Origin of the sequence: Bernardetia sp., assembly GCF_020630935.1 — a bacterium.
Taxonomy (GTDB): domain Bacteria; phylum Bacteroidota; class Bacteroidia; order Cytophagales; family Bernardetiaceae; genus Bernardetia.
Genome location: NZ_JAHDIG010000041.1, coordinates 1 through 42,000, shown reverse-complemented (window position 1 = coordinate 42,000; position 42,000 = coordinate 1). Strand labels below are relative to the sequence as shown.

40 protein-coding genes are annotated in these 42,000 nt (G+C 33.1%); 27 read left to right on the top strand and 13 right to left on the bottom strand.

All coding sequences use genetic code 11. The features are described from left to right. Nucleotides 1-4: 4 nt before the first annotated feature. Entirely contained in the window at nucleotides 5-1,189 is a 1,185-nt protein-coding gene (locus QZ659_RS12380) for a hypothetical protein (protein WP_291726138.1), read from the bottom strand. 291 nt (nucleotides 1,190-1,480) lie between these two features. Between QZ659_RS12380 and QZ659_RS12375 the strand changes: the two genes are divergently transcribed. After that, entirely contained in the window at nucleotides 1,481-2,593 is a 1,113-nt protein-coding gene (locus QZ659_RS12375) for a hypothetical protein (RefSeq protein WP_291726137.1), read from the top strand. 119 nt (nucleotides 2,594-2,712) lie between these two features. On the opposite strand, the gene QZ659_RS12370 is transcribed toward QZ659_RS12375, so the two are convergent. After that, the gene (locus tag QZ659_RS12370; protein ID WP_366935867.1) at nucleotides 2,713-4,029 is read right to left on the bottom strand and encodes a metal ABC transporter permease; all 1,317 of its coding nucleotides are present in this window, start codon (nucleotides 4,027-4,029) and stop codon (nucleotides 2,713-2,715) included. 131 nt (nucleotides 4,030-4,160) lie between these two features. On the opposite strand from QZ659_RS12370, the gene QZ659_RS12365 reads away from it, so the two are divergent. The 3 genes from QZ659_RS12365 (at nucleotide 4,161) to QZ659_RS12355 (ending at nucleotide 5,979) form a co-directional block, all read left to right on the top strand. After that, on the top strand, nucleotides 4,161-4,886 hold the full coding sequence (locus tag QZ659_RS12365) for a hypothetical protein (RefSeq protein WP_291726136.1): 726 nt from the start codon (nucleotides 4,161-4,163) through the stop codon (nucleotides 4,884-4,886). An 80-nt stretch (nucleotides 4,887-4,966) separates the two neighbouring features. After that, on the top strand, nucleotides 4,967-5,389 hold the full coding sequence (locus QZ659_RS12360) for an arsenate reductase family protein (protein ID WP_291726135.1): 423 nt from the start codon (nucleotides 4,967-4,969) through the stop codon (nucleotides 5,387-5,389). 305 nt (nucleotides 5,390-5,694) lie between these two features. Beyond that, nucleotides 5,695-5,979 (top strand): TIGR03643 family protein, encoded by a 285-nt coding sequence (locus tag QZ659_RS12355; RefSeq protein WP_291726134.1) that lies wholly within the window; start codon nucleotides 5,695-5,697, stop codon nucleotides 5,977-5,979. Nucleotides 5,980-6,029: 50 nt separating this feature from the next. On the opposite strand, the gene QZ659_RS12350 is transcribed toward QZ659_RS12355, so the two are convergent. Beyond that, a complete protein-coding gene (locus QZ659_RS12350) occupies nucleotides 6,030-7,139 on the bottom strand; it encodes a cytochrome-c peroxidase (protein WP_291726133.1) in 1,110 nt (369 codons plus the stop codon). A gap of 619 nt (nucleotides 7,140-7,758) precedes the next feature. Here QZ659_RS12350 and QZ659_RS12345 point away from each other — a divergent pair. From QZ659_RS12345 to QZ659_RS12305, 9 genes are all read left to right on the top strand, one after another. After that, complete coding sequence (locus QZ659_RS12345) at nucleotides 7,759-8,445, top strand: NeuD/PglB/VioB family sugar acetyltransferase (RefSeq protein ID WP_291726132.1); 687 nt, start codon at nucleotides 7,759-7,761, stop codon at nucleotides 8,443-8,445. Between the two features lie 52 nt (nucleotides 8,446-8,497). Beyond that, the gene (locus QZ659_RS12340) at nucleotides 8,498-8,989 is read left to right on the top strand and encodes a hypothetical protein (protein WP_291726131.1); all 492 of its coding nucleotides are present in this window, start codon (nucleotides 8,498-8,500) and stop codon (nucleotides 8,987-8,989) included. Between the two features lie 243 nt (nucleotides 8,990-9,232). Then, nucleotides 9,233-12,961, top strand: a complete 3,729-nt coding sequence (metH, locus tag QZ659_RS12335; protein ID WP_291726130.1) for a methionine synthase — start codon at nucleotides 9,233-9,235, stop codon at nucleotides 12,959-12,961. Nucleotides 12,962-13,080: 119 nt separating this feature from the next. Then, on the top strand, nucleotides 13,081-13,668 hold the full coding sequence (locus tag QZ659_RS12330) for a transposase (RefSeq protein WP_291726129.1): 588 nt from the start codon (nucleotides 13,081-13,083) through the stop codon (nucleotides 13,666-13,668). Between the two features lie 302 nt (nucleotides 13,669-13,970). Beyond that, complete coding sequence (locus tag QZ659_RS12325; protein ID WP_291726128.1) at nucleotides 13,971-14,549, top strand: Crp/Fnr family transcriptional regulator; 579 nt, start codon at nucleotides 13,971-13,973, stop codon at nucleotides 14,547-14,549. A gap of 97 nt (nucleotides 14,550-14,646) precedes the next feature. Further along, nucleotides 14,647-15,327 (top strand): hypothetical protein, encoded by a 681-nt coding sequence (locus QZ659_RS12320; RefSeq protein WP_291726127.1) that lies wholly within the window; start codon nucleotides 14,647-14,649, stop codon nucleotides 15,325-15,327. Nucleotides 15,328-15,540: 213 nt separating this feature from the next. Then, on the top strand, nucleotides 15,541-16,230 hold the full coding sequence (locus QZ659_RS12315; RefSeq protein ID WP_291726126.1) for a helix-turn-helix transcriptional regulator: 690 nt from the start codon (nucleotides 15,541-15,543) through the stop codon (nucleotides 16,228-16,230). An 87-nt stretch (nucleotides 16,231-16,317) separates the two neighbouring features. Next, nucleotides 16,318-17,268, top strand: a complete 951-nt coding sequence (locus tag QZ659_RS12310; RefSeq protein WP_291726125.1) for an alpha/beta fold hydrolase — start codon at nucleotides 16,318-16,320, stop codon at nucleotides 17,266-17,268. Nucleotides 17,269-17,393: 125 nt separating this feature from the next. Then, nucleotides 17,394-18,029 carry a transglutaminase-like domain-containing protein gene (locus QZ659_RS12305; RefSeq protein ID WP_291726124.1) on the top strand — a complete coding sequence of 212 codons (636 nt, stop codon included), beginning with the start codon at nucleotides 17,394-17,396 and terminating at the stop codon, nucleotides 18,027-18,029. Nucleotides 18,030-18,191: 162 nt separating this feature from the next. Here QZ659_RS12305 and QZ659_RS12300 read toward each other — a convergent pair whose 3' ends face one another. After that, nucleotides 18,192-19,025, bottom strand: coding sequence for a helix-turn-helix domain-containing protein (locus QZ659_RS12300; protein WP_291726123.1), 834 nt, complete (start codon nucleotides 19,023-19,025; stop codon nucleotides 18,192-18,194). Nucleotides 19,026-19,135: 110 nt separating this feature from the next. Here QZ659_RS12300 and QZ659_RS12295 point away from each other — a divergent pair, with 110 nt between their 5' ends. The 4 genes from QZ659_RS12295 (at nucleotide 19,136) to QZ659_RS12280 (ending at nucleotide 22,600) form a co-directional block, all read left to right on the top strand. Continuing rightward, nucleotides 19,136-19,684, top strand: a complete 549-nt coding sequence (locus QZ659_RS12295) for a sugar O-acetyltransferase (protein WP_291726122.1) — start codon at nucleotides 19,136-19,138, stop codon at nucleotides 19,682-19,684. Nucleotides 19,685-19,760: 76 nt separating this feature from the next. After that, the gene (locus QZ659_RS12290; protein WP_291726121.1) at nucleotides 19,761-20,189 is read left to right on the top strand and encodes a cupin domain-containing protein; all 429 of its coding nucleotides are present in this window, start codon (nucleotides 19,761-19,763) and stop codon (nucleotides 20,187-20,189) included. After that, complete coding sequence (locus QZ659_RS12285; RefSeq protein WP_291726120.1) at nucleotides 20,189-21,979, top strand: carboxymuconolactone decarboxylase family protein; 1,791 nt, start codon at nucleotides 20,189-20,191, stop codon at nucleotides 21,977-21,979. Before QZ659_RS12290 ends, QZ659_RS12285 begins: the two co-directional genes overlap by 1 nt. Before the next feature lie 180 nt (nucleotides 21,980-22,159). Next, nucleotides 22,160-22,600 (top strand): hemerythrin domain-containing protein, encoded by a 441-nt coding sequence (locus tag QZ659_RS12280; RefSeq protein WP_291726119.1) that lies wholly within the window; start codon nucleotides 22,160-22,162, stop codon nucleotides 22,598-22,600. A gap of 97 nt (nucleotides 22,601-22,697) precedes the next feature. Here QZ659_RS12280 and QZ659_RS12275 read toward each other — a convergent pair whose 3' ends face one another. Continuing rightward, complete coding sequence (locus QZ659_RS12275; protein ID WP_291726118.1) at nucleotides 22,698-24,509, bottom strand: hypothetical protein; 1,812 nt, start codon at nucleotides 24,507-24,509, stop codon at nucleotides 22,698-22,700. A gap of 153 nt (nucleotides 24,510-24,662) precedes the next feature. Between QZ659_RS12275 and QZ659_RS12270 the strand changes: the two genes are divergently transcribed. From QZ659_RS12270 to QZ659_RS12255, 4 genes are all read left to right on the top strand, one after another. Then, on the top strand, nucleotides 24,663-25,838 hold the full coding sequence (locus QZ659_RS12270; protein WP_291726117.1) for a DUF4271 domain-containing protein: 1,176 nt from the start codon (nucleotides 24,663-24,665) through the stop codon (nucleotides 25,836-25,838). A 260-nt stretch (nucleotides 25,839-26,098) separates the two neighbouring features. Next, nucleotides 26,099-26,899: a uroporphyrinogen-III synthase gene (locus QZ659_RS12265; RefSeq protein WP_291726116.1), complete on the top strand. Its 801-nt coding sequence runs from the start codon at nucleotides 26,099-26,101 to the stop codon at nucleotides 26,897-26,899. 142 nt (nucleotides 26,900-27,041) lie between these two features. Further along, complete coding sequence (locus tag QZ659_RS12260; RefSeq protein ID WP_291726115.1) at nucleotides 27,042-27,764, top strand: hypothetical protein; 723 nt, start codon at nucleotides 27,042-27,044, stop codon at nucleotides 27,762-27,764. After that, nucleotides 27,751-28,308 (top strand): prolyl hydroxylase family protein, encoded by a 558-nt coding sequence (locus tag QZ659_RS12255; RefSeq protein ID WP_291726114.1) that lies wholly within the window; start codon nucleotides 27,751-27,753, stop codon nucleotides 28,306-28,308. Before QZ659_RS12260 ends, QZ659_RS12255 begins: the two co-directional genes overlap by 14 nt. 8 nt (nucleotides 28,309-28,316) lie before the next feature. Here the strand turns inward: QZ659_RS12255 and QZ659_RS12250 are convergent, their stop codons facing one another. Further along, nucleotides 28,317-28,661, bottom strand: coding sequence for a hypothetical protein (locus QZ659_RS12250; protein WP_291726113.1), 345 nt, complete (start codon nucleotides 28,659-28,661; stop codon nucleotides 28,317-28,319). A 72-nt stretch (nucleotides 28,662-28,733) separates the two neighbouring features. On the opposite strand from QZ659_RS12250, the gene QZ659_RS12245 reads away from it, so the two are divergent. After that, nucleotides 28,734-29,546 (top strand): helix-turn-helix domain-containing protein, encoded by an 813-nt coding sequence (locus QZ659_RS12245; RefSeq protein ID WP_291726112.1) that lies wholly within the window; start codon nucleotides 28,734-28,736, stop codon nucleotides 29,544-29,546. Between the two features lie 80 nt (nucleotides 29,547-29,626). Next, nucleotides 29,627-30,961, top strand: coding sequence for a serine hydrolase domain-containing protein (locus QZ659_RS12240; RefSeq protein ID WP_291726111.1), 1,335 nt, complete (start codon nucleotides 29,627-29,629; stop codon nucleotides 30,959-30,961). 54 nt (nucleotides 30,962-31,015) lie between these two features. Here QZ659_RS12240 and QZ659_RS12235 read toward each other — a convergent pair whose 3' ends face one another. The 4 genes from QZ659_RS12235 to QZ659_RS12220 form a co-directional block, all read right to left on the bottom strand. Continuing rightward, complete coding sequence (locus QZ659_RS12235; protein ID WP_291726110.1) at nucleotides 31,016-31,876, bottom strand: hypothetical protein; 861 nt, start codon at nucleotides 31,874-31,876, stop codon at nucleotides 31,016-31,018. Between the two features lie 79 nt (nucleotides 31,877-31,955). Continuing rightward, complete coding sequence (locus tag QZ659_RS12230) at nucleotides 31,956-32,750, bottom strand: sterol desaturase family protein (protein ID WP_291726109.1); 795 nt, start codon at nucleotides 32,748-32,750, stop codon at nucleotides 31,956-31,958. A gap of 153 nt (nucleotides 32,751-32,903) precedes the next feature. After that, nucleotides 32,904-33,512 carry a Crp/Fnr family transcriptional regulator gene (locus QZ659_RS12225; protein WP_291726108.1) on the bottom strand — a complete coding sequence of 203 codons (609 nt, stop codon included), beginning with the start codon at nucleotides 33,510-33,512 and terminating at the stop codon, nucleotides 32,904-32,906. A 34-nt stretch (nucleotides 33,513-33,546) separates the two neighbouring features. Continuing rightward, on the bottom strand, nucleotides 33,547-33,870 hold the full coding sequence (locus QZ659_RS12220) for an ATP-dependent Clp protease adaptor ClpS (protein ID WP_291726107.1): 324 nt from the start codon (nucleotides 33,868-33,870) through the stop codon (nucleotides 33,547-33,549). A gap of 389 nt (nucleotides 33,871-34,259) precedes the next feature. Here QZ659_RS12220 and QZ659_RS12215 point away from each other — a divergent pair, with 389 nt between their 5' ends. Together QZ659_RS12215 and QZ659_RS12210 are read left to right on the top strand one after the other, a co-directional pair. After that, nucleotides 34,260-35,315: a glycosyltransferase family 2 protein gene (locus tag QZ659_RS12215; protein WP_291726106.1), complete on the top strand. Its 1,056-nt coding sequence runs from the start codon at nucleotides 34,260-34,262 to the stop codon at nucleotides 35,313-35,315. Between the two features lie 202 nt (nucleotides 35,316-35,517). After that, entirely contained in the window at nucleotides 35,518-35,832 is a 315-nt protein-coding gene (locus tag QZ659_RS12210; protein WP_291726105.1) for a rhodanese-like domain-containing protein, read from the top strand. 43 nt (nucleotides 35,833-35,875) lie between these two features. Here QZ659_RS12210 and QZ659_RS12205 read toward each other — a convergent pair whose 3' ends face one another. Beyond that, nucleotides 35,876-37,069, bottom strand: a complete 1,194-nt coding sequence (locus tag QZ659_RS12205; protein ID WP_291726104.1) for a CapA family protein — start codon at nucleotides 37,067-37,069, stop codon at nucleotides 35,876-35,878. Nucleotides 37,070-37,345: 276 nt separating this feature from the next. Between QZ659_RS12205 and QZ659_RS12200 the strand changes: the two genes are divergently transcribed. Then, nucleotides 37,346-37,522 carry a hypothetical protein gene (locus tag QZ659_RS12200; protein WP_291726103.1) on the top strand — a complete coding sequence of 59 codons (177 nt, stop codon included), beginning with the start codon at nucleotides 37,346-37,348 and terminating at the stop codon, nucleotides 37,520-37,522. Nucleotides 37,523-37,641: 119 nt separating this feature from the next. Here QZ659_RS12200 and QZ659_RS12195 read toward each other — a convergent pair whose 3' ends face one another. Further along, the gene (locus QZ659_RS12195; RefSeq protein WP_291726102.1) at nucleotides 37,642-39,747 is read right to left on the bottom strand and encodes an AAA family ATPase; all 2,106 of its coding nucleotides are present in this window, start codon (nucleotides 39,745-39,747) and stop codon (nucleotides 37,642-37,644) included. 64 nt (nucleotides 39,748-39,811) lie between these two features. Beyond that, nucleotides 39,812-40,156 (bottom strand): gliding motility protein GldC, encoded by a 345-nt coding sequence (gene gldC, locus QZ659_RS12190; RefSeq protein ID WP_291726101.1) that lies wholly within the window; start codon nucleotides 40,154-40,156, stop codon nucleotides 39,812-39,814. A gap of 214 nt (nucleotides 40,157-40,370) precedes the next feature. Between gldC and QZ659_RS12185 the strand changes: the two genes are divergently transcribed. Then, entirely contained in the window at nucleotides 40,371-41,894 is a 1,524-nt protein-coding gene (locus tag QZ659_RS12185; protein WP_291726100.1) for a TolC family protein, read from the top strand. Nucleotides 41,895-42,000: the final 106 nt, after the last annotated feature.

Here is a 42,000-nt window from a genome sequence, read left to right as displayed (position 1 = left end):
TTTCTCACTTCCAATGCTTCACAAAAGCCGTTCTCCAAACAAAAAATCGTATCGAACAATAAAGAGGAGCTACAACAAACCCTGCAATCGAACCAAAAAATATCACAAGAAAGATAAGTAACTTGGTCAGAATCTGAACACCAACTGCTTTTACTGTCGGAATCTGCCTTTTAAGAGGAGCAAAAACATATAAATTAGCTCCCATAACAGCAATAGCAATACCTACAATTGGAATAAACCCAAGTGCGATACTTAGAGGAAGCCACATGGCATAGCGTTTTTGGACAAACATCACATAAGCCTTTCTATTTTCTGAACTGTTCAAAATATGCTCTTTTTTACAAGCAGGACACGTTTTTTTACTTGTTTTGGTAGCACAAAATCCACAGCGTTCTTGTGAGAGTAGAGTAAGTGCATGTTTTTTTCTATCACTTGTTTCTTTATCTATTTGTGTATCTTTTTTCTGACCCAAGAAACCTATTTTATAGACTTTATCTTGTGGCGTATGACAGTTGCTACATTCCAAGGCAAAAGGAGAGTTTTTATGATTACAAGAAAAACAAGTTACCTTTTGCTTTTCTTCATTAGCTTTAATTTTTTGTTGCCATAAATATAAAATACCTACTACTATCGCAAAAAAGATAATAGCAGAAACACCACTTATCATAAGCCATAGAAATCCAAAAAAGACAAACGTATCTTCAATGCTAGAAAAAATATAATGAAGGAAAAGACTACCATCACTATCAACTTCTAAAAGCCACTGTTGTATGGAAGCTCTCAGCACAGTTAGTCCATATACAGCACCAGCTGTAAAGAAAATCATTATGTAATCTCCCATTCCAGCCTGCATATAAATTCCCTGCATAATTGCTTCCGAATCATTATCCACTACTCCCAAAAGCATAATCGCATAAATCAGAGGCTTTAAAAAAGGTTCTCCTTGTAGCCATATTGCTTTTATATCTGTGTTTTTATCTGCCAAAATCTCCAAAACTGCCAAAATACCTAACACAATGATAACTGGAGTTTTGGTAATAAAGAGTTCAGCCGATGGGGCATCCACTTCTGTAAAAGGAAACAAATTTGGAAATCGAAAAAGTAAGGAAGTAAGGAAAGCAGGTAGAAAAGCACGAGACGCAAAAAGTGGAATCGTACCAATGGCATGTAATAAGACTGCTAATGACATAAGATAAATTTGGTTTTGATAGGTTGTAAGTTACTTTATTAAACAGTGTAGAGTACTGGACATGAACAGATATTTGCTGTTCTGTGAGCCACAGAACAGGGAAAAAATACCGTTCGTTGGTGTTTTAGCATAGCGACACCAACAACTTTTTATCTCATGTCCAGTACTCTATAAACAGTGCTATATGCCTATTTTATTAAACATTTAAGCAGTTTTTATGTTATTAATAGTATAGTTTAGTCAATAAAAACACATTGACAATCATTTTTTAACCTTAATTTTTTACAAGATATGAATCGCAACGAAATAATAGAACTCGCCTCAAAAAAATCTGAACATTGTATCAGTATTTATATTCCTACACATCAGAAAGGACATCAAGTGAAGGAAGGACACGATAGACTAAATTTGAAGAATCAAATTAAAGAAGTTGAAGGCAAACTTCAAAGAAAAGGTCTTTTAGAAAACGAAATTAATGAGTATTTAAAGCCTGTTCGCAACCTTTTAGATGATAGAACTTTTTGGTCAAACCAAAAACAAGGATTAGGAATCTTTTTAGGAGATAACTTTTTCAAAACAGTTTCTATTCCTTACGAAGTAGAAGCACACAATGTTGTCAATGGTCGTATGCACGTAAAGGAACTCATGAGACAGATGGAAGACAACGACAACATGTATTACATCTTGCGTCTTTCTCAAGAAAAACCTATCTTATTTATGGTAGCTAATGGTGGTATTTCTAGGGTGGCTTGTGATATGCCAAAAGATATTAGCGAAGTAACAAAGTATTACGATGTGGAAAAAGAACCTCAAAGCCGTCCCAATAATAGCAGCGTAACACACGCCAGCGCACCAATAGAAGACCGAGAAAAAGAATTTGTCTTTGAGTTTTTTAGAAAAATAGATGAAGCTATCCGTCCTGCAATCAATACAGGAGGTAGTTATGTGCCTTTAGTTTTGGTAGGTTATGAGAGAATGCACGCCATTTATGAAGATGCAAATACATATCCGAACCTAATTGCACACCAGTTTACTAAAAACTTTGATGAGAGTTCGGAAAAAGAAATTTTTGATGCTGTACATCCTACTATGCGACTTCGTTTTTCAGAAAATAGAAACAAAAAAGTAGAAGAATACAACTCTAGTCAGAGTCAAACAGTTTCAGAAATTGCCGATGTAGTAGAAGCTGCTTATGAAGGACGAATAGATACGCTCTTTGTTGGTAATGGACACCGTTGGGGAGAGTTTGACAAAGAAAATTACAAAGTCAGAACCAATAGAGGCGACGAATGTCTTTATAATGAAGCTGCCTATTATACGCTCAAAAACGGTGGTAAAGTGTTTATAGACGATGCCGAGACTGTAATGGGTGGAAAAGAAGAAATTGCAGCCATACTTCGTTAATGGATAATTAAATTTCATATTTCCTTACAAAAAACTGACTGCTAAAAAAGTAGTCAGTTTTTTTATTGAAGATATTTTGCAAAGTAGAGATAACACATGCATTATCTCTTACAAAATAATCAGTATGGAATATCGCTATCGTGAGGGTCTTTTTGTGGATATTTTAGGTTGGCTTCTAATTGTGCTTCTATTTCTGGCGTTAAGATATGTTCTAAGGCTTCGGCTGCTTCGTGTACGTGGTCTGGTGCAAGGCGCACAAACTCTGTCAAATATAATTCCCACAGACGATGTAGTTTTACAAGTCTTCTAGCTTTTGTGTTACCTTTTTCTGTTAGTCTCCAACCCCTTTCTACTTGTTCGATGAGTTGCTTTTTTGTGAGTTTTTTTAATGCTTTTTTCAAAAGAACAGTTTTGAATTGCCTTTGTATGCCAATATCTTCTAAAGATGAGATAGTTTTTTGAGTAGAACTTCTTTCTATATCATGATATATTGCTTTCAAAATATTCTCTTCCAAAATCTGTTTTTTGTACAGATATTGTCGTCTTCGTCGTGCCACAATTCCTTTTTTGGGTGCAAAGAAAAATGAAAACATTGCGATTGCAGAAGCTACCAAAACAATCCAAGGTCCTGTTGGCATTTGTGTTTGGATATATGAAACAAAAGCGCCTCCAATAGCAGCCAACGCTCCAAAACTGGCTGCAATAAATAGCATTTTGTGTAATTTGTCTGTCCAAAAACGAGCAGCAGCAGCAGGTGTAACTAGCATAGCAGCCATCAGAACTACCCCCACAGACTGAATCCCTACCACGACAGCCAAAACGGTAAGTGTAGTGAGTAAAATTTCAATTGCAGTAATAGGAAGTCCTATTGTTTGAGCAAAACTTTTGTGAAAAATGACGATAATAAATTCTTTGTAAAAAAGTCCAACCAAAACTAGCATTAAGGCAGCTAACCCTCCAAAAACCCAAACATCGCTACCCACAAGAGCGGCAGCTTTTCCAAACAAAAATCCCTCTAAGCCAGATTGTGCAGCATTTCCAGACTGTTGAATATAAGTAAGAAGCATCACGCCAAAACCAAAAAAAACAGACAAAATCAGCGCAACAGCCGTATCTTCTTTGAGCTTACTGTATTTTGTAATAAGATTCATACAGATAATCGAAAGCCAACCTGAAACAAAAGCCCCTAAAATCAAAAACAAAGGATTTTTAGTTCCAGCCATTAAGAAAGCACCACAAACACCTGGTAAAACCGAATGTGCCACAGCATCACCCACCAAAGCACGTTTTTGCAAAAATGTAAAACAGCCTACAATTGCTGAACTCGCTCCTAAAAGTATCGAACCCAAAACTACATAACGTGTATTTGGCTCTGTGAGCAATAAGAAATCTATTATTTTATCCATAATTACAAAGTTAGAAAAATCTAACTTCATTGTTAGAGTTATAAATACACAAAGAATATTATTCTGATAAAAAATTATATTTCAGAATTATAATCGGAACTTTTAGCGTGATATTTGCATTTTATATATAAAAAACACTCTTATATACTTCTTACTATCTTATGTCTATCAAACTCACATTTCTTTTCTTTATTATTTATTGTTTTTCAAACTACTCTGTCGCTCAAAAAAATCTTTGCTCATCTGAACACAACCACACATTACATACGCCAAACCCTGTATCTTATTACAGTTTATTTGCGATGGATAGCTTAGAAGAGAGTCGTACAATAGATAGTTTGGAAAAGATATATGGGCAGCACAAAAATATTCCTCAAAAATATCGCTCTGCTATCCTGATTGCACTTTCGTATTATCCAGAACTTATTGATACACCCATAGATTTTAAAGAGTGCGAAATTTCTACAACGTTAAATGCACGCCCTACGATTGCTTCACTTTGCTTCAAATCAAGGAAAAAAAGAAGTTACACTGTTCGTATCAATAACAGTCAAAAAAAGGGAATGATTACGATTGATGAAGTGCCTTTTAATGCTAGAATAGGAATTTTTGCCCACGAGTTTAGTCATTTTATAGATTATCAAAACCGTACTTTTGGAGGTGTTTTGGAGCGTCTTTGGGCATATACAAGTGATAAGGCAAAAGCAAAGTATGAAAGAGAAATTGATAGTATGACTGTTGCTAGAGGACTAAAATGGCAACTTTACGACTGGTCTTATTATGCTATCAACCTTTCTGATGCTTCAGAGAGTTATAAAGAATTTAAACGAAATACATATTTAAGACCAAGTGAAATAATTGAGCAAATCAGAGAACTGAAAAACTAATAAGTTGTCTATACTTTCTGTAATAACTTTTTTCGTTTCATAGTGTTATGATATTTTTAACCTATACTTTTTAATCTATTATGGAACACGACTCAATTAAAGACGAAACTATGGAAACTATCTCAATACAGCCTCAAGAATTGGTATTTATCTATCACAAAAATCAAAAAAACTGGGAAGAAAGGCGTACCGAGGCCAAAGGAATTGCTGAGTTTGTACGTGAGATGGAACTGCAAGACCTCACAAATACAATGTGGCAAACACTTCTAGATTGGCTCAACCTAGAACCCAAAGAACTCTTTGATGAACAACATGAAAAATACGATGAAAAAATTAAGGATAAAGATTATGATAGACAAGATTGGCTTACCATTTTAGTCAATGACTACGACATGATAAAATTTCCTATTGCAGCCATCAACAAAAAAGCTGTCTTGTGCGCTCAAAGAAATGAAATTACAGCACTTTATTCTAATCGTCCAGCCAATGAAAAATTGAAGTAGAATTACTTTAAGTAGTTAGCTGGTATAATTTTGTTATTTTCAAAAGCTAGTGCAATTTTATAAAATGTTGAATTTTAACTTTGTCAAGGGTCTTTTCGAAGAAAAAAACAGACCTTGACAATAGTTTTTATAAACTAAATTGTACTACTCAACTACTTAAAAATTAGATTAACGAAGTTTGTATAAAGATTTATGCAAACTTTTTTTTGTCACAAAAGATTTGAGTAAGAAAAGAATCCAATACCATTGTTTGGTATTTTATTGCAAGCGACACCAACAACCTTAGACTTTACATTTCAACCACTATGAAAAAGCTAAAACAACTTTCAGAGCGAGACACAGACAGAATTATAGAAATGGCGTGGGAAGACCGAACTCCTTTTGATGCTATTCTTTCTCAATTTGGAATTACAGAAAAAGAAACCATTACACTTATGCGAAGAGAAATGAAACCTTCTTCATTCCAAATGTGGCGCAAGCGTGTACAAGGTAGAAAAACGAAACATAAGGCAAAAGCAGCAGACGATTTAAAGCGTTTTAAATGTAGTCGTCAAAAAATGGTTACACTAAATAAAATTAGCAAGCGATAAATTGTTTTTTCCTTGTTGACGATTCTGACCTCAACGAGGCTTAATGAAATTTACTTTGGTCTGCTAAAAGCTGGATTCGTAATAAATTCGTCATCAGTAAGCATATTTAAAAATGCAATTATATCTTTTTTCTCTTGTTCTGTGAGAGCTAAATAAACTTCTCCATTTGGGTCAGTAATAAAATCATTGCTGGCAGCCGTAATAAGTGAAGAAAGCGTTTGGCTTTTTTTGACACCATTATCATAATGTTCAATGACTTCTTCTAAGGTTCGAAACCTTCCATCGTGCATATAAGGAGCTGTAAGAGCGATATTTCGAAGCGATGGCGTTCTGAATTTTCCTTTATCAAAACGACTCTGTGTAACGGCAAATAATCCATCTTTTAAATTTTCATCATTGTCTAAACCGTTGTTGTGTAAGCCTTCAAAACCTATTGTACTACCAGAAGTGAGCGAGCCCAAATGACAATCGCCACAATTTCCTCCACGGATTCCTTGTTCTGCATCTGGATGTGTAAAAAATAATTCTATGCCTCTAAGTTCTGATTCGGTGGGCTGATATTCTCCTCTTAGATACTTATCGTAGTTTGAATTGTTGCTGATGAGTGTTCGCTGAAACTGCGCTAAGGCTTTTGTTATTTGTGTTGGTGTAATTTCTCTACTTCCAAAGGCTTTTTCAAAAAGTGGTGGATATTCTTCTGTTTCTGACAGAATTTGAGCTGTAATTTCTGCTTCTTGATTCATTTCCAAATGATTTTTCATTGGCAAAATGGCTTGTTTTTCTAATGTTTGGCTTTTTCCATCCCACGTCAGTCGGCTATTCCAAGTCAAATTAACCAAAGACATCGCACTAACAGGCATTTCTGCTCCATTTACGCCAATACTTTTTGCTCTTCCATCCGTAAAGGCTAATTCTTGTCTATGACAACTGGCGCAAGAAATTGTCTTATCCGAAGAAAGACGTTTATCATAAAAAAGCTTTCTTCCTAATTCTACACCTTCATAAGTTGTGATATTATCTGTTGGAAGGTCAGCATCTCCAAAGTAGAGGAGTTCTTCGGTAGGATATTTTCCTGTTAGTTCTTCTTTAGGCGTTGGGTTTTCTTTTTCTGTACAGGCAAAAATGAAGATAGCCCCAAAAAGTATCAAGTATTTTCTCATTGTATTTTTTGCTATTTATCATCTATACGTAGAACGGTTTCTGAACGCTGCTGTTTTATTTTATACCTTTTAAAAATTAGGAAATTCTTTTCATTATGAAAATTAAGGTTTTTCATAATGGTAAAATCAGAATATTACTCTTTTGAGTAGGAAAACAAAAATCGCTTTATATGAGCTATAAACAGCATTTTATCAAAAAATATAATTATTTCTTAGATTGTTTTGGCATTGGTAAAGCCTTTGAAATATATAAAGCGAGTAAGTAAATCAAAATAATATGTAATCGTTTCTACAAGATTCTGATTGAGGCTAAAAGGAAAGGTAGTATCTCAAAATTTTTTACAGAAACTTCATTTTTTAGAAACATAACATAGAAAAGTCAAAACTTGGGTAGTAAGTAAGCTCAGATTTCTTAGAAATCAATTTTTTAGAGCTTCTTATTTTTTAGCTATTCAGTTACACTTTTTAAGAATATTGAGAAAACTCTTCCCATTTTTCAACTGGAAGAGTTTTTTTTATGTCCACACACAATTTTATGCCTTCACATAAAAATAGAGTATCTTTGTTACTTTAAAATTCCATTCTTTATCGAAATAAAGTTAAACTACACTCATCATTTATGGATATTCATTCTCTTCCTACTGAACCAAACGAATTACCCCCTATTTTACCTCTGATTATTGTTGGAGCAAAAGGACTTGGAAAAGTAGCTTTAGAAGTCTTGCAAAGTACAGATAATGTAATCTATTGTTTTCTTGATGAAGAATACAAAGAAGATGCTCAAATTAGTGAAATCAATCATGTTTCAATTATGGGAAGTTCAGATGATGAAGATATGCTCAATCTCATCAATGATAAATGCGATTATTTCGTAGCCATAGAAAACAGCTCAGATAGAAAAAGACTTATCAAGAAAATCCATAAACAAAGAAAAAAATATCCAGCTATTGCTGTTCATTCCACAGCGCATATTGCAGACGATGCTACAATGGGTTATGGAACAATGATAGGAATGGGAACGATGATAGGTGCAAATGCAAAAATCGGAACAAGCTGTATTATTGGCGCAAATGCTACTTTAGATTATGATGTAGAGATAGCTAATTTTACTCAAATCGGCATTGGAGCAAATATCGGCGCAGGCGTAAAAATTGAAGAAGATGTTTTTATTGGCAATGGTGTAACCATAATTGCAGGCGTTACGATAGGAAAAGGTGCAAGAGTTGGAGCAGGAAGTGTAGTTTTAAGTAACATTAAAGCTAAAGAAACCGTTTTAGGTAATCCTGCAAAGGCTGTTTCTGTATAGATAAAAAACTACTACGTGATTTATTACTTTTTATTTAATTAAAATTACAAAAATGAAACAAATTGTTTTTTCCTTACAACTACTTTTTTTTATTGCTTTTATGTGTTTTTCTTGTCAAGTTTCTACTAACTCTTCTTCTGAAGAAAATACAGAAACCTCTGATAGTATCGCTACGGTAAACACGCAAGAAAATGTTGAAATAACTACGACTGCTGTTACAGAAGCAGAGGAAGACAAAAATCTAACTGACATTTATCGTTCTGATGGTTATCGCCCAAATATGGTCAGTGAATGGATAGAAGTTAAAGTAGATCAAGAATCTCATCAATTATTAGAAATTTGGTATTGGAATGTGCAAAATGAAGAGAAAGTCAAGCTCACTATCGTCGATCAAGAATACGTAGATGACGAAATATCTGGATATTCTGGCACACTACAATTTCCAGATAGTTCTGAAAAAATAGGTTTCGGAATTATAGAAGATAGATTCAACCTCACGTGGACTGAAAATGACCTACAGGAGTTTATTTTTGAATCTGAGTAGTAAGACCTATAGTCGTTGTTTAGGTTAATTTAATGCTACAAACCTAAACGACAGTTTATACATGTCCAGTACTCTACCATCTAACATACTTGTCTTTTAAGGCAAGTATGTTTTTTAAACGGAGTTACATAACTTAGTATCTAGTCTGAACGCTGTAATGATTCATAGTCGTTCGTAAGACAAGAACTCGCCTTTGACAAAAAACAATATTCCCATACAGAATTGTAAAAATACCATCCAGATATGAATACAGAAACTACTATCAACATACAAAATCTCATCAAAAAACATCTTCAAGAACGCATTCTAGTTTTGGATGGTGCGATGGGAACAATGATTCAACGCCACAAATTAGAAGAAGAAGATTTTAGAAGCGAGCGTTTTAAAGATTGGAAACAAGATGTAAAAGGAAATAACGACCTTCTTTCCATCACACAACCAGATATTATTAGAGATATTCATAAAAAATATTTTGAAGCAGGTTCTGATATTGTAGAAACCAATACATTTAGTGCCACCACAATCGCTATGGCTGATTATGGAATGGAAGAACTGGCGTATGAACTCAATTACGAATCAGCCAAACTAGCCAAAGAAGCAGCTGCCGAATTTGGAGGAGTAGAACACAAGACAAAACCTCGTTTTGTGGCTGGTGCAATGGGACCAACAAATAGAACAGCCTCTATTTCGCCAGATGTAAACGACCCTGCATATCGTGCTGTAACTTTTGATGAACTCGTAACAGCCTACTATGAACAAGTGCGTGGCTTAGTTGATGGTGGTGTGGATTTGATTTTGATAGAAACTGTTTTTGATACTTTAAATTGTAAAGCAGCTCTTTTTGCTGTAGAAAAGTACTTTGATGATAGAAATATTCCACAACAAGACCGTTTGCCAATTATGGTTTCAGGTACAATTACTGATGCTAGTGGACGTACTCTTTCTGGGCAAACAACTGAAGCATTTTATAATTCTATTGCTCACGCCAATATTATTTCTGTGGGTTTGAATTGTGCCTTAGGTGCTGCACTAATGAAACCGTATATGCGTGAGCTTTCAAGGGTAGCTAATTGTTATGTTTCTTGTTATCCAAATGCAGGATTACCAAATGAATTTGGAGAGTACGACGAAACGGCTACACAAATGTCAAGACTTTTAGAAGATTTTGCAAGCGAAGGACTTTTCAATATTGTTGGAGGTTGCTGTGGAACTACGCCAGACCACATTCAAGCCATTGCCGAAGAAGTAGCTAAATATGAACCTCGCAAAATCCCGAAACACAAAACGGCTATGCGTTTGTCTGGATTAGAAGCCGTTACGATAGATGAAAACACCAATTTTGTAAACGTCGGAGAGAGAACAAACGTAACAGGTTCAAGAAAATTTGCTCGTCTTATCAAAGAAAAGAAATTTGATGAAGCCTTAGAAGTAGCACGCCAACAAGTAGAAGGAGGCGCACAAATCATCGACATCAATATGGATGAAGGAATGCTAGATTCAAAGGCTGCTATGGTTCATTTCCTCAATCTTTTGGCATCAGAGCCAGATATTGCACGCCTTCCAATTATGATAGATTCCTCAAAATGGGAAATTATTGAAGCAGGTCTGAAATGCGTACAAGGAAAAGGTGTTGTAAATTCAATTTCATTAAAAGAAGGCAAAGAAAAATTCATAGAACAAGCTCGTCTTGTACGTCGTTATGGAGCTGCTGTCATTGTGATGGCTTTTGATGAAGACGGACAAGCTGATACTTTCGAAAGAAAAATTGAAATCTGTAAACGCAGTTATGATGTTTGGGTAAACGAACTCGGTTTCCCTCCAGAGGATTTAATCTTTGACCCAAATATTTTTGCTATCGCCACAGGAATCGAAGAGCATAACAATTATGCTGTTGATTTTATTCAAGCTACTGAATGGATTAAGAAAAATCTTCCTCACGCAAAAGTAAGTGGAGGAGTGAGTAATGTATCCTTTTCTTTTAGAGGAAACGACGTAGTTCGTGAAGCTATCCACGCTGTATTTTTGTACCATGCCATCAAAAAAGGTATGGATATGGGTATTGTAAATGCTGGAATGTTGGAAGTCTATGACAACGTAGATAAAGAGCTTTTAAAGTATGTTGAGGACGTTGTGCTGAATAAAAATCCAGAAAACGGAACAGAACTTTTAGTTGATATTGCTGAAAAATACCGTGGAGAAGGCAAAAAACGAGTAAAAGACGAAACGTGGCGAGAAAATTCAGTAGAAAAACGCCTAGAATATTCTTTGGTAAATGGAATTACAGATTATATCATTGAAGACACAGAAGAAGCAAGACAAAAGGCAGAACATCCTTTGCACGTTATTGAAGGAGCTTTGATGGACGGAATGAACGTCGTAGGAGATTTGTTTGGAGAAGGAAAAATGTTCTTACCACAGGTAGTGAAATCTGCTCGTGTGATGAAACAAGCTGTTGCTCATTTAGTGCCTTTTTTGGAAGCTGAAAAACAAAAACTCATCGATGCAGGACACGAAGTCAAGAAAAATGGAAAAATTTTGTTAGCCACTGTAAAAGGTGATGTTCATGATATTGGAAAAAATATTGTTGGGGTTGTTTTGGCGTGCAACAATTATGATGTAGTTGATTTGGGTGTAATGGTTCCTGCTGATAAGATTTTGCAAGAAGCTGTCAATCATGGTGTTGATGTAATTGGACTTAGTGGACTGATTACGCCATCGCTAGATGAAATGGTTTTTGTGGCTCAACAAATGGAAAAACAAGGTCTGAAACTTCCTGTTCTGATTGGTGGAGCGACTACTTCACGCATTCATACAGCTGTCAAGATTGCGCCTAGTTATTCGGGTTCGGTAGTTCACGTGGTAGATGCTTCAAAAGCAGTTCCAGTAATGTCTAATCTTTTAAGCGATGAGGCAAAAGAAGAGTTTTCAAAAACGGTAAAAGACGAATATCAGCAACTTGCCGAAGACCACGCCAAACGACAAATGGAAGTAAAATATGTTTCCATTGAAGAAGCAAGAAAAAACAAACTCAAAATCGATTGGGAAAAGACTGAAATTACCGAGCCTACATTTTTAGGAAACCGTTATTTCAAAAACTATGATTTGAGTGAGATTAGAGAATATATCGATTGGAGTCCGTTTTTCATGACTTGGGGACTAAAAGGAGCATTTCCACGTATTTTTGATAATAAAAAACACGGTGTAGAAGCTCAAAAACTCTACAATGATGCTCAAAAAATGCTAGACCAAATCATTACTGGGCGTTGGCTGACAGCAAACGGAGCAATAGGTTTTTATCCTGCCAATGTGGTAAATGATGATGATATTGAAATCTACACCAACGACGAGCGTACTGAAGTCTTGACACACTTTAGAAACCTTCGTCAGCAGCAAGAAAAAACAGGCAAAACACCAAATCTTTCCGTTTCGGACTTCATCGCACCAAAAGAGACTGGCAAGAAAGATTACTTAGGTCTTTTTGCTGTTACGACAGGCGTAGGCATTGAGAAAAAACTCAAACAGTTTGAAGCTAAAAACGACGATTATAGCAAGATTATGCTACAAGCCTTAGCCGATAGACTAGCCGAAGCCTTTGCCGAACTGATGCACAAGCAAGTCCGTACACAGCTTTGGGGCTACGCTAAAAACGAAAATCTAAGTGATGAGGACATCATAAGAGAAAAATATGTAGGAATTCGTCCTGCCCCCGGTTATCCTGCCAACCCAGACCACACCGAAAAAACGCTCCTCTTCGACCTCTTGAAAGCCACCGACAACACAGGCATAGAACTCACCGAGAGCCTTGCGATGCTACCGACGGCTTCCGTTTCAGGCTTGTATTTCTCCCACCCAGAATCTATTTATTTTGGAGTAGGCAGAATCAGCAAAGACCAAATAGAGGATTATGCAAAACGTAAAAATATGTCAGTAGAAGAAGTAGAAAAATGGCTAGGGAGTAATTTGAATTATTGATTTTGAATACAGAACTGTCTGACACTTCTGAAAGTGTCTGACAGTTCAAACAAAATTTTAGATTGTCAGTACACCTTCATAGGTGTCAGACAATTACATAAACAAATACAACTACAAAAATGTATCTTCAATCTGAACAACTTTATCATATTTACAATAGAGGAAATAACAAACATCAGTTATTTTTCAATAGAGAAAACTATTTGTATTTCTTGAGATTTGTTCGAAAACATGTAGCACCTTGTTGTGAGATAATAAATTACTGCTTGATGCCTAATCATTTTCACTTTTTGATTTCCACAACTGAATATTCAGTAGAAGAAATTAGAATTGGAAGTTTAATCATGAATAGACTTTCAAATGCTTTCCGAATTGTTTTAAGTAGTTATGCAAAAGGTGTGAATGTTCAAGAGAAAAGAGAAAATGCACTTTTTAAGCCAAAGACAATAGCTAAAAGTTTGGAAGATGGAGATGCAAATTATGCTGATACGTGTTTTTACTACATTCATCAAAACCCATTAAAAGCAGGTTTGGTAAGCAAATTAGAAGATTGGGAATTTTGCTCTTTTCAAGATTATGCTAAACTTAGAAACGGAACATTATGCAACAAAGAACTAGCAAATCAATTTATAGATTTTGATAAAGATAATTTTTTAGAAGAATCTTATCAAATGATTCCAGAGGAAAAGCTAAAATTTATATTCTGAAAATCTTATTATCAGATGCTTTCATAAATACCAGATAATTCAACTAAGCTAATTGTCTGAAAAGTAAAAATTATATTCCAAATATTGTCAGTACATTTTCCTAGATGTCAGATAATTTAAATCAACTAAACTGTCTGACACTTCTGAAAGTGTCTGACAGATATAAAAGTTTTGATTTGAATTATTAATACATAATTATTTGTATATTGTAAACACCATTAGTTCTTTTTTTGAATTGGTGGTATTTTTTTAATAACTGAACGCAGTTGCCGTTTATAAATACATTAGATGCAATTTGAAATATGGATAAAAATAAATCTTCATTAATAAATTTCATTCAACAAATCATTCCAATAAATGAAATTGAAGCTGAAGAAATTGCTGATGTATTTCACTTTACAAAAATTGAAAAAAACTCCCTTTTTTTAGAAGAGAATAAAGTTAGTGACGACTATTTTTTTCTTCAAAAAGGATTAATGAGAGTTTTTCTTTATGATTTAGAAGGAAATGAAATCACTACAGATATTTTTACGGAAAATAACATCGTTTTTGAAATCACTTCTTTTTTTAATAGAGTTAAATCTGAAGCAAATATTCAAGCTCTAACTGATTGTATAGGTTATCGTATTTCTTACGAAGAATTAAACAAGCTGTTTCATCATAAACCTGCATTTAGAGATTTTGGAAGAGCTATTTTAGTTAAAGAATTTATTGCGTCCAAAAAGAGAAACTATGCAATGATTAATCAAACTGCCGAACAACGCTACCAACACTTACTGACTTCAAGACCTGAAATAGTAAAATATGTACCCTTAAAATACATAGCTTCCTACATAGGAGTTACAGATAGTACACTAAGTAGAATACGAAAGAAAAAATAACCCTAGCTTTTTCTTGCCTTTTGTCAAGTGGATTGCATTTTTGACTGCCTAACTTTGAATTTCACAATAAAGATTATTCATAATTAAAGATTACAAAATGGCAGATATTTCAATTTTCACATCTCTTGGGCTAATTTTTACAACCCTACTTTCTGTTTGGTTATTTTTTAAAACTTCTAATCATAAAAAAACTCTTTATGGCATTATTATATGGATGCTTTTTGTAGGTATATTAGGAGTAACTGGATTTTACCAAAAACTGGGAACATTTCCACCGAGATTTACTTTGCTACTTGCTCCAGCTATTTTATTTATTTTGATACTTTTCACCAATAAAAAGAGCAAAAAGTTTATTGATAGTCTTAGTCTAAAATATTTAACTATCCTGCATATTGTACGTATTCCTGTGGAAATAACTCTTTATTATATCTTTTTAGGTGGGCTAATTCCTGACTTAATGACCTTTGAAGGCTATAATTATGACATCATATCAGGAATTACAGCTCCAATACTATATTATTTCATGTTTGTTAAGAAAATAATAGGACGAACAGGTCTTCTAATATGGAATATTATATGTTTAGGATTATTGATTAATATATTGGTAATAGCTGTACTAAGTGCACAAACTCCCTTTCAACAATTAGCATTTGACCAACCCAATATTGGAGTAACTTACTTTCCTTTTGTATGGCTTCCAACAGTCATAGTTCCGATAGTCTTGTTTTCACACTTAGCTAGTATTAGGCAATTGCTAGTTAAGAAAAAAAGTTACTAAAACTCTCCCTTGTTCATAGTGTAATACTACGAACCTAAATGTCTCATTTTTCTACCATTTTTGATATTTTAGCAAAGCGACATCAACAACTTTTCATCTCGTGTCCAGTACTCTAAGAAAAGTATAATAAAGTTCTATTTTTGTATAGAGAACCTTATAATAAATTGTATATAACAACGTTTTGAACCACTAAAAAAACGAATTATACTTAATATGGATTATTCCGAAACAAATAGACTATCAAGATTAACAGCAATCTTAATTCAATTACAGACTAAACGAATTGTAACTGCTTCGGAATTAGCAACTAAATTTAATATAAGTAAAAGGACTATTTACCGAGACATAAAAGCACTAGAGCAATCTGGCGTTCCAGTTTTAACAGAAGAGGGTAAGGGTTATACATTAATGGATGGATATAGAATTCCACCTGTGATGTTTACCGAAAAACAAGCAAACGCTCTAATACTTGCAGAACAATTAGTATTAAAAAATAATGACGCTTCATTTATAAAGGATTACTCAGAGGCAATTGATAAAATAAAATCAATTCTAAAATACACTGTCAAAGACAAAACAAATTTACTGACAGATAGAACTCAATACAACCAAGTCATCAATCAAGAAAGAAACAGTAATAATTTATCAGATTTACAGAATGCATTGACTAATTACAACCTTGTTAAAATAGAATATATCAATAAAGAAAATTCTATATCAATTAGATTGATAGAACCATTTGCTATACTAAATTCTGAAAATTGGTATTTAATTGCATTTTGTCGTTTGCGTAATGAATTTAGGTTTTTCAGACCAGACAGAATTCAAAAAATGGAGATTCTAACAGAAAAATTTGAGCCTCATAATATGACTTTACAAGAATATTTCGACAAATATCATTGATTCTTTTTGACCCTTGCCATAAGGCTGTCACTGCTTGCATTTACTTTTGTAGTATAAAAATTTAGTAAATAAAAAATGATAAGCATTATGAGCAAAAATATTAAATCAATCGAATTTCCAAGTTCTAATATGATTTTAGTCAATGGTATTGAACTTGAAGTATTTGAAGCAGGTAAACAAAATAAAGGAAAACCAATTGTACTCTGTCACGGTTTTCCAGAAAATGCGTTTTCTTGGCGTTTTCAGATTCCTGAACTTGTAAAAGCTGGTTATCATGTTATCATCCCAAATCAAAGAGGTTATGGAAACTCGTCTTGTCCAACTGAAATAACAGAGTACGACATTCAACATCTAACAGGAGACCTAATTGCTTTACTTGACTACTACGGATATAAAAAAGCTACTTTTATAGGACACGACTGGGGTGCAAATATTGTTTGGAGTCTTGCTTTACTTCATCCTGAGCGAGTAAGTCAAATAATAAACTTGGCTTTACCTTATCAACAGCGAGGAGAAAAACCTTGGATAGAGTTTATGGAAGAAATATTTGGAGCAGACAACTATTTTGTTCATTTTAATCGACAGGTAGGAGTAGCAGATGCTATATTATATGAAAATAAATATCAGTTTCTTAACAATTTGTTTCGTAAGAACATACCTTCTGCAATGCCAACATCAGGTATGTTGATGATTAATCTTGCCAACGCAGAAAAACCACTTGGAGAACCAATTATGAGCGAAAATGAATTGCTTGTTTATGTTTCTGCTTTTGAGAAATCTGGGTTTACAGGAGGAATAAATTGGTACAGAAACCTTGACAGAAATTGGCATATATTAGCAGATATAAACCCAGTCATTCAACATCCTACACTTATGATATATGGAGAAAAAGATATGATTCCTAAATCTGAAAATCTAATAGATTTTGTTCCCAATGTAGAGGTGGTTAGCTTAGATTGTGGACATTGTATTCAACAAGAAAAACCAAATGAAACTAATCAAGCAATTTTAAACTGGTTAGAAAAACATGATTCATAAAATGATTGAAATATATCACTCTAAAAGTCATTAATTAAAACAGTTGTATATATTGCAAACACCATTAATTTTTTCTTAAATTGGTGGTGTTTTTTGTAAAATCCTTGAACACAGATTAATCAAGAATGAAGTATTTAGAACCAACTTATTACCTTGACTTTGAAGATGACTCAATCCAGAGCCTAGTTTCTGAGTTTAAAACATATGCCCTGTCCAACAAAGAAAAAGCTATCAGAGTTTATACTAAAGTACGTGATAATTGGAAATATTATCCTTATGATATAAGCCTTTCAGAAGAAAAATATAAGGCGAGCTACATTGCTCAAAAAGAAGTAGGAAACTGTGTAGAAAAATCAATACTTCTAATCGCTTGCCTTCGTGCTTTAGAGATTCCATCAAGATTACATTTGGGAAAGGTTAAGAATCATATCGCAGTAGAAAGATTGACAGAAAAGTTTGGTTCGAACGAGCTAACGCCACACGGAATGGTAAATGTATATCTAAACGGCAAGTGGTTGAAAATGTCGCCAGCCTTCAATAAATCACTTTGTGTTAAACTAAATGTTGAACCTTTAGATTTTGATGGAGAAAACAATTCATTTTTACAACAATACAATAACCAAGGTACTCGGTTTATGGAATATACAGATGACTATGGATATTTTGACGATGTTCCACTAGATTTTATGAGAAATAATTTAAGAAAACATTATCCTCATATTTTTGATGTAGATGAAAAAATAACAGAGTTTAAGCTATAACTAAAGGTTATTACGTTTTTTACAGGTCTGATTATCAATACTTTGAAATTGTTTAAGACCTAAAAGTGAGCGAATCTAATAGAGAAAAAAATAAATTATTTTTTGAATGTTTATGAAACACACTTCATTTCCATTCAAAAGACTCTATCATACAGCAGTTTGTTATCTTAAACGATTTCTATATTCTCTTGGTGTAACACCTAATATTTTTTTCACGTAACGAGTGAAAAATGAACGACTAGAGAATTCCATTTCATCAGCAATTTCAGAAATAGTTATATTTTCATTCTGTAAAAGTAATACAATACGTTCCTTAGTATAACGCTGAATCCATTCAGAAGCTGTAATTCCAGAGTTTTGTTTGCTGATATAATTCAGATATTTGGCAGTAATATGTAGTTTATCGGCATAAAATTGAACTTCACGCTCTTTAATGCAGTGTTCTTGAATTAAATGCATAAATCTTTCATAAAATGTTCCTGTTTCCAAACTGCGTTTTCTACGTTCATATTCATTGGCAAATGTATGCCACATTTCAAGAATAAAAAGTCTTGTTTGCAGCTTTAAGCTTTCTTCATAAAAACGATGTTCTTTATTCTCAAATTTATTATGTAATAAATGAAAGTTTGACAAAACTCTCTTTCTGTCATTTTTATCATTGAGCTGTTTAACAGGATACTGCCGAGAGTGTAATATTGCATCAATACTCCAATTTTGGTCAGGCACATTGTCTTTCAAAAATTGATTTTCTACAAGTAAAACGGTTGCTTTAAAAGTCTTTGAAAATTTTAAATCTGATAATTTACTGTTGGCAAACCAAAATACAAATTCCCCACCACTACATTTCATTTTTGTATCATTAAATACGAAGGTAAGGCTACCACGATGACAAAGTAAATGTGTATGATAATTAGCTTGAAAGTCTTTTGGAAAATCTTTTTCACTTGACAATTGTAGCATAATAATAAGTGGAAAACCTGCTTTTTCTGTATCCATTTCTATATTATTTTTTAATATATGTGATATTTGACATTATGTGCGCAAATAGTGTAACAAATATAATTAATTGTTTCCATAGCTTTGTATCTACTAAAACAATAGATACAATGATATTTCAGCGATTATTAAAAGGAGAAGCTATTTCATTCAACGATCCAGATTATTTCAAAATCAGAAATGCTTGTAATCATACACGATCATTACTTATACAATTGAACAATGAAACTGATGTAGAAAAAGCAAGAGCATTGATAAATGAAATAATTAATTCGCAAATAGATGAAAGCACAACTATTTTACCACCATTTCAAATCAATTACGGAAAAAACACCAAAATAGGTAAAAACGTTTTTATCAATTTTGATTGTACATTTTTAGACTTGGGAGGAATTACTATTGAAGATAATGTGATGCTTGCACCCAAAGTATGTTTGTTATCTGAAGGACATCCTATTTCAGTTCAAGACAGACAAACACTAACGGTGGGAAAAATACATATCAAACAAAATGCTTGGATTGGCGCAAATGCTACAATTTTACAAGGCGTAACGATTGGTAAAAACTCTATAGTGGCAGCAGGCTCAGTTGTTTTAAAAAATGTACCTGACAATACGATAGTAGGAGGCATACCTGCAAAAATTATTAAACCAATTTAATATGAAAATCAATATACTAATTCTCATTGTACTATGCACACTTACAATGAGTTGTAACAATAAAACTCAAGAACAAATGAAAACAGAAGTTCCAAACATAAGCGACTTTCCAACAGGGAAAGAAAATACAGGCTATGAGCAATACTTTACAGGTAAATCTTGGTTAGCTCCATTGACAAACAACAAAGAATTGAATGTTCCACTTGCTAATGTAACATTTGAACCAAGTTGTAGAAACAATTGGCATAGCCATACAGGAGGACAACTTTTAATTGTTGTAGGTGGAGAAGGTTTGTATCAAGAAAGAGGGAAACCAGCACGCCATTTACAAAAAGGTGATATTGTAGAAATAGCACCAAACGTAGAGCATTGGCACGGTGCAACAGCTACAAGTTGGTTTGCTCATCTTGCCACAAGTGGAAATCCACAAACAAATGAAAATACATGGCTAGAACCTGTAACAGATGAAATTTATAATCAAGCCAATAATCAAATCAAAGAATAATGAAAAAGCATCAGTGGATTGTTGGAATTCTCTTTCTTGTATTTACTCTAACTACATCAAAAATGAATGCACAGGATAAAACTACGTTGAATAGTAATGAACAAAGCTTAGTAGAAATTTCTGCACTTACTGCAACGGGAAATATTGAACAGTTGAAAATCAAACTCAACAATGGGTTAGACAATGGTCTTAGCATTAATGAAATCAAGGAATCATTAACTCAGCTTTATGCTTATTGTGGCTTTCCAAGAAGTTTAAATGCTATCAATGCCTTTAAAACAGTAGTAGAAGAAAGAAAAGCAAAAGGGATTATTGATAAAGAGGGAAAGAAAATCGTTATTGAAAATAACTCGCTAGACAAATATGAACAAGGCAGAAAAGTGTTGCAGGAGTTGACTAATAAATATCAGCCCAAACCTGCACCTAATTTTGGAGAATTTGTGCCACGAATAGATGCATTTCTAAAAGAACACTTATTTGCTGATATTTTTGCTTGTGATGTACTCAATTTTCAGCAAAGAGAGTTAGTTACCATCTCAGCTTTAGCAGCAATGACCGATGTAGAAGCACAATTACAAGCACACATTGATATGGGAAAAAACACTGGAATCACTGAAGTACAATTAGAAAAAGTGGCAGATATTATTGGAAAGGTTATCAACCAAAAGCAGGCAAATATACTTCGAAAAATAATTGATGTAAAACCTCTATCAGTTAGTGAGTCAGATATGATAGTGCATATTTCAGAAGCAGAAATCTTACCTCAAGATTTAGAAGAATCTAAGGCTATTTTAAAAGAAGAAACATCAAAACAAAAAACAGAAATAATAATGAATAATACAGAACATTATACCTTTGAGTTAAGTAACAAAGTAACTCGTCAAAAAGTAACATTCAAAAACCGATACGGTATTACTTTATCAGGTGATTTATATATTCCCAAAGATGATAGTGATGAGCCTTTAGCAGCCATTGCCATTAGTGGTCCTTTTGGAGCAGTCAAAGAACAAGCATCTGGTTTATATGCCAACCAAATGGCTGAAAGAGGTTTTATTGCGCTTGCTTTTGACCCTTCTTATACAGGAGAAAGTAGTGGCGAACCACGAAATGTAGCATCACCAGATATCAATACTGAAGATTTCAGTGCTGCTATAGATTACCTTGGACTACATGAAAAAGTTGATAGGAACAAAATAGGTATTATAGGTATTTGTGGTTTTGGAGGCTTTGCACTAAATGCAACTGCTATTGATAAACGAGTGAAAGCTGTTGCAACTACCAGTATGTATGATATGTCACGAGTAAATGCAAAAGGTTATTTTGATGCTAATACACTAGAACAACGTACTAAAATATTAGAAGACTTAAGCGAACAGCGTTGGGAAGATGCAAAAAATGAAAAACCTGAAACATCATCAAATAATTTACCCGAAAAACTAACTGGAGATGAACCTTCATTTGTAGCACAATATCACAACTATTACAAAACACCTAGAGGTTTTCATCCTCGTTCTATTAATTCAAATGGTGCTTGGACTAAAACAACACCTTTGTCTCTAATGAATATGCCAATTCTAACCTATATTGAAGAAATATCTCCAAGACCAGTATTGATAATCGCAGGAGAAAATGCACATTCTAAATATTTTAGTGAAGATGCTTACAAAGCAGCAGCTCAACCAAAAGAATTGATAATAATACCAAATACAGTTCATGTAGATTTATATGACAAAATAGATATAATACCTTTTGATAAGTTAACTAACTTTTTCACAGAAAATTTAAAGTAATGTAGTCAAGTTTAGAACCTGTTTAAATTTTTGTTTTACTATCAGAAATTTAAACAGGTTCTAAATATAAGACAAGGTAAAAATAGTCGTGGATATTGCTTTGTTTAGCTGTAATAAACAAATTTGAGCTGTTTGTAGTTGTTCAACTTTAAAAATATACAACTCTTAAATCTATCGAAAATGACAACTATTTTTGAAGCTCTACGAAAAGACCACGATATCCAACGAGATTTGGCAGACAAACTTATCCAAACCTCTGGAGACACAGAGGAAAGACGCTCTCTATACAAACAACTCAAACACGAACTCAAAATACACGCCGATGGCGAAGAGCGTCATTTTTATATTCCGTTGTTTGAAGATGAAAAAACACAAGAACACGCTCGTCATGGAGTAGCCGAACATCATGAAATGGATGAACTGATGGAAAAACTAGACGAGACAGATATGAGTTCGCCTGCTTGGCTTACCTATGCAAAGCAGTTGCAAGATAAAGTCCATCACCATTTGAAAGATGAGGAACATACTATTTTTCAACTTGCAGGCAAAGTGCTTTCAGAAAAGCAGAAAGGTAGCCTTGCAAATGATTATCAAAGCTACATTGATAAGGAAAGAGAATAATATTGTTTTTAATTTTTATCCACACAATATTTACTTTACTTCTCCATTTATTTATAGTGTCTGTCGTACTATGCCTATATAAAAAACTGATTTGCGACTATTTCAACTTCAAAAATATTTCTCCACTTTTGCTGTCTTTTGCTTGAAAGGCAGTTTTTGATTGAATATTATTGGGAATAACAACATCTTTTCCAATAATGACAAAATCTAGTTGCTGCTCTTCCACGAAAAGCCATTTTAGAGAATCACTGCATTCTTGGTTTCTCTTGATAAGCCACTTTGCAAAAATATCGGTATTTATAAAGTGATTTACGGTTACCTTCTCATTTTCTATTAGACACGCCATATCTAAATTATAAAACCTTTCTAGGTCTTTTTTAAAAGCTAAATAACGCCCCTCTATTTCAAAATTTTCATTTCTATTGAATAGTTTTTTATCATCATAATAACTGTCAGAGTGAAAAATTGAACCTCTTTTGAGTTTATTATTTTCTATCAGTTCTTTTTCTAATACATCTAAATAAGCAGAAGAATACACTTGATGAGGCTGCGTTTCCTTCCAAAACCAATGCAGTGTAAAACCAAATCCATAACAAAGCAGAATTATAAAAATACCTTTTACTTTGTAATTCAAAATATTTTTTAAATTAATAATTAAATAAATCAAACTTACTTGCACAAAAGGTAAAATAAAATTTCTCAAAAACTGAAAACGCTCTTGATGAAGTGGAAGTAAAAAATAAAGCACAACACCTCCTAAGAGACCTCCTAGCAAAAATACAAGAAGAATTGTCGTTCTATTATTTTTTTTAAAACCAGTGTACAACAGCAATAGAAAAGGAAAATAGATGACTAAAAACGAAAATAAGTATAGTATAACTTCTTTGAAAACCTCTAAAATACTCCTTCCACTTTTTAAGAAGGCAAAAACCGTTGTACTTGCATCTGCCACGTTTTCAGAGGATTTTGTAAAATAGTAAAACAAAAAATAACATACAGGGAGTAAAAAAAAAGCTAAAATTTCTAAGCTATTTGTCTTCAAAAAACTTGATTTCTCTTTAACCCAAAGAAATATTCCTATAAAAAAAACACCTCCCCAACAGGCAGCCCAAAGTGTAGGCGAAGCAATAGGAAGCATAAAGATTATCCAAACAGAAGTCTTATAATTTTTATTCTGATAGGCTAAGAAAATGGCTATCCAAAAAAAATAATGCTCTGAAAGTCCTGTAAAAATAGTGTTGGCGAGCCAATAGGTAGATTGAAAGCCTTTTAGTTCATTATAAAATGGCAGATAAATTCCTCCTACAAAAAGCAAGGCAAACGACCACAGAAAAATAGTTGATGATAGTTTTTGTCGTCTTACCTGCTCAAATATTGCCAAAATTCCTATCCAAGCACAAATTTGTAAAAGTGGCAATGTAAAAAGTGAATAGGCAACATAGCCAGAGACAGAAAATACTTTTACAAAAAATGCAGAGAGCCAAAATTCAAAATAGTGATAGGGAGTTGTTCCCAAAACGCTAGGAAAGTCTTCGTGAAAAAGAAAAATAGTTTCATAAGAAGAAGTCAGTAATTTTTCAGAAAGCCTACCATAAAAAAAACTATCTTTTGAAGGAATCAGAAATTTAAAACTTTGTTCAGCGTTAAAAATAGCAGAAATATCAAAGACAAAAGAAGCATTCAGAAGCCAAATCAGCACGCTACCACTTACTAAAAAAAGAAGTTCTCTCGTCTTAGAAAAGCTAACATTTCGTTGATGCTTACCAAAACTTTGAATCACAAAATATATTGAAAAAAATAAAGATGGAACTAATAATAACTGTATAGTTTGTCCAGTTTTACAGAAAATGGAGGTAAGGATACTTAAAAATGAAATGCCAAAAAATAATAACCAGAAAATAAAAGTCATATTTTAGTCAGAAATTAGCTAATTTTGTTGTGTAACGCATCCTTTGACGTATCTAATTCAGATGTTTAAATAATTTGTGTGAAAAGTTTTATTTCTTCTTTTACGGTTTTTGTTCTATTTCTAATAGTTTTTTATACTATTCAGCATTCTACTATGGCTTTGCCTATTGTTAAAAAAGATGCTGTTTATCAGACACTTACTGAAAAGTGGGTCATCTATGATGAAGATTTAGAAAGCTATGTTCCTTATTTGCCTACCATTCATAGTCAGTATAGAGCTTTGCATTTGATTTTCAATGTCAATCAAAACCTTCAAGATTACAAAAATAATTATTTAGGGATTGCCTTACCACAAGATGCAAAACTATTTTGGAATACTCATTTTTCTTCGCTTGTTACAGAAAAAGAATATATAGAAGTTTCTTTTGATAGTTTACTTCGTTCCTACTCTGCAAACAATAGAGATTTCAATGGTTTTCTGATGCTTACTGTTTATCAAGAAAAACCTCAAAATCAGATTATTGAACCATATTCAGCCTATATTCTTACAAAAAAAAATAGCTTTACCCCACCAAAGATTAGCCAGCAAACCCCTCAAAACTCTCTCATCGTAGAAAAACCTATTTCACCACTTCCCGACTGGATTTTATTAATAAACTGGTTTATGGTAGGCATTGTGGTTGTCTTTTCTGTGATTGCCTATCCGATTGTTGGAAAGGAAGCATTTGGCGACTCGTGGAACTACTTTTTCCGTCCTGCCAAAGCTCTCAAAAGAACTGAACTCTTGCCACAAATTGGCTATGTGGTTTATTTTAGCCTTGTAATGGGTTTTGTATGGATTTTTTATGATTACTTGAATCTATATGGAACAAGTGCAAGTGATTATTTTCTTATCAACAATAGCCTATTCTCTTTTCTTTTAGATTGGTTGTATGCAGCTTTTTGGTGTTTGTGTATTGCTATTTTAAGACTGCTTTGGATTCAATTTATGGGGAAATTATTTTTTAAGAGCAGTAATATTGACGAACAACACACACAAGCACTTCTGTTGGGCAACACTTTTATAATGGGCGTAATTTTTATAACAAGTGTCATATTTTCCTTCATAGCAGACACTTTATATATTTCTGATGTAGAAGCTGCAAGTAGTTCTTTTCTCTACTATTTTGTCTTGATAGTCGTTTTTTCTATCCTAACTCACAGTTTATTAATTAGTTATTATTTGTTTACACGAACAAATGCTGGTAAGTTGTATCTTTTTTCGTACCTTTGCGCCACTGAAATAATTCCACTTCTATTACTTTCGAAATGGATTATATCAGTTATGTAACTAATTATCAGATAATACAACTAATTTGAAATTCTAAATCTTTAAACCAAATTTTCCGAATTGTATGTGTTGTATTAGTAATTAGAATTACTTCATACACTTTTTTAGAGATAATCTGACAAATCTGTATGTATAGTTTGTGTAAATATAAATTATTTTTCAAAAAAACATCTCTTTTATCAAAGATTTATTGAAAAAAATATTTTTATAGCTCAAACTGTTTTAGTCGTAGTTTTTAACAAACCAATTTTTGCAACGATATGGCAAACGAAGCAAATGCCTCACACCCAACACCGAAACCTAAGCAAATTCGTAGTGTACTGATTTCACAGCCTGCTCCTCTGACAGACAAATCTCCTTACCACGACCTTGCCCAAAGATATAATGTGAAGGTAGATTTTAGAAAATTTATTGAAGTACAGCCTGTTTCTTTACGTGAGTTTAGAAAACAACGTATCAATATCTTAGACCACACAGCCGTTATTTTCACAAGCAGAAATGCTGTTGACCATTTCTTTACGCTTTGTAAAGGGTTAAAAATCACGATTCCAGAAGATATGAAATACTTCTGTGTGTCAGAACAAACTGCTATCTATCTTCCAAAATATATCAATCTTCGCAAGCGTAAACTTTTTGTAGGCGACCGTACGGCAGAAGACCTCAATAAAGTAATTGCCAAGCATAAAAAAGAGAAATTCTTATTCCCTTGTTCTGATATTCGTAGAGACGATATTCCAAATTTCTTAAAGGAAAACAATATTGAGCATTCAGAAGCTATCATTTATGCTACAGTTTCTAGTGATTTGTCTGATTTAAAAAATGTAAACTACGATGTAATTGCCTTTTTTAGTCCATCTGGAATCAAATCTCTTTTTGATAACTTCCCAGATTTCAAACAAAAGACTACTCGTATTGCAGCTTTTGGTCCAACAACAGCAAAAGCAGTAAGAGACCACAATCTACGACTAGACATTGAAGCTCCACTTCCAAATGCACCATCTATGACTGGAGCCATCGAACAATATATTCGTAAGATGAGAGAAGAATTGGGTATTGATTAATACTATATTTTTTTCATAGCCGTTGTTGGTTTCTTCTCCAACGACAAAACTTATTTTCAACTCCTTTTTCATAATTTGACATCGTTCAGTTTTGAGAAAGGAGTTTTTCTGTTTATTTTGTATTAGTTTCAACTATAACTTTATGATTTATCCTCATACGCTTTCTAAGAAAAATAAACATCATAAAAATTTCTTAAAAGAGAAAAGAAAAGACCCCATTACAGGAGATGTAATTATGGAAGGGGATGAGATTGTGCTTTGTGGAGCTTGTAAGTCAGCATTTTTGTTAGACTCTTGGAATTATATGGACAACAAACATTGTAGCCAGCCTTTTACCTTACAAGAAATTCCAAGTAAGCAGCACGTTCAGAGAGAAGTGGAAGAAGAAAAGAAATATGATTTTAAAATATTGACCAACGATTCCTCCCCCTTCTTTATTATTTTTATGTTATTATTTACTCCCATATTGTGTGGTCTGATGAATTCGATACATAAATCATTAGGCTTTGTTTTTGGAACTTTATGGATCTCTGCTCTTTTCATTTTTTTACTATATACGCTCTTTCACTTTTACAAAAACATAAAAATAAACAATAGTAAAGTTGTATTTTCGTCATTATTTGAATCTAAAACAATTTACTTATCAGAAGTAGAAAAGTTAGAGTTTATTGACAAAAATATTGATAAGCCTAATGATAAAAAACATCTTCACTACGTATCATTCATACTTTTTCTAACAAGTGGGCAGATAAAAAGAATTAAAATACTCAAAGATGAAAAAACCATTACCAAGATAAAAGAATTACAAGAAGACTTTAAAACCTCTTCATTACAGCATAAAATCACTTTATATGAAGAATCTTAAAATGAAAGCAACACATCTAATAGAAAACCGAATCATTACAATAAACAATTTCTTTAGCCCAGAAGAATGTAAAAAATATATTGCTCTTAGTGAGGAGCTAGGTTATGAAGCTGCTACAATAGACACAGGAAAAGTAGTTTCAGAAGTGAGAAATAATGAGAGAGTATTTCATAAAAATGAGCAGCTTGCTGACCTTATTTTTGAGCGTGGCAAAGATTTTTTTGTTCCCAAAATTGGAAATAGTGAAGTAGTGGGTATCAACGAACTTTTTAGGTTCTATAAATATGAAAAAGGACACAAATTTAAAGGACACCAAGACGGAAGTTTTATCAGAAATGCTTCCGAAGCTAGTTATTTTACCTTTATGATTTATCTCAACGACGGCTATAAAGGAGGAGAAACAAGGTTCATAAAGCATAATATTATCCCAAGAGAAGGAATGGCTCTTATTTTTCTTCATAAACTCTACCACGAAGGAATGGAGGTTTTGGAAGGGCGAAAATATGTTTTGAGAAGTGATGTGATGTATAGATTAGTATCTTAGAAATATTGTTATGTCTTTTCATAGTGAAAAGCCTCAACCATCTTTCCATATTCCCTTGCCAATACTTTTAGACCTTCTATCATTTCATTTTTTTGTAAATTATTTATCACATCAGATAAAGAAAATTTCTCTTCATTTAATTGAAAACAAATAGTGAGAGAACTATTATTCTTTTTATCCCACAAAAAATCAAATTTATACTCCACCTGTTTTTTCAAGATAGGCTCAAGTATGATAGGTATTAGAGTGTCATCAACTGTAGTATCTAAGTTATCTAGCCCATTATATTTAGCTAATACTTTCATAGGAAAAGTAAAATGATATTCTTTCTGATTTGGAATATAGTAATTCAAAATGTTATAGTTTAGTTTTTTCTTATTTAGAGATAAAAAAAAGTAATCGCTTCAAAATAAACACAGGATAAAATGATTTTAGAAAACGATATTCTAAGTAATGAATCTTCTGCTCTGATTAAGGAATTTTACTTTGCACACATTCCAGCCACTTCGGGTATAAAGCTCAAACCTGTGATTGATGATGGTTGTTATGATTTTATTTTTTTCAACGAAAAGCAAACAGCCTTAGAATTTGGAAAGAATAAAAAAAAACTTCCTATTGACTACGACACATTCACTATCAGTCTTTCTGAACCTCCTTATAAGCTCAAATTTGATAACTCCATTACATTTTTCACAATCAAAGTTCAACCTTGGTTCAATGCTTCTTTTTTTCCTCTTAATAAATTCCACAAGCAAGAAGGGATTATAAATTTAGAAAGTCTTTATGGAAAAGAAGTTACCAAATTACACCAAGAATTATTTAGTAGTAATGATTTTGAAGAACAGAAAAAACTAGCTCTTAATTTTGTAGAGAAAAACAAACCTATTTTTACAGAAGAAATTCGATTAGTAAAATCTGTTTGTGAGAAAATTTATGAGAAAAAAGGTATCACTTCAGTACAAGAGTTAGCACAGCAGTTTGAACTGAGCAGACAGACAATCAATAAAATTTTCAAAAATGAAGTTACCTACACACTCAAAAAATTTATTGTCATTGTCAGAATAATGGAGGTTATCAAGCACAAAGTTAGACATCACAATCTTTCTTTCACAGAACTAAGTTATGAATTTGGATATTTTGACCAAGCCCATTTTAACAACGATTTTAAACGTATTTGTGGAGTTTCGCCTTCTGCATTTTTCAAAGATTTACCTCCTTTTTTAGAAAGACATAAATAACCCTTTACCATTTTTACAATTTTTTGGCTGACTTATCTTGTTTCTTTGTAGCTCACATTTACTCACTTAAAAAATCAGTTATGAAAGCTACCTGCATTTATTCTTTGCTTCTTATTCTTCTCTTGTCAGCTTGCCAAACATCTCAAAAAACTCCTATTTCTAATACAAAAAACACAGAAAAAATAGACTCTCTTCACTACAAAGCTGATGAGTATATGCAAGCTCTTACAAATCTAGGAAAGTTTAATGGTGTCGTTTTGCTAGAAAAGAATAATAAAATAGTGCTACAAAAAGCCTATAATATCTCCCAAAAACCACTAGACTCACTGCCTTCTTTGTGGGTAGAGAAAAACTATCAGTTTGATTTGCGCTCTATTGCCAAACTATTTGCCAAAGCAAGTGTAATAAAACTAGAAAATGAGGGAAGGCTAAATCGAAATGACTTTATAGAAAAATATATTTCCAATTTCCCCAATGGAAACAAAATCACGATAGAACATCTGATGCACAACCGTTCGGGCTTGCCTAGAGAGTTTACAACAAATAACGACAACTGTCTAGAACTTGGTTCGGATGAAATCATAGCACTTGCAAAAAAGGAAAAGTTAGAATTTGAACCTAATACAGATGAGCGTTATTCGAATGTAGGCTTTCAGTTGTTGTATTATGTTATTTCAAAAATTAGTCAAAAGTCGTATCACAATTACTTGAAAGAAGCCTTTTTTGAACCTTTAGAAATGAAAAACTCTGGTGGACATTTTGATTTTGATAACTCAAATCTAAAAAATTATGCCTACGGTCATTATAAAAAAGACAAAAAACTTATTCCTATTTTAGAATTTCCAAAAGACGATTGTAAGGTGGGGCATTTGTATTCGACAGTAGAAGACCTTTCGAAGTTTATCAATCATCTGGAAAATGAGCCTTACTTTTCTGCCTTACAAGATAAAAATATCATCGGACACGCAGGAGGAACACAAGGGAAACGAGCTTACGTTTTTAAAAACTATGAGAAAGAGTATAGCATTGTCTTTTTAACCAACTACGATGAAATTCCTTTCCAACAGATTACAGAAGATTTGAAAAATATCTTGGAAGGAAAGCCATATCAAATCCCTAAAGAAGTAAACAGAACAGCTATCGAAATCCCTCAAAATATCCTTTCAAATTATGAAGGCACTTACGATTTTGCTGAAATAGAACATCTAAAGCTAAAATTTGTCGTAGAAAAAGATACTCTTGTTGCTTATCAAGATGGTAAATTTAGTGGAAAACTTCTTGCAGAAAATGATTCTACTTTTTTTTGGGACAAAAAATCTGCTGAATCTATCATTTTTCAAAAAAATGAAAACAATGAATATAAAGTTTTGATGGATTTTAAGGGAGCAAAATGGGAAGGCTTGAAAGTAGAATAAAAAAAATGGACAGGATTTCATTTTCCTGTCCACTTAAATAAAAAATATCAAAAATTATGGTAAAGTGATAACTTCTGTTCTATTACCTGCCGTAATGGTTGCTTCTTTATCGCAATCACCATTTCCATAATCTAAAGTAACACTAGGAACAGCTCTGCCTGTTGAGTTTCCTGTAAATTCTATAGTCAAAATACCACTTACAGGATAGATAATTTGACTTGTCCAACAGATAGATTTTTTAGTTAGAGGTGTTGTGATAGTAGAAGTAAAGGCTATTCCATCAGCAGTTGTTCCAGAAGAATTTCCTGTGATTGTGAATACATCATCTCCAGCATCTAAGTTGCCAGTTCCTTCTGTCCACGTATAAAGTTTTTCAAAACTAAGCTGCATGCTTCGGTCTGGGAAAGTTAATATTCCATTTTCTAATGTCAAGTTGTATTGCCATTGGTCAGACGAGTTTTTTGAAAAACCATTTGTGCCAAGTGTTCCATTTACGCCATAATCATTAACTGTGTAGTTTTCAAAAGTGATAGTCAGTTCATCTCTTGTACTTCTGTCTCCATCTCTGTAACCAATCATAATTTTACCACTACGGTTGCGTCCGTCTTCTCCCACACAGCCTGTGCCAAAATCTATAGTAAGTACTCTAGCCACCTCATCATTTGTAATGATAGCACAGCTCTCTACACGTCCAGAACGAGAACCATCTAGCTCGCCATCTAAGCCATCTAATGCTGTATTGTAGGCATCAAAAAACTGTGCTTCTGCTGTCTCTACATCCTTTGAAGTGTCAAAGGCTGCTTGTGTATCTTCTTCGGGTTCAGTTTCTTCCGATTCTTTACAAGCCGTAAAGCCAAGCATTGAAACTGTAATTAATAGAACAAAAAAACGAAATAATTTACTTTGGATATTCATAATAGATAAAATTTAAAAATGAGTTGAATAAAAATTTAAGAGTGTTTTGTGTTGTTAGACATATAAAATTTAAAAAAGTTTAATTGATTAAATAAATTGTTTTTCCACCAAATCGCTGTTCTTGTACTTTATCAAATACTTTTACATAGTTTGGATTTTCTGTATTCATAACTCTATCCCAAAATCTAAAATAGAGACCATAGTTACCCTTGAACTTTTCGTGATGTAGGTTGTGGTGTACCGATGTGTTGAAGATTTCGAAAAGCCACGAATATCTAAACCATTTGGGAACAATCTCAAAACCTAAATGCCCATACACATTGAATAGAAATGCTACAAAAGTAAAACTGAAAATAACAAGAGGGTGCAGAGGAATAATGAAAAGCATTATTGGAAAAATAAGAGCTTCTATAATTGCTTCTGAAAAATGAAAAGAATAAGAAGCCCAAGGCGACGGATTTATCGACTGATGATGAACTCGGTGAATATATTTGAAAACCTTTGGAGAATGAATCGCTCTATGAACCCAATAAAAATAAGTATCTTGAATAATTAGCATCAAAATGCCACTCAAAGGCAGCCACCAAATAGAAAAATCACTAATGTTTCTATAAATTTTTGTGTGTTCTCCGATAGAACTATTAATCAATACAAAACCTACCAACCCAAAAATTACAGTTGAGAAAATAGAGTTTTTTATTTCTCTTAAAAAATCGGTGTTTTTTGCAATTCGTTTTTGAATCTTGTTTTTCAAGAACTTATAATTGAAAACTTTGTACACTAGCAAAAAAGCCAATCCAGCAAAAATAAAATAACGAATGAGGTTTATAAAAACAGGAAGAAAAGGCGAAAAATAAGGTGTTTGAGATTCCATAATTGTAGTATTTGTTTTAGAGTGCATAAATCATAACCTTCTCATTTTGAACGTTTTGATTTATACAAATATACTACACTTCATAGCTTCTAGAGATTAACAAAAGATAATTTCGTTCAGTAGATAATTTTTCATTCTTAATTTTTTGTTTTTTTATTTTCGCTTCGCTTGTTCCATTTCTTTTGTAGCGATACGTTTTCGAATTCTTGAAAGCGAAACAGGAGTCATTCCCAAAATAGTGGCAATGTATTTATCTGGGACTCTATTTACAATATCTGGTTTTGCCTTTACAAACTCTATGTAACGTTCTTCTGGAGAGTACAATATAAAAGATTCTACCCTTTCAATAGATTCTTTGAGCATATCTAGTAGAAAATATTTTCGCCCTTGTTCTAGTTTGGGATTCCGTTTCATTATTTCTTGCGCCAAATCATAATCGACGACTAAAAGCTCTGTTTTTTCTAGGGCTTGATAATAAAAACGAGATGGAGAGTTATGTAAAATGATGTCGTGAGACGAAAAAAATTGGTCTTCCCAACGTACCATGGTTGTAACTTCCTCCCCTTTCTCATTGACTAAAAATGAACGAATAAGTCCTTTTTTGACATAAGCAATTTGTCTTTTGGTTTCACCTTCTTCAATAAAAAATTCTAAAGGAGCAAGTTTTTTTCGGCTTACACTTGCAAACATATCTTTGAGGTCTTGTAAGCCCAACCCCTTAAATATTCCAAAATAATGGTTTAATTTTTCTAAGTCTATCATTTTGTTACTTTATAGAGTCATTTTTTTCTAAAAATCATAAAATTTCTACCCAAATATTTTTATCACAAATAGCCTTTCGTAGAGGTTTGAGCTGGTTAAAAGTTCCTGTCGTGATGGTAGAATGTCCTTTTTTGCTGGCTTCGGTTACAACATCAAAAGCATCATCTAGTGAAAGTTTACACGTCTGAACAAGTATTTCGATGACGTAGCTAGGTTTATTCTTGTTATCATCAAACAAAACTAATTCTCTTTCTAATGTATTATCTAGTTGTTCTTCTGAATCAGTAAGCGTTTTGATAAGGGTTTCGGTAAGTTCTTTTCTTTGAGGGACAGATGGCTGGCTAAATAAAGGATGCATAGTAATAGTTCATAGTTAAAAAAATTAAGAAAAAAATAGTAGTAAAATTAAGTATGTTTGTATAAAGAAGTGTTTGTGAAGAGATAAAGTTTACATTAAAGTTATTTAAGAATGAGAAAATAGCCGTTGTTTACGGTTAAAAAAACTTCTCATACAACTTCAGTATTTTCACTTAAGTAGTGGGGCAAAATTAATTGCACCTAATTTTTATTTTAAACTGGTCAGTTCTTCAGTACAGACCAATTTGAAATATACACTCAAAACTTAAGAAAAACGTATTCATCCAAATCAAACCTTCAATGCAAACTTGAATGAAATACAAAATACTGTTTAATTTTGTTCAAGTAATTAAATGAAAATGTATATTTATTTGAATCCTTAATATCGTTATGCCAAAAGTTTCGGTTGTGATGCCTGTTTTTAATGGAGAAAAATTCATCAAAATGGCGATTGAAAGCATTTTGAATCAAACTTATAAAGATTTTGAATTAGTGATTATAAACGATGGCTCAACAGATAGCAGTGCAGAAATTATACAATCCTACCAAGACGAGCGCATTCGTTTTTTAGAAAATGAAGGTAATAGAGGTATTTTTTATACTCGCAATCGCCTTTTTGAAGAAGCAAAAGGAGAGTATATTGCTATTTTAGATTGTGATGATTGTGCAGAACCCATCCGATTAGAAAAACAAGTCGCCTTTTTAGATGAAAACGAAGAGTTTGGCTTAGTGGGTTCTTGGATTACGATTATTGACAATGAGAATACTATCAAAGGAGCTTGGCAACTAGAACACCGTCCAGAACGCATAGCAGCCAAACTGTTATTTCTCAATCAGTTTGCACAGTCTTCTATTATGATGCGAAAAGAGTTTTCAGAGTTAAAATATAGGAAAGAATATCCTCCTGCTGAAGACTATGACCTTTGGATACGTATTGCTCACAAAACAAGAGTGATAAACCTACCAGAATCATTGATAAAGTATAGAATCCATGATAATAATATAAGCCAAACACAACGAGAAACAGCAGATAGAAATGTTTTGAAAATCTATAAAAATCAGTTAGAAGAATTAGGAGTATATGCTACTCCAGACGAACTCAAAACTCATACAAAAATAGGAAATATGAATTTTGAAGTAAATAATAAAGTCTTTTTTGAAAAAGCTAAAAACTGGTTAGAACTCTTGCATACAAAGAATCAAAGAATAAGAGTATATAAAACACTCGTTTTTAATGAGCTTTTGGGAGAATACTGGGCAGAACTTCTATCAAAAAATATTGACTTAGACTTAGCAAAAGAAAGTTTTAAAAACTCTCTATTATCCCCCTTACTTTCTGCAAACAAGAAAGATAGCTTATCAAAGGCTTTTAGATTGCGTTCATTTCCACTCAATTATACAGTAAAACCTATATTACATTTCTTTAAAAAAAAGAAAAACAAATAGTTTCTGTAACCTCTGTTACAAAACAAGAGTAACAAAATATTTATTTTTGTTAGAGTATTGAACATGAGATAAAAAGTTGTTGGTGTCGCTATGCTAAAACAGCAATGAACAGTGTTTTTTGCTCACAGAACAGCAAATTTCTTTGTGTTCAGTACTTTATTGTAGAAACACTTCTGAAAATTTACCCAAAACCACTAATACTATGATAGATGCGTTAAAAAACTTATTTAATTCGAAACCACCTACTGATTATAAAAAACTCTTACAAGAAGGTGCTATAATTGTTGATGTTCGTACAAAAGGGGAATACGCAGGAGGGCATATCAAAAACTCTAAAAACATTCCTTTAGACACATTAGAAAAACAACTTAGCCAGTTGAAAGACAAAACTCAACCCATCATAACATGTTGTGCTTCTGGAATGCGTAGTGGAAGTGCAAAAAGGCTCTTAGAATCAAAAGGTTACACCAATGTTTATAATGGTGGTGGCTGGGCAAGCCTAAATAATAAGATTTAAGAAATACTATAATTGCACAGGGCTTCAACCCTGTGCAATTAACTTATTTATCTTTCCTCAGAATCTTTCCATCATCTGTAACTTCAATAATTCCTTCTGGAATATCAGTTTTGTTAAGGTTTTGGATGATAGGGATTACTCGTTTTTGTTTGTCAAGCGTAACGCCACCACGCCCCAGCTGGATAATAGGCGTAACTTGCCCAGAAATAAACTTTCCTTCTTTATCTACTTCAATATTTACAATCGGAGCAAGTCCACTTTCTCCACGCAAACTAAAACGGTCGTAAGTACAAAAATTGCCCAAACTATACGCAATAAACCTATCTTTATAGACTTCCATAGCACGAGTAACGTGAGGGCCGTGTCCGAAAATAATATCTGCTCCTGCATCAATCATGGCGTGCGAAAAAGCATATACATTTCCTCTATTTTCGCCATAAAAAGTTTCGGTTTTGCGTGTAATATGCTGTTTACTTCTTCCTTCTGCGCCACCGTGAAATGAAACAATGACTACATCACAAGAATCATTTAACTGCTTTACAATTTTTTCGGCTGCTTTTATATCTCTAATATCCATTGTGCCAGAGTTAGGAGCAAAGGCAGCAAAACCGTATTTTATGCCTTCTTTTTCAAACATTGTATAGGGACAAGAGGTAAGTCCAGCATACTCTACTCCAATGTTTTTCAAGAATTTCTTTCCATTTTCTCTGCCTTCATTTCCAAAATCACCTACGTGATTATTAGCAATACTTACTACATCGAAACCTCCTTGTTTCAATACATCTTCTACAAGTTTTTCTGGCATTCTGAACGCATAACATTTGCTAGGGTCAGAGCAGCGTTTTACAGCTCCTCCTTTATCCAATACAGCACCTTCTAAATTACCAAAAGTAAGGTCTGCACTTTTCAAGATAGAATCAACGTCTGAAATTAAATCTTTTCCCTCGTTGGGAGGTAAGTGTGCAGTCGAAGGAAAATTAGTTCCAAACATCATATCACCCACACCTATAATCTGCAAAGTCTTTTTTTCTGATTTGGCTTTTTCTTCTACATAAGATAAAGTAGTATCATTAAGTTTTATTTTCAAAGAATCTGTCAAAGTATTGAGAAGAGCAAGCGAATCTTTGGCTGTATTGGTATTTTGTATGGCTTGATAATCTGTTTGACTACAACCAAAGTGTGAAATACTGATAGTGGGAAGTAGAAAAACAATAAAGAGTATATTTTTTAATTTCATAATGATAAATTGATAGACAATTTTATAAGTTAAATTATTTTGCTAGATTAAACTTCAAGTAATACATCCAAATATTTTATTGGAATAAATAAGCACATAAAATAAAATTTCATTTTTATTTGCATAATAAAATAAAATTTTGTATATTATCCACACTGGTAAATAAATTAATAACGGAAGTAAGAGATTGTTTTATCCATTTTACTACTATATCTATTGTTTTAAAACAATTACAAGTTACTTCCTTTGTGCTTCAATTTTTTAAACACTAATTAAATGATTTTTATTGCAACGCAAGACAAGAAAGGGAAAATAACTGCATTTTTTTCAAAAAACAAAAAACAACTCAAAGAAAAAGGCTTCAAATGGATTAGAAAATTCGACAACGAACACCGTGCTATCCTTTGGGTAAATGAAAGCTACCTCTTAAATCAGAAAGAATTTTTATACTAATTTTGCAGTAGTCTTGCTCCAATAGCAATACATTCAAATACAACCTATTTCAATTTAATATATTGCTTCAATATCTTTTAGAGCATCAGAATACTTATTTTTTAAGTGTTTTGATGCTTTTATTTTTCATCTGTTGTGGAGAAAAAATCTTTTGCTATAATTTCTAAATATTCGTGATACGGACTTAGCTTTGGAAGAGCATTTTTTATTTTTAGATAGAGTTGTTCTGCATAAAGTTTGTCATCTTTTCCAATTGCTTGTGAAAGTTCAGTAAGATAATTATCCATAATTGGGGAAATTTCTGTTACATTACCTAACAAACGAGCTAATATTTCACTGATTGTCCAAGCCCAAGGCATTCCTTCCATCAAAAGAGGATGAGCAATAATACGCTCGTCTTCCCACTCCAACGAGATGATATTATTAGCTGACATAGACTGAATCATAAACGGACTTTGCGTTCCGATAATAAACTGTGTGTTAGGGAAAACTTCGGAAAGGCGTGGAATAAGAGTTCGTTGTAGATTCGGACTCAAATGAACATCAATCTCATCAATCAACACAATCGCTTGTATGCTTTCTGGTTTTTCTAAGTCGAAAGGATGTTGAATAGCACGTACGCACAAATCTAAAATCCAACTAAAAACTGTCTGAAAACCATCTGACATAGCAGAAATAAGCGATTCGCCAGAGGACGTTTGGAATACAAAATCTCCATCCTTGTTTAAACCCAAGAGTTGCTGTTCAATTTTTTGGTTTTGCAGATTTTCTAATGCAGTTTTGGAAGGAGCAAGCAGACGATTGACCACTTTCTTTATGCTCTCAATATTATTTTCAATAAAAGTGTAAGTACTGTGGTCGTCTTCACTTTTTAGAAAACCATTTTCTCCAAAAAGCGAAGCAATAGGAGCAAATGTTCTGTGCTGAAAATCGTAGTTTCGAAGTCCTCTTTTTCCTGTACTGTACCCCAAAATCAATAAGTTTTCACGTATCATTTCAAAATATCGACGATGACTTCCCGTGTTCATCACGCCATGTTTATCAATTTTGAATTTTACATTTACCTCTTCTCCAAAGCCTTGTAGGCGCAATACCAAATGTCCTGCATCTTTATTTCCGTGAACCACATTTTCCCAACCATAATTTATAGGAGGCTTTGGAATATTGGAAAGCCCTAGTGCAATAAGTTGCAGAATAGTTGATTTACCAGTTCCATTCGTACCAACAATCAACGTAATATTTTCTTTGGTATGAATATGAGGTAAGTCAATAGAAAGTTTATCAAAACAACGTATATTTTTGATAAACATTGATTCCAAAATTAGTGTATTATCTTCAACTGCTCGCTGCTCTTCTGGAAAATCAATAGGAATAAAAGGAGTGATGGTTTCAATAAAATGAACTTGCACCTGTTCTAAAAGGCGCATAATTTCAAAATCTTCACATTCTTCTATAAAAAAATACTCAAAATTGAAAATCATATTTTTACCTAGCATAGCGTGTGGTGTTCGCTGTGCTGCCATAGCATTGAGTTCTGTCAAAACAGGTTCAAAGTATTTTTGTAACAGAGTTACAGGAGCAGGGTAACGATATGTTTCTTCTAATAGTTGTTCGGATGCTCTATAGAATTTTTGTGTAATATCTCGTATAATTCTATGGCGAGCCACAGCAGACGACCCCATATTTATCTTATATGCCGTAATGGTAGAAGCTGCACGCAAATTTCTTTTGATAGGTTGTAGATTGCCCTTTCTATCAATGGCAATATACTTTTCAGGAATATCTAATTCAGGATTTATGATAAGTGGGTCTTCAGCCAAATGAATATCTGAATCTGCACGCCAAAGCATTCGGTCAGTGGGAGGCTTTTTTACCCTTTTATGCTTATTCATTATCGGAAACTGGCTATCTTCGTAGAGTTTACACTCTTCACAGACAGGCAAAAGGTTTGTCCACTCATAGACTAACCAATAATACAGTTCTGGTGAGCGATAGTGTGTAATAAAAGCTGTCGAATCTTGAATAGAAATTCCTACCTCACAGAAAGCACATTTGTTGTAATGTATTTCAAGCAGTTTACCCAATACTTCTTCATGCATCAAAATATCCAAACGAGGATACCCCACAAACTTTCCAATCTCAAGCAATGTTGCAATAGCCTTTTCTGTTTGAGCAGATTGTAAAATAGATGGGATATCGTCTGGATTTTTGCGTACTGAAATCATATTTTGATTACGAATTAGTCAATTACGAATTACGATGTAGAAAGTTTTTAATTCGTAATTAAACCTATTTGTCTTCTGTATTTTGTTGGTTTTCTTTTAAATATAGTGCTAATTTCTCACAAAGTTGGTGTATCTCTTGCGCCATATATTCGTCGTTGGTTGCCCTCAACAATGTATCAGCCATTCCTCCTAAAATATTGATACTAAATCCTTTCATTTCTTCAACAGGCATGTCTTTTGTCCAAAGGTCTAAGCGCAAACAATTTTTCTGATGGCTATCCCATATTGCCAAGGCAATCGCCTTTGCTTCTTCAAGCTGTTGTCCATTATCACTTGCTTTCCAAAATATTTTTTCTGGAAGATTTTTATCGTCTAACTCTATGCTAAAACGTATTTCAGATTGTTTCATTTTCTATTGGTATGATGTCTATTTTATAAGAGTACAAATTTACAAAAAAATAAATGGTGTTTATTGGATTTTCTTTTTTGTAAATACCTCATTTCAAATAAAATTCCTCACAAAAAAAGCTAATAGTAAAACTATCTTTGTAAATTTGGGTTATCTTTTTTTGCTATAATTTCGTCAATTATCTACCAAAACTTTTTACTTCATTTTACTGTCAATGAATCATCTGAATTATTTTGACGCTTTCAAAACTAAGTCATTTTACATAGGTTGTTTTTTAACTTTCAACCTTTTTTTATTTTTTCTCTCTTCCAACCTAAAGGCTCAAACGCCTGATTCTCTCATTATTCAAGACCCTTTATTAGAAATTGAGACTGTTCCTACCCTTTCAGGTCTAACTATTGAAGATACACTCTCTTTGGCAGAAGTATATGAGGTTATTTTCGAATATCATCCTCTTATTCAAAAAGCCAAACTGATTCCGGCTCTTGCTATTCAAGATATACGCAAAGCACGAGGAATGTTTGACCCTACCATAATGGGAGATTGGACAGAAAAACAATACAAGGAAACGCAATATTATCAAAAAATACATACCGAAATTAAGATACCTACAATTTTGGGTTTTGATATAAAAGCAGGTTATGAAAATAATTCTGGTGTTTATTTGGGCAATGAATCTACTGTTCCAGAGGAAGGACTTTTTTATGCAGGAATAGATATTCCACTTCTCAGAAATCTTATTTTTGATGAAAGAAGAGCAACCCTTCGAAAAGCACAAGTTTTTGCAGAGATGGCAGAGGCAGAGCAACGAAAAGAAATCAATAAACTATTTTTTGGAGTAGCAAAAGATTATTGGGAATGGTATGCAGCATATCAAAGTCTTTTGGTAGCCGAAGAGGGAATAGAAGTAGCTGAGTTTAGATTTGAGGGCGTAAAAGCTGCTTACGAATATGGGAAATATCGTGCTATCGATACCACAGAGGCTTTAATGGAACTTCAAAAACGAAAAGTGGAGCGTTTACAAGCCCTTGTGGACTTTGAAAAAACTCGTTTGGCTCTTTCTGGACACGTATGGTCGGAAGATGGAGTAGCTGTTTTTATAAAACCCACTATTGCGCCTTCTGGTAGAGGAGGTCAGATAGAAAATTTTGATTTACAAAGTATGCTTACTACGGCTGCCGAATTTCATCCCGAACTATTGAAACAACAATTTAAACTCAATGCCCTCAAAATAGACAGACGTTTGTATCAATTTTCTTTGATGCCACAGTTAGATTTGTCTTACAAACCCATTCTTTATCCAAGAAAAGCCGATAATTTGGCTCTGACGGAAGATTATAAATTTGGATTAACACTTTATGCTCCTCTATTTTTGAGAAAAGAACGAGCTAGTTTTAATATGGCAAGAATAAAAATACGCCAACAAGAACTAGATTTAAACTTCACACAAAGAAATATTCAGATTGGTGTAGAACAGGCTTATATTCAAGTCAATCGTCTGGCACAAATGGTAGAGCTTCAAAGAAGAAATGCTGCGAATGCACTTGTTTTGCGTGATGGAGAGCAAACACTTTTCGAACTTGGAAAAAGCACTGTCTTTTTGATAAATTATAGAGAACGCTATTATCTTGATGCAAAGCAAAAACTCATTCAATTAGAAATGAAATACGCTAAAGCAAAGGCAGAACTAATGTGGAATGCAGGACAAAATGAGTTTGTAGATTTGAGAAACGATTAAAAAAAGAGAAATTGGAAATAAAAAAAACGTGAACTCGGGATTAAAAACCAATCTTAAGTAGTTAGTTTTCACAAAATTGTTATTTTGTATTTCTGATTAAAAATAG

What these genes read in the sequence shown, in the direction of transcription:
- QZ659_RS12380 (WP_291726138.1), bottom strand. Translation starts at nt 1,189, where the DNA reads ATGTCATTAGCAGTCTTATTACATGCCATTGGTACGATTCCACTTTTT.
- QZ659_RS12375 (WP_291726137.1), top strand. Translation starts at nt 1,481, where the DNA reads ATGAATCGCAACGAAATAATAGAACTCGCCTCAAAAAAATCTGAACAT.
- QZ659_RS12370 (WP_366935867.1), bottom strand. Translation starts at nt 4,029, where the DNA reads ATGAAGTTAGATTTTTCTAACTTTGTAATTATGGATAAAATAATAGAT.
- QZ659_RS12365 (WP_291726136.1), top strand. Translation starts at nt 4,161, where the DNA reads ATGTCTATCAAACTCACATTTCTTTTCTTTATTATTTATTGTTTTTCA.
- QZ659_RS12360 (WP_291726135.1), top strand. Translation starts at nt 4,967, where the DNA reads ATGGAACACGACTCAATTAAAGACGAAACTATGGAAACTATCTCAATA.
- QZ659_RS12355 (WP_291726134.1), top strand. Translation starts at nt 5,695, where the DNA reads ATGAAAAAGCTAAAACAACTTTCAGAGCGAGACACAGACAGAATTATA.
- QZ659_RS12350 (WP_291726133.1), bottom strand. Translation starts at nt 7,139, where the DNA reads ATGAGAAAATACTTGATACTTTTTGGGGCTATCTTCATTTTTGCCTGT.
- QZ659_RS12345 (WP_291726132.1), top strand. Translation starts at nt 7,759, where the DNA reads ATGGATATTCATTCTCTTCCTACTGAACCAAACGAATTACCCCCTATT.
- QZ659_RS12340 (WP_291726131.1), top strand. Translation starts at nt 8,498, where the DNA reads ATGAAACAAATTGTTTTTTCCTTACAACTACTTTTTTTTATTGCTTTT.
- metH (WP_291726130.1), top strand. Translation starts at nt 9,233, where the DNA reads ATGAATACAGAAACTACTATCAACATACAAAATCTCATCAAAAAACAT.
- QZ659_RS12330 (WP_291726129.1), top strand. Translation starts at nt 13,081, where the DNA reads ATGTATCTTCAATCTGAACAACTTTATCATATTTACAATAGAGGAAAT.
- QZ659_RS12325 (WP_291726128.1), top strand. Translation starts at nt 13,971, where the DNA reads ATGGATAAAAATAAATCTTCATTAATAAATTTCATTCAACAAATCATT.
- QZ659_RS12320 (WP_291726127.1), top strand. Translation starts at nt 14,647, where the DNA reads ATGGCAGATATTTCAATTTTCACATCTCTTGGGCTAATTTTTACAACC.
- QZ659_RS12315 (WP_291726126.1), top strand. Translation starts at nt 15,541, where the DNA reads ATGGATTATTCCGAAACAAATAGACTATCAAGATTAACAGCAATCTTA.
- QZ659_RS12310 (WP_291726125.1), top strand. Translation starts at nt 16,318, where the DNA reads ATGAGCAAAAATATTAAATCAATCGAATTTCCAAGTTCTAATATGATT.
- QZ659_RS12305 (WP_291726124.1), top strand. Translation starts at nt 17,394, where the DNA reads ATGAAGTATTTAGAACCAACTTATTACCTTGACTTTGAAGATGACTCA.
- QZ659_RS12300 (WP_291726123.1), bottom strand. Translation starts at nt 19,025, where the DNA reads ATGGATACAGAAAAAGCAGGTTTTCCACTTATTATTATGCTACAATTG.
- QZ659_RS12295 (WP_291726122.1), top strand. Translation starts at nt 19,136, where the DNA reads ATGATATTTCAGCGATTATTAAAAGGAGAAGCTATTTCATTCAACGAT.
- QZ659_RS12290 (WP_291726121.1), top strand. Translation starts at nt 19,761, where the DNA reads ATGAAAACAGAAGTTCCAAACATAAGCGACTTTCCAACAGGGAAAGAA.
- QZ659_RS12285 (WP_291726120.1), top strand. Translation starts at nt 20,189, where the DNA reads ATGAAAAAGCATCAGTGGATTGTTGGAATTCTCTTTCTTGTATTTACT.
- QZ659_RS12280 (WP_291726119.1), top strand. Translation starts at nt 22,160, where the DNA reads ATGACAACTATTTTTGAAGCTCTACGAAAAGACCACGATATCCAACGA.
- QZ659_RS12275 (WP_291726118.1), bottom strand. Translation starts at nt 24,509, where the DNA reads ATGACTTTTATTTTCTGGTTATTATTTTTTGGCATTTCATTTTTAAGT.
- QZ659_RS12270 (WP_291726117.1), top strand. Translation starts at nt 24,663, where the DNA reads ATGGCTTTGCCTATTGTTAAAAAAGATGCTGTTTATCAGACACTTACT.
- QZ659_RS12265 (WP_291726116.1), top strand. Translation starts at nt 26,099, where the DNA reads ATGGCAAACGAAGCAAATGCCTCACACCCAACACCGAAACCTAAGCAA.
- QZ659_RS12260 (WP_291726115.1), top strand. Translation starts at nt 27,042, where the DNA reads ATGATTTATCCTCATACGCTTTCTAAGAAAAATAAACATCATAAAAAT.
- QZ659_RS12255 (WP_291726114.1), top strand. Translation starts at nt 27,751, where the DNA reads ATGAAGAATCTTAAAATGAAAGCAACACATCTAATAGAAAACCGAATC.
- QZ659_RS12245 (WP_291726112.1), top strand. Translation starts at nt 28,734, where the DNA reads ATGATTTTAGAAAACGATATTCTAAGTAATGAATCTTCTGCTCTGATT.
- QZ659_RS12240 (WP_291726111.1), top strand. Translation starts at nt 29,627, where the DNA reads ATGAAAGCTACCTGCATTTATTCTTTGCTTCTTATTCTTCTCTTGTCA.
- QZ659_RS12235 (WP_291726110.1), bottom strand. Translation starts at nt 31,876, where the DNA reads ATGAATATCCAAAGTAAATTATTTCGTTTTTTTGTTCTATTAATTACA.
- QZ659_RS12230 (WP_291726109.1), bottom strand. Translation starts at nt 32,750, where the DNA reads ATGGAATCTCAAACACCTTATTTTTCGCCTTTTCTTCCTGTTTTTATA.
- QZ659_RS12225 (WP_291726108.1), bottom strand. Translation starts at nt 33,512, where the DNA reads ATGATAGACTTAGAAAAATTAAACCATTATTTTGGAATATTTAAGGGG.
- QZ659_RS12220 (WP_291726107.1), bottom strand. Translation starts at nt 33,870, where the DNA reads ATGCATCCTTTATTTAGCCAGCCATCTGTCCCTCAAAGAAAAGAACTT.
- QZ659_RS12215 (WP_291726106.1), top strand. Translation starts at nt 34,260, where the DNA reads ATGCCAAAAGTTTCGGTTGTGATGCCTGTTTTTAATGGAGAAAAATTC.
- QZ659_RS12210 (WP_291726105.1), top strand. Translation starts at nt 35,518, where the DNA reads ATGATAGATGCGTTAAAAAACTTATTTAATTCGAAACCACCTACTGAT.
- QZ659_RS12205 (WP_291726104.1), bottom strand. Translation starts at nt 37,069, where the DNA reads ATGAAATTAAAAAATATACTCTTTATTGTTTTTCTACTTCCCACTATC.
- QZ659_RS12200 (WP_291726103.1), top strand. Translation starts at nt 37,346, where the DNA reads ATGATTTTTATTGCAACGCAAGACAAGAAAGGGAAAATAACTGCATTT.
- QZ659_RS12195 (WP_291726102.1), bottom strand. Translation starts at nt 39,747, where the DNA reads ATGATTTCAGTACGCAAAAATCCAGACGATATCCCATCTATTTTACAA.
- gldC (WP_291726101.1), bottom strand. Translation starts at nt 40,156, where the DNA reads ATGAAACAATCTGAAATACGTTTTAGCATAGAGTTAGACGATAAAAAT.
- QZ659_RS12185 (WP_291726100.1), top strand. Translation starts at nt 40,371, where the DNA reads ATGAATCATCTGAATTATTTTGACGCTTTCAAAACTAAGTCATTTTAC.